Annotated in this window: 52 protein-coding genes (1 of these 52 running past the window's edge); 21 read left to right on the top strand and 31 right to left on the bottom strand. The window is 55.2% G+C overall.

Features of this window, described 5'->3' with window-relative positions; all coding sequences use genetic code 11:
- A protein-coding gene (locus tag MOST_RS05710) for a sigma-54-dependent transcriptional regulator (RefSeq protein WP_054936027.1) crosses the window boundary here: on the bottom strand, positions 1-404 show its beginning. The gene continues 2,332 nt to the left of window position 1, outside the view; only the first 404 of its 2,736 coding nucleotides appear in the window; its start codon is at positions 402-404; the stop codon falls past the left edge of the window.
- Positions 405-636: 232 nt separating this feature from the next.
- On the opposite strand from MOST_RS05710, the gene MOST_RS18475 reads away from it, so the two are divergent.
- Together MOST_RS18475 and MOST_RS05700 are read left to right on the top strand one after the other, a co-directional pair.
- Complete coding sequence (locus MOST_RS18475; RefSeq protein ID WP_407937680.1) at positions 637-936, top strand: DUF6922 domain-containing protein; 300 nt, start codon at positions 637-639, stop codon at positions 934-936.
- Positions 885-1,514 (top strand): nucleotidyl transferase AbiEii/AbiGii toxin family protein, encoded by a 630-nt coding sequence (locus MOST_RS05700; RefSeq protein WP_054936025.1) that lies wholly within the window; start codon positions 885-887, stop codon positions 1,512-1,514. Before MOST_RS18475 ends, MOST_RS05700 begins: the two co-directional genes overlap by 52 nt.
- 234 nt (positions 1,515-1,748) lie before the next feature.
- On the opposite strand, the gene argH is transcribed toward MOST_RS05700, so the two are convergent.
- The 7 genes from argH to argC form a co-directional block, all read right to left on the bottom strand.
- A complete protein-coding gene (gene argH, locus MOST_RS05695) occupies positions 1,749-3,134 on the bottom strand; it encodes an argininosuccinate lyase (protein WP_054936024.1) in 1,386 nt (461 codons plus the stop codon).
- Positions 3,135-3,383: 249 nt separating this feature from the next.
- Positions 3,384-4,658 (bottom strand): argininosuccinate synthase, encoded by a 1,275-nt coding sequence (locus MOST_RS05690; protein ID WP_106007056.1) that lies wholly within the window; start codon positions 4,656-4,658, stop codon positions 3,384-3,386.
- A 36-nt stretch (positions 4,659-4,694) separates the two neighbouring features.
- Positions 4,695-5,639, bottom strand: a complete 945-nt coding sequence (gene argF, locus MOST_RS05685; protein WP_054936022.1) for an ornithine carbamoyltransferase — start codon at positions 5,637-5,639, stop codon at positions 4,695-4,697.
- A 47-nt stretch (positions 5,640-5,686) separates the two neighbouring features.
- Entirely contained in the window at positions 5,687-6,895 is a 1,209-nt protein-coding gene (locus tag MOST_RS05680; protein WP_054936021.1) for an acetylornithine transaminase, read from the bottom strand.
- 30 nt (positions 6,896-6,925) lie between these two features.
- Entirely contained in the window at positions 6,926-7,819 is an 894-nt protein-coding gene (argB, locus tag MOST_RS05675) for an acetylglutamate kinase (RefSeq protein ID WP_054936020.1), read from the bottom strand.
- Positions 7,820-7,838: 19 nt separating this feature from the next.
- Positions 7,839-9,056, bottom strand: a complete 1,218-nt coding sequence (gene argJ, locus MOST_RS05670; protein WP_054936019.1) for a bifunctional glutamate N-acetyltransferase/amino-acid acetyltransferase ArgJ — start codon at positions 9,054-9,056, stop codon at positions 7,839-7,841.
- Between the two features lie 18 nt (positions 9,057-9,074).
- Positions 9,075-10,115 carry an N-acetyl-gamma-glutamyl-phosphate reductase gene (argC, locus tag MOST_RS05665; RefSeq protein ID WP_054936018.1) on the bottom strand — a complete coding sequence of 347 codons (1,041 nt, stop codon included), beginning with the start codon at positions 10,113-10,115 and terminating at the stop codon, positions 9,075-9,077.
- Between the two features lie 213 nt (positions 10,116-10,328).
- Here argC and MOST_RS05660 point away from each other — a divergent pair, with 213 nt between their 5' ends.
- Positions 10,329-11,546: an MFS transporter gene (locus MOST_RS05660; RefSeq protein WP_054936017.1), complete on the top strand. Its 1,218-nt coding sequence runs from the start codon at positions 10,329-10,331 to the stop codon at positions 11,544-11,546.
- Positions 11,547-11,561: 15 nt separating this feature from the next.
- Here MOST_RS05660 and MOST_RS05655 read toward each other — a convergent pair whose 3' ends face one another.
- Positions 11,562-12,521 carry an SH3 domain-containing protein gene (locus MOST_RS05655; RefSeq protein WP_054936016.1) on the bottom strand — a complete coding sequence of 320 codons (960 nt, stop codon included), beginning with the start codon at positions 12,519-12,521 and terminating at the stop codon, positions 11,562-11,564.
- A 26-nt stretch (positions 12,522-12,547) separates the two neighbouring features.
- A complete protein-coding gene (locus MOST_RS05650) occupies positions 12,548-13,735 on the bottom strand; it encodes a M20 family metallopeptidase (protein ID WP_054936015.1) in 1,188 nt (395 codons plus the stop codon).
- Positions 13,736-13,808: 73 nt separating this feature from the next.
- Here MOST_RS05650 and MOST_RS05645 point away from each other — a divergent pair, with 73 nt between their 5' ends.
- Positions 13,809-14,081 (top strand): hypothetical protein, encoded by a 273-nt coding sequence (locus tag MOST_RS05645; RefSeq protein ID WP_054936014.1) that lies wholly within the window; start codon positions 13,809-13,811, stop codon positions 14,079-14,081.
- On the opposite strand, the gene MOST_RS05640 is transcribed toward MOST_RS05645, so the two are convergent.
- From MOST_RS05640 to amrA, 3 genes are all read right to left on the bottom strand, one after another.
- Entirely contained in the window at positions 14,078-15,010 is a 933-nt protein-coding gene (locus tag MOST_RS05640; protein WP_054936013.1) for an aminopeptidase, read from the bottom strand. The genes MOST_RS05645 and MOST_RS05640 overlap by 4 nt on opposite strands.
- A gap of 66 nt (positions 15,011-15,076) precedes the next feature.
- Positions 15,077-16,075 (bottom strand): AmmeMemoRadiSam system radical SAM enzyme, encoded by a 999-nt coding sequence (gene amrS / locus MOST_RS05635; RefSeq protein WP_054936012.1) that lies wholly within the window; start codon positions 16,073-16,075, stop codon positions 15,077-15,079.
- Positions 16,076-16,254: 179 nt separating this feature from the next.
- Positions 16,255-17,631, bottom strand: a complete 1,377-nt coding sequence (amrA, locus tag MOST_RS05630) for an AmmeMemoRadiSam system protein A (RefSeq protein WP_054936011.1) — start codon at positions 17,629-17,631, stop codon at positions 16,255-16,257.
- Positions 17,632-17,891: 260 nt separating this feature from the next.
- Here amrA and MOST_RS05620 point away from each other — a divergent pair, with 260 nt between their 5' ends.
- The 3 genes from MOST_RS05620 (at position 17,892) to MOST_RS05610 (ending at position 21,903) form a co-directional block, all read left to right on the top strand.
- Positions 17,892-19,598 (top strand): sensor histidine kinase, encoded by a 1,707-nt coding sequence (locus MOST_RS05620; protein WP_054936009.1) that lies wholly within the window; start codon positions 17,892-17,894, stop codon positions 19,596-19,598.
- Complete coding sequence (locus MOST_RS05615) at positions 19,595-20,344, top strand: LytR/AlgR family response regulator transcription factor (protein WP_054936008.1); 750 nt, start codon at positions 19,595-19,597, stop codon at positions 20,342-20,344. Before MOST_RS05620 ends, MOST_RS05615 begins: the two co-directional genes overlap by 4 nt.
- A 116-nt stretch (positions 20,345-20,460) precedes the next feature.
- Positions 20,461-21,903 (top strand): carbon starvation CstA family protein, encoded by a 1,443-nt coding sequence (locus tag MOST_RS05610; RefSeq protein WP_054936007.1) that lies wholly within the window; start codon positions 20,461-20,463, stop codon positions 21,901-21,903.
- Positions 21,904-21,985: 82 nt separating this feature from the next.
- Here the strand turns inward: MOST_RS05610 and MOST_RS05605 are convergent, their stop codons facing one another.
- Positions 21,986-22,732, bottom strand: coding sequence for an N-acetylmuramoyl-L-alanine amidase (locus MOST_RS05605; protein WP_054936006.1), 747 nt, complete (start codon positions 22,730-22,732; stop codon positions 21,986-21,988).
- 160 nt (positions 22,733-22,892) lie between these two features.
- On the opposite strand from MOST_RS05605, the gene MOST_RS05600 reads away from it, so the two are divergent.
- The 12 genes from MOST_RS05600 to MOST_RS05545 all read left to right on the top strand — a co-directional run bounded on the left by MOST_RS05600 (position 22,893) and on the right by MOST_RS05545 (position 34,602).
- Positions 22,893-23,555 carry a cobalamin B12-binding domain-containing protein gene (locus MOST_RS05600; protein ID WP_054936005.1) on the top strand — a complete coding sequence of 221 codons (663 nt, stop codon included), beginning with the start codon at positions 22,893-22,895 and terminating at the stop codon, positions 23,553-23,555.
- Complete coding sequence (locus tag MOST_RS05595; RefSeq protein WP_054936004.1) at positions 23,539-24,525, top strand: uroporphyrinogen decarboxylase family protein; 987 nt, start codon at positions 23,539-23,541, stop codon at positions 24,523-24,525. The genes MOST_RS05600 and MOST_RS05595 overlap by 17 nt, the downstream gene beginning before the upstream one ends.
- A gap of 22 nt (positions 24,526-24,547) precedes the next feature.
- On the top strand, positions 24,548-25,891 hold the full coding sequence (locus tag MOST_RS05590; protein ID WP_054936003.1) for a GAF domain-containing sensor histidine kinase: 1,344 nt from the start codon (positions 24,548-24,550) through the stop codon (positions 25,889-25,891).
- A 19-nt stretch (positions 25,892-25,910) separates the two neighbouring features.
- The gene (locus MOST_RS05585) at positions 25,911-27,287 is read left to right on the top strand and encodes a sigma-54-dependent transcriptional regulator (RefSeq protein ID WP_054936002.1); all 1,377 of its coding nucleotides are present in this window, start codon (positions 25,911-25,913) and stop codon (positions 27,285-27,287) included.
- 361 nt (positions 27,288-27,648) lie between these two features.
- Positions 27,649-28,983 (top strand): 4Fe-4S double cluster binding domain-containing protein, encoded by a 1,335-nt coding sequence (locus MOST_RS05580; RefSeq protein WP_054936053.1) that lies wholly within the window; start codon positions 27,649-27,651, stop codon positions 28,981-28,983.
- 12 nt (positions 28,984-28,995) lie between these two features.
- On the top strand, positions 28,996-29,337 hold the full coding sequence (locus MOST_RS05575; RefSeq protein WP_054936001.1) for a VcrB family reductive dehalogenase putative membrane anchor: 342 nt from the start codon (positions 28,996-28,998) through the stop codon (positions 29,335-29,337).
- Positions 29,338-29,412: 75 nt separating this feature from the next.
- Positions 29,413-30,606, top strand: a complete 1,194-nt coding sequence (locus tag MOST_RS05570; RefSeq protein WP_054936000.1) for an FMN-binding protein — start codon at positions 29,413-29,415, stop codon at positions 30,604-30,606.
- 58 nt (positions 30,607-30,664) lie between these two features.
- Positions 30,665-31,708, top strand: a complete 1,044-nt coding sequence (locus tag MOST_RS05565) for an FAD:protein FMN transferase (RefSeq protein ID WP_129588666.1) — start codon at positions 30,665-30,667, stop codon at positions 31,706-31,708.
- The gene (locus MOST_RS05560) at positions 31,695-32,225 is read left to right on the top strand and encodes a Gx transporter family protein (protein WP_054935998.1); all 531 of its coding nucleotides are present in this window, start codon (positions 31,695-31,697) and stop codon (positions 32,223-32,225) included. The genes MOST_RS05565 and MOST_RS05560 overlap by 14 nt, the downstream gene beginning before the upstream one ends.
- Positions 32,215-32,604: a NusG domain II-containing protein gene (locus MOST_RS05555; RefSeq protein ID WP_054935997.1), complete on the top strand. Its 390-nt coding sequence runs from the start codon at positions 32,215-32,217 to the stop codon at positions 32,602-32,604. Before MOST_RS05560 ends, MOST_RS05555 begins: the two co-directional genes overlap by 11 nt.
- Positions 32,605-32,798: 194 nt before the next feature.
- Complete coding sequence (locus tag MOST_RS05550) at positions 32,799-33,794, top strand: ATP-binding cassette domain-containing protein (protein WP_054935996.1); 996 nt, start codon at positions 32,799-32,801, stop codon at positions 33,792-33,794.
- Positions 33,795-33,807: 13 nt separating this feature from the next.
- The gene (locus MOST_RS05545) at positions 33,808-34,602 is read left to right on the top strand and encodes an ABC transporter permease (protein ID WP_054935995.1); all 795 of its coding nucleotides are present in this window, start codon (positions 33,808-33,810) and stop codon (positions 34,600-34,602) included.
- Between the two features lie 68 nt (positions 34,603-34,670).
- On the opposite strand, the gene MOST_RS05540 is transcribed toward MOST_RS05545, so the two are convergent.
- The 14 genes from MOST_RS05540 to MOST_RS18180 all read right to left on the bottom strand — a co-directional run bounded on the left by MOST_RS05540 (position 34,671) and on the right by MOST_RS18180 (position 52,423).
- Complete coding sequence (locus MOST_RS05540; protein WP_054935994.1) at positions 34,671-35,198, bottom strand: 4Fe-4S dicluster domain-containing protein; 528 nt, start codon at positions 35,196-35,198, stop codon at positions 34,671-34,673.
- Entirely contained in the window at positions 35,195-37,306 is a 2,112-nt protein-coding gene (locus tag MOST_RS05535) for a molybdopterin-containing oxidoreductase family protein (protein ID WP_054935993.1), read from the bottom strand. The genes MOST_RS05540 and MOST_RS05535 overlap by 4 nt, the downstream gene beginning before the upstream one ends.
- On the bottom strand, positions 37,296-38,576 hold the full coding sequence (locus MOST_RS05530; RefSeq protein ID WP_054935992.1) for an NAD(P)/FAD-dependent oxidoreductase: 1,281 nt from the start codon (positions 38,574-38,576) through the stop codon (positions 37,296-37,298). The genes MOST_RS05535 and MOST_RS05530 overlap by 11 nt, the downstream gene beginning before the upstream one ends.
- Entirely contained in the window at positions 38,564-39,982 is a 1,419-nt protein-coding gene (locus tag MOST_RS05525) for a hypothetical protein (protein ID WP_054935991.1), read from the bottom strand. Before MOST_RS05525 ends, MOST_RS05530 begins: the two co-directional genes overlap by 13 nt.
- A gap of 12 nt (positions 39,983-39,994) precedes the next feature.
- Positions 39,995-40,420, bottom strand: a complete 426-nt coding sequence (locus MOST_RS05520) for a 4Fe-4S dicluster domain-containing protein (protein ID WP_054935990.1) — start codon at positions 40,418-40,420, stop codon at positions 39,995-39,997.
- Positions 40,421-40,442: 22 nt separating this feature from the next.
- Positions 40,443-41,081, bottom strand: a complete 639-nt coding sequence (locus tag MOST_RS05515; RefSeq protein WP_054935989.1) for a flavodoxin family protein — start codon at positions 41,079-41,081, stop codon at positions 40,443-40,445.
- Positions 41,082-41,123: 42 nt separating this feature from the next.
- Entirely contained in the window at positions 41,124-42,764 is a 1,641-nt protein-coding gene (locus MOST_RS05510; protein ID WP_054935988.1) for a sodium:solute symporter family protein, read from the bottom strand.
- Between the two features lie 77 nt (positions 42,765-42,841).
- Positions 42,842-43,693 (bottom strand): dihydropteroate synthase, encoded by an 852-nt coding sequence (locus MOST_RS05505; protein ID WP_054935987.1) that lies wholly within the window; start codon positions 43,691-43,693, stop codon positions 42,842-42,844.
- Positions 43,694-44,332, bottom strand: a complete 639-nt coding sequence (locus MOST_RS05500; RefSeq protein WP_054935986.1) for a cobalamin B12-binding domain-containing protein — start codon at positions 44,330-44,332, stop codon at positions 43,694-43,696. It lies immediately after the preceding gene.
- Positions 44,329-45,393: a uroporphyrinogen decarboxylase family protein gene (locus MOST_RS05495; RefSeq protein ID WP_054935985.1), complete on the bottom strand. Its 1,065-nt coding sequence runs from the start codon at positions 45,391-45,393 to the stop codon at positions 44,329-44,331. Before MOST_RS05495 ends, MOST_RS05500 begins: the two co-directional genes overlap by 4 nt.
- Positions 45,394-45,591: 198 nt before the next feature.
- Positions 45,592-47,673, bottom strand: coding sequence for a sigma-54-dependent Fis family transcriptional regulator (locus MOST_RS05490; protein WP_054935984.1), 2,082 nt, complete (start codon positions 47,671-47,673; stop codon positions 45,592-45,594).
- A gap of 251 nt (positions 47,674-47,924) precedes the next feature.
- On the bottom strand, positions 47,925-49,571 hold the full coding sequence (locus MOST_RS05485; protein ID WP_054935983.1) for a sodium:solute symporter family protein: 1,647 nt from the start codon (positions 49,569-49,571) through the stop codon (positions 47,925-47,927).
- 70 nt (positions 49,572-49,641) lie between these two features.
- Positions 49,642-50,100: an OsmC family protein gene (locus tag MOST_RS05480; protein WP_054935982.1), complete on the bottom strand. Its 459-nt coding sequence runs from the start codon at positions 50,098-50,100 to the stop codon at positions 49,642-49,644.
- 226 nt (positions 50,101-50,326) lie between these two features.
- Positions 50,327-52,423, bottom strand: coding sequence for a sigma-54-dependent Fis family transcriptional regulator (locus MOST_RS18180; RefSeq protein ID WP_054935981.1), 2,097 nt, complete (start codon positions 52,421-52,423; stop codon positions 50,327-50,329).
- 339 nt (positions 52,424-52,762) lie between these two features.
- Here MOST_RS18180 and MOST_RS05470 point away from each other — a divergent pair, with 339 nt between their 5' ends.
- Positions 52,763-52,972 (top strand): 2-oxoisovalerate dehydrogenase, encoded by a 210-nt coding sequence (locus MOST_RS05470; protein ID WP_054935980.1) that lies wholly within the window; start codon positions 52,763-52,765, stop codon positions 52,970-52,972.
- Complete coding sequence (locus MOST_RS18470; RefSeq protein WP_054935979.1) at positions 52,969-53,214, top strand: type II toxin-antitoxin system HicA family toxin; 246 nt, start codon at positions 52,969-52,971, stop codon at positions 53,212-53,214. The genes MOST_RS05470 and MOST_RS18470 overlap by 4 nt, the downstream gene beginning before the upstream one ends.
- 30 nt (positions 53,215-53,244) lie before the next feature.
- Here MOST_RS18470 and MOST_RS05460 read toward each other — a convergent pair whose 3' ends face one another.
- The 3 genes from MOST_RS05460 to zwf all read right to left on the bottom strand — a co-directional run bounded on the left by MOST_RS05460 (position 53,245) and on the right by zwf (position 57,234).
- The gene (locus MOST_RS05460) at positions 53,245-54,969 is read right to left on the bottom strand and encodes an aldehyde ferredoxin oxidoreductase family protein (protein WP_054935978.1); all 1,725 of its coding nucleotides are present in this window, start codon (positions 54,967-54,969) and stop codon (positions 53,245-53,247) included.
- A gap of 102 nt (positions 54,970-55,071) precedes the next feature.
- Entirely contained in the window at positions 55,072-55,689 is a 618-nt protein-coding gene (locus MOST_RS05455) for a cyclase family protein (RefSeq protein WP_054935977.1), read from the bottom strand.
- 30 nt (positions 55,690-55,719) lie between these two features.
- Entirely contained in the window at positions 55,720-57,234 is a 1,515-nt protein-coding gene (gene zwf / locus MOST_RS05450; protein ID WP_054935976.1) for a glucose-6-phosphate dehydrogenase, read from the bottom strand.
- Between the last annotated feature and the right edge of the window lie 437 nt (positions 57,235-57,671).

The raw sequence follows: 57,671 nt of genomic DNA, 5'->3' as shown, positions 1-57,671 counted from the left end.
CCGGTAGGGCCGATAAGGAGAGTATGCAAGCCGTGAGGCGGGTAAAGGAGGGCGGCCCGGGCCTGCTCCACGGCTACTTTGAGGCTTGAATTCCAGCCCAATAGACTGGCAAACGGATTCATTTCGATTTCCTGGACTGCCATCCTTCCGGTATCTTCCCTGCCATTCCTGGCCTTACTCTCTTCCCAGTATTGCCTGGTGACAAACCTTACCGGCCGGCCGGGAAATTTAACCACCAGCCCTTCCTTGACCAGGTAATTAAGGTCGCCGCTGGCATTGCTGCGGGTTATGCCTGCCTCCTGGGCCACTTCCTGAGCCGTAAAGCCTATTTCCAGTTGACCTGCCGGCGCTTTTTCCTGGCAGAGCCTGGCCAGGGCTAACAATACTTTCTTCTTGCGTTCCATTATCTCCCGCTCCCCGCCCTAAAACACTTTAAAACACTATTATAATGTATTAATGTAGCTTATTTTCAGGCTGAGAGCAAGAACATTTTGAAATAAGCGGGAGAACTCAAGTAAGGAAAAGTCACTGGTAAACTTTCACATCCCCGTAAAAAATGGTATAATTACCATGGTGAAAAGTTGAAAGAGACCTAAAAGATTATCCTCAAGCTGGGGAAAGGGCAGGAGATACCCGTTGAGGTTACCGGCTTTTTTAAAAAAGTATTTTTGGGACGTGTCCTTTGACAGCCTGGATAGTTGGAATGAGTCATATTTTATCCTCGAGCGATTGCTGGAATATGGGGATACTAGAGCCATCCGGTGGGTTATGAGACAGTACAGGGATGAAGAGCTCCTGGAAGTAATCAAGACGAGCCCTAGATTGTCCGCTAAAACCGGTAACTTCTGGCGCTGTTACTACCATTTGCAGGAGGATGACCTCAGGTGTTTACGTCCGCCCTCCCACCGCAGGGACAGGAGGCACTGGAATTATTAAGCTCTACCGGTTTACTGCAAAATTTTTACCTGGCCGGCGGTACGGCCCTGGCCTTACACCTAGGACATCGCCTTTCGGAAGACCTGGATTTCTTTTCGCCATCTCCTGTAGATACTTTAATGCTTAAACAAAGGCTCGATGAGTTGGACGACTTTCAGTTATTGGGGGAAAGGTGGGGCACCTTGCACGGGATTTTCCGGGGAACTAAAGTTAGTTTTCTGTATTACCGGTATCCCCTTCTCTTTCCCATTGCTACGTTCAGGGGTTGCCCGGTGGCATCCCCTGAAGATATTGCCCCTATGAAAATAGAAGCCATCGCCTCGCGGGGCAGCAGAAAGGACTTTTATGACCTGTATTTTATTGCCCGGGAAATTGCCGACCTGCGCCAGTGCTTGGAATTCTACAAGCGCAAGTTTGCAGGGACCAACTTTAACTTGTATCACGTGCTGAAAAGCCTGACCTATTTTGCCGATGCCGAAAGGGAAAAAGAACCGGTACTCCTGCGCCGGGTAAGCTGGAACCAGGTAAAAGAATATTTCGAGGAAGTAGTACCGCCTCTATTGACGGCTATAAACTAAAACCCCTATGTCGCCGTTCAAGCAATCGAAGTCTTCGATACTTGAAGGTGCTGAGGAGGAGGCTCCTGTTTTATATACCCGTACGGGAAAAGCGCCGTTACAACCAAAAGTTTTACCTGGCATAATAATAGAACTGGAGATAATATTTTTGAGGCAGCCGTTCTGTAATAATTTAGAGATTTCCCAGCCAGGATAAGAAAAAAACCCGGACCTGTTATTAAAGTCCGGGCGCTATTATATGCTGTAGATTCCCGCAAGAATCTTCCTGGCCCGCTCCAGGGCCTTAGCTACAGCGGCGGGGGCGGGACCGCCGGGGAGAACGCGGCCCTTCACGCAGGCTTCCACCGTTATGTAGTTAAAGATGTCTTCCGAAAAATAAGGTGAAAAGGACTGCCACTCGGCCAGGGTGAGGTCCTGGAAGGACTTGCCCTGTTCCAGGCAGTGCAGCACCAGAGACCCCACCACGGCGTGGGCCTCGCGGAAGGGTAAACCTTTGCGCACCAGGTATTCGGCCACGTCGGTGGCAGCGGCAAACCCCCGGGCCGCCTCTTCCCGCATCCGCTCAACCCGGAATCTGGCCGTGGCCAGCATGGGGGTGAAGACCATGAGACACCCCTTCACCGTATCCAGGGCGTCAAAGAGGGCTTCTTTATCCTCCTGCAGGTCCTTGTTGTAGGCCAGAGGTAAACCTTTCAGGACCGCTAGCATGCCCATGAGGTGGCCGTACACCCGGCCCGTCTTCCCCCGCACCAGTTCAGCCACGTCAGGGTTTTTCTTCTGGGGCATCATGCTGGAGCCGGTGCTGTAGGCGTCGTCCAGCTCGATAAAGCCGAATTCCTCGCTGGACCAGAGGATTATTTCTTCGGCCAGGCGGCTTAAGTGCATCATGATGAGGGAAGCTGCCGCCAGGAATTCCACCACAAAATCGCGGTCGGCCACAGCATCCAGGGAGTTGACGCTGATCTCTTTAAAGCCCAGTTCCCGGGCCACCATCTCCCGGTCAATGGGGAGGGTTGTCCCTGCCAGGGCGCCGGCGCCCAGGGGCATGACATCTACCCGCGCCAGGCACCCGTCTAAACGCTCCTGGTCGCGGTAGAACATTTCAAAGTAGGCCAGCAGGTGGTGGGCCAGGGTGACGGGCTGGGCCTTCTGCAGGTGGGTATAGCCGGGCATGATGGTGTGCAGGTGCTCAGCCGCCAGGTCCACCAGGACCTTTTGCAGGCCGGCCAGGAGTCTTTTTACTTCTGGAATTTCTTCTTTTAAATACAGGCGCAGGTCCAGGGCCACCTGGTCGTTGCGGCTGCGCGCCGTGTGCAGCTTTTTCCCGGCCTCGCCGATCCGTTCCGTGAGCAGCTTTTCTATGTTCATATGGATGTCTTCAGCGCCCACATCAAAGGTTACCCGCCCGGCCTCTATGTCGGTCCGGATTTCCTCCAGCCCTTTAATAATGGCCTCGCCCTCGGCCGGGGTAATGAGCCCCACCGCTGCCAGCATCCTGGCATGGGCTATGGAGCCGGCTATGTCCTGCCGGTAAAGGCGCTGGTCGAAGCTGATGGAGGAATGGAAGTCCTCCACCAGGCGGTCGGTTGTCCTGGTAAAGCGTCCGCCCCAGAGCTTCATAGTGATACTCCCTTTGTTCATTAATTCAAAGCTGACATTTGTTTTTCGCTCACTCCCTGACCCTTGTGGAGCGGTCTATGGCTCAACCTCCGGCTCGGGCGGGGTTCCCGGCCTATTCGGCGTCCTTGCCTCAAAGGCCGGCCTCGGACCTCCTGTCCTCGGCCCCGCCCTCGCTCTACGGTTTCGCCAAGACCGCTTTACCGCTCGGGCCAAGTCGTTCGCTCCTAACAAATATCAGCCTTCGAAGTACTACCTCAAACCCGCCTTTTTTTCCATCAGCGCCCGGACTTTCAAAGGCAGGCCGAAGAGGTTGATAAAGCCGGCGGCATCCTTGTGGTCGTAATCGCCGCCGGCGCCGAAGGTCACCAGGTCTTCGCTGTAGATAGAGTAGGGTGATTTAACTCCTGCCGGAGTACAGTTACCCTTGTACAGCTTCATGCGCACGGTGCCGGTGACCGTTTCCTGGGTGCTGTCCACAAAGGCGTCCAGGGCCTTTTTCAGGGGCGAGAACCAGTTGCCGTCATAGACCAGCTCTGAGTATTTGGCGGCCACAATTTCCTTGAAGTGCATGGTCATGCGGTCCAGGGTGAGGGCTTCCAGCTCCCGGTGGGCAAGGTAAAGGACGGTACCGCCGGGGGTTTCATAGACGCCCCGGGATTTCATGCCCACCAGGCGGTTTTCCACCATGTCGGCGATGCCGACGCCGTTGGCCGCCGCCAGGTCGTTCAATTTTTCTAGGATGGTCACGGCGTCCAGCCTTTCCCCCTCCACGGCCACCGGGATGCCCTTTTTAAAGTCAATAGTCACATAAGTGGGTTTATCCGGGGCCTGTTCCGGCGGGGTAATGATTAAATAGAGGTCGTCCTGGGGTTCGTTCCAGGGGTTCTCCAGGTCGGCGCCTTCGTGGCTCAAGTGCCAGAGGTTGCGGTCCATGCTGTAGGGCCGGTCTTTGGTGACCGGTACCGGGATGCCCCGGGCGGTGGCATAGTCAATGGCCTCTTCCCGGGAGCGAATGTTCCAGAGGCGCCAGGGGGCAATGACCTTCAAATTGGGGTTTAACGCTTTAACTCCCAGTTCAAAGCGCACCTGGTCATTACCCTTGCCGGTAGCGCCGTGGGCTACGGCGGTGGCGCCTTCCTTTTCCGCCACCTCTACCAGGCATTTGGCAATAAGGGGCCGGGCAAAGGAGGTACCCAGGAGATACTTGCCTTCATAAATGGCCCCGGCCTTTAAAGTTGGCCAGATATAATCTTCAACGAACTCCCGCTTTTTATCGAGGATGTAGATTTTGCTCGCCCCGCTCTTGATGGCCTTTTCCTCCAGGGGCGCCAGTTCCTCGCCCTGGCCAAGATCAACGGCCATGGCAATAACTTCGTAGCCGTAGGTTTCTTTGAGCCAGGGGATAATAATGGAAGTATCCAGCCCGCCGGAATAGGCGAGGACTACCTTTTCCGCCACAGGAAAGACTCCTTTCGCTTTAATTGTAGCGCAACAAAACCAGGCGGGTTGGCCGCCTGCCTGCATTCTGGCCGTCCTTACCCGCTTGGGCCCTTCCCTGCTTCAACCCATCAGGGCTGCCATAATAGCCTTGTGCGCGTGGAGGCGGTTTTCGGCTTCATCAAAGACGGCCGATTGGGGACCGTCGATCACTTCGTCGGTAATCTCTTCGCCCCGGTGGGCCGGCAGGCAGTGCATGACCATGGCGTCAGGTTTGGCCAGTTTTAATAGTTCGCTGTTAAGCTGGTATTTCTGGAAGGCCTGGCGCCGCTTCTCCGCCTCGGCTTCCTGGCCCATGCTAGCCCAGACGTCAGTGTAAAGGATGTCGGCGCCTTCAACTGCTTCCCGGATATTATTGGTGACGGCAATGTGGCTGCCGTTTTCAGCGGCTATACGCCGGGCTTCTTCTACCACCTGAGGCAGGGGTTCATAGCCAGACGGGCAGGCGATGGTCACATTGAGGCCCACTCTGGCGCCGCCGTACATGAGGGAATGGGCGACGTTATTGCCATCGCCGATAAAGGTAAGGTTTAAACCTTTAAGCTTCCCTTTCCACTCGCGGATGGTCATGATGTCCGCCAGGGCCTGGGTGGGGTGCAGCAAATCCGTCAGGCCGTTGATGACGGGGATGGTGGCGTGGGCCGCCAGTTCCTCTACATCCTGGTGGGCAAATGTGCGGATCATTATGCCATCCAGGTAACGAGACAGGACCCGGGCCGTATCGGCAATGGTCTCACCACGGCCCAGCTGGAGGTCGTCTTTGGTCAGGAAAAGGGCATAGCCGCCTAGCTGGTACATGCCTACTTCAAAGGCCACCCGGGTTCGGGTGGAACGCTTGGTAAAGATCATGCCCAGGGTTTTGCCGGCAAGCAGTGGGTGTGGCTCCCCTCTTTTAAGTTTGGCCTTGAGTTCATCGGCCAGGTCCAGGAGGTAAAAGATCTCCTCGCTGGTAAAATCCTTCAGGGAGATGAAGTCACGGCCTTTGAGACCCTTTGCCAGGTCGTTCATTAAAAACCTCTCCTTTCGTTTAATGTTTAATGTTTTGTCCTTGTTGCTTAATGCATCCCTTGCCCCAGAACTTCCTGTAAGGCTTCCTTTAAAATAGCTATGGCCCGGTCGATTTCGTCCTTACTTATAGTCAGGGGGGGCAGGAAACGCAGCACGTGGCCGTGGAGGGAGTTAATGAGCAAACCCCGCTCCTGGCAGGCAGCCACCACGGCATCAGCGGGGCCGTCAATTTCTATTCCCAGCAGGAAGCCGCGGCCCCTTACTTCTGTTAACTGGGGAAATTCCCGGGCCAGCCTCTCCAGCTCCTGGTAGAAATATTCTCCCAGAACCCGGGCATTTTCCACCAGGCCCTCTTCCAGCAGGGCCTTAAAGGCGGCCACCCCGGCGGCCGTAGCCAGGGGATTACCGCCAAAGGTGGAGGCATGGTCCCCGGGGCCAAAGGCAGCGGCTGCTTTTTCTTTGGCCAGCATGGCGCCGATGGGCACCCCGCCGGCCAGGGCCTTGGCCAGGGTCATAATGTCGGGCTCCACCCCATAATACTGGTAGGCGAAGAGATAACCCGTGCGGCCCAGGCCACACTGCACTTCGTCAAAGATAAGTAAAAGTCCTTCATCGTCGCAGAGGGCCCGCACCGCCTGGAGGTAATCTTTATTGGCCGCGTAGACGCCGCCTTCCCCCTGGACCGGTTCCAGCATGACGGCGCAGGTCCGGGGACCTACCGCTGCCCGCAGGCTGGCAAGGTCATTGAAGGGGACGTATTTAAAGCCTGCCGGCAGGGGAGCAAAACCGCGGTGGAATTTCTCCTGGCCGGTAGCCGTCAGGGTAGCCAGGGTACGGCCGTGGAAGGAACGGCGCATGGTAATAATCTCGTAGCTTTCCGGCCCCCGGTGTTCCTTGGCATACTTGCGGGCGAGTTTAATGGCCGCTTCATTGGCCTCCGCGCCGCTGTTGCAGAAAAAGACTTTATCCAGAGCTGAATTTTCCACCAGCAATTGCGCCAGCTCAACCTGGGGCTCAATCCAGTAAAGGTTGGAGCAGTGGATGAGCTTCCCCACCTGCTCCCGGATGGCCGCCACTACCCGGGGGTGGCAGTGCCCCAGGGAGTTAACTGCCAGGCCACCCACAAAGTCCAGGTACTCCCGGCCGTCGGCATCCCAGACCCAGGCTCCCTCACCCCGCACCAGGGCCAGGGGGTAGCGCCCGTAGGTACGCATCACATATTTTTCCCCCAGAGCGATAAGAGCCGCATTATCCATTTCCGGCACCTCCTGCCTCCGACTTTCGTTTTACCCCGGTACTACCATGGTCCCCACGCCGGTATCGGTGAATATCTCCAGCAAAATAGAGTGGGGTATGCGCCCGTCAATAATATGGGTTTTCTTAACGCCGCCCTCCAGGGCGCGGATGCAGCAGTTGACCTTGGGGATCATGCCGCCGGTAATAACGCCCTGCCGGATGAGTTCCGGCACCCGGCCAACCTCCAGGGCGGAAATTAAAGAGCCGGGATTATTGCGATCCGCTAAAATCCCCTCCACATCCGTCAGGAGGACCAGTTTATCGGCCTTCAAAGCCACGGCCAGTTCTCCCGCCACCAGGTCGGCGTTGATATTATAGCTTTCACCCTCCGGGCCCACGCCGATGGGGGCCACCACGGGGATGTAACCTTCGGCGATGACGGTTTCAATAATGCCGGGATTTATTCTTTCCACCCGGCCGACAAAGCCCAGGTCCAGGTCAACCTCCGCCCCATCTTCCTGCTGGATATGGGCCAGCTGCTTCCTGGCTTCAATGAGATTGCCGTCCTTGCCGCAGAGGCCGATGGCCTTGCCGCCGTAACGGTGGATATTGGTGACAATTTCTTTATTAATCTTCCCCACCAGGACCATTTCCACAATCTCCATGGTCTCGGCGTCGGTTACCCGCTGGCCCTGGATAAACTCCGACTGCTTGCCCAGGCGCTTGAGCATCCCGGTAATTTCCGGCCCCCCGCCATGGACAATCACCGGCCGCATGCCCACCAGGTGCATAAGGACGGCGTCCTGCATAACAGCCCTTTTCAGGTCACAGTTGGTCATGGCATGGCCGCCATACTTGATCACTACCGTTTTGCCGTAGAACTGGCGGATATAGGGCAGGGCTTCGATGAGGATGCCCGTCTTTTCCAGGGGCGAAAGGGTCATCTCCCGGTCCCTCCTCTCCTTAAGTCCGGTAGGAAGCATTGATCTTCACATAGTCATAGGTCAGGTCGCAGCCCCAGGCGGTGGCTGTGGCCGTTCCCTGATTTAAATCCAGAGTAATGGTGATTTCCTCTTCCCGTAAGATGGCCGCCGCCTTCTCTTCACTAAAGGGCAGGGGCTCGCCGTCCATGGCCATCTGCTCGCAGCCGGCCCGGCTTTCCAGGTAAATGTCCACTCTCTCCGGGTCGATCTCTGCCCCGGAGTAACCGGCAGCACAGAGAATGCGGCCCCAGTTGGCATCGGCGCCAAAGATGGCGCTCTTCACGAGATTAGAGCCGGCCACGGCCCGGGCAACAATACGGGCTTCAGCCTCGCTGGCCGCCCGCCGCACTTCCACAGTGATGAGTTTGGTCGCTCCCTCACCATCCCGGGCAATCAGGCGGGCCAGGTGACGGCAGACGTACTCCAGGCCGGCGCGGAAGGCGGCGTGATCTTCAATGGTCAAGGGGGCGTTGCCGGCGCAGCCATTGGCCAGGATAACGGCCATATCGTTGGTGCTGGTGTCGCCGTCTACCGTTACCATATTGAAGGTCCGGTCTACCACTGCCCGTAGGGCCTGGTCCAGGTCATGCTGTTCCATGGCAGCATCGGTGGTTAAAAAGCAGAGCATGGTTCCCATGTTGGGGTGGATCATGCCGGAACCTTTGGCTATGCCGGCGATGGTTACCGTCGCCCCGCCGAGGGGCAACTGGACGGCAATTTCCTTCTTCCTGGTGTCGGTAGTCATAATAGCCGCCGCCGCATCGCTGCCGCCATCTACTGCCAGCTTTTCTACCGCTGCCCGGATGCCGGCGCTAATCTTATTCATGGGCAGGGGCACGCCAATCACACCGGTGGAAGCCACCACCACCTGCCAGGGTTCGCAGCCTATGGCTTCAGCCGTAATAGCTGCCATTTCCCGGGCGTCCCGGTAACCTCGCTCCCCAGTGCAGGCGTTGGCATTGCCGCTGTTGCAGACAATGGCCCGGGCTATCCCGGTTTTGAGATGCTCTTTAGTAACTATCAGGGGTGCTGCCTTGACGCGATTCCTGGTATAGACGGCTGCCGCCGCCGCCGGTACTTCGCTGACAATCAGGGCCAGGTCCTTCTTTTCCTTTTTTAAGCCGGCATGGACACCGGCGGCCACAAAACCCTGGGGGGCGGTAATGCCGCCGTCAACCTTCTGGATGTCTCCAGTCATCTCTTCCTTCCTCCGTATTTAAGGACATAGTCCCGGTGCGGCCAGGGCCATGGTTTCCGGGAAACCGCACATGAGGTTGAAGTTTTGCACCGCCTGGCCGGAAGCGCCTTTGGTCAGGTTGTCAATGGCGCTGGCGACCACCACCCGGCCGGTGCGGCCGTCCACCGCCAGGTTGATATGGCAGTTGTTGCTGCCATACACCCAGCGGGTATGGGGCCACCTGCCGGGCGGCAGGAGATAGATAAAGGGTTCCCCGGCGTAAAAATCCTGGTAAACCTGCCGGAGTTCTGCTTCCGTTGCCGGCCGGGCCAGGGTGGCATACATGGTGCTTAAAATCCCCCTGCTGATGGGCAGGAGGTGAGGGGTAAAGGATACCTTAACCTCCATCCCCGCGAGAGCGCTCAGTTCCTGCTCGATCTCTGGGGTGTGGCGGTGACCGGCCACACCGTAGGGGTTAATATTTTCATTGCACTCCACAAACAGGCTGGTAACTTTGGCCTCCCGGCCGGCCCCGGACACGCCTGATTTGGCATCGACAATAATGGTTGCCGGGTCGATATAACCGGCCTTGAGCAGGGGCGCCAGGCCTAGAATGACGCTGGTGGGGTAGCAGCCGGGGTTGGCGACCACCCGGGCCTGCCGGATGGCTTTTCTATGGATTTCGGGCAGGCCGTAAACGGCCCTGGCTGCCAGCTCAGGGTTACCGTGGGGGACTTTATACCATTCTTCGTAAGTTTTGGCCTCCCGGAAGCGCAGGTCGGCTCCCAGGTCGATGACCCTGACGCCTTTCTCCAGGGCCCGGGCGGCCACCGGCACGGCGTGGCCGTGGGGCAGGGCGATGAAGACCACTTCCACCCGTTTCAGGACCTCTTCCGGGGTTAGATCTGCACAGGGAAGGCCGGTATAGCCGGTGAGGGCCGGGTAAACGGCCGCCATATCCTCACCGGCATAACTCCGCGAGGTAAGGGCCACCAGCTCTACTTGCGGGTGCCGGCTTAAGATGCGGACTAATTCGGCTCCGGTATAGCCGGTGGCGCCGATAATGCCTGCTTTGACCAAGGGTGGGAACCTCCTTGAGTGATGTTATAATTATACAATAGAAATGCATATTAATGCAATAGCATGGGTAAAATTTTACTTTATCTTAACATTGCATTGACAAGAGTTGCCAGGAGTCATAAGATAAATGGTGGACTTTATACGCCGATAAATTCTGTCATAGTCATACCGGTGCCTGGTGAAAAGGTGCAACCTGGAGGGGAAAGGAATTTTATGTCTGAATGGCAGCGCAACCTCTATCTCCTGGTCATCATTCAACTGCTGGCGACAAGTACCTTCCAGATTGTCACTCCCTTTTTACCCTTCTTTGTTGCCGAGCTGGGGGTTACCGATCCCCGCTCCCTTAAAGCCTGGTCCGGCATCCTCCTTGGCGTCAACGCCCTTTTTTCCGGCTTGATGTCACCTTTCTGGGGTGCTCTGGCCGACCGTTACGGCCACAAGCCTATGCTGGTCCGTTCGGCAGCCAGCGTTGCCATCTTTACTGTATTACCTGCCTTCGTTACCAGCGCCTATCAACTGTTAATCTGCCGCATCCTGATGGGTGTCTTCAGCGGCTTTTCCTCTGCTGCCCTGACCCTGGCCGCCAGTACCACCCCGGAAAACCGCCTCGGGTTTGCCCTGGGCTGGCTGCAAACCGGGCAGGTCCTAGGCCTGGTACTGGGACCTTTAATTGGCGGCGTCCTGGCTGATATTTTTCCCTTCCGGGTCGTCTTCATGCTGGCCGGGTTGCTGGCCATAACCGGTACCATCCTGGCGGCCACCCTGGTCCATGAAGACTTTCACCCACCTGTGCGGGCAGCAGCCAAAAACACTGAAAAGAGCAGCTTGATCGGGCTGCTCTCCTGGCCGCTAACTATTTATAGCCTGTTTGTCGTTATCTTCCTGTCCCAGTTTGCCACGCGGGGGGTTGAACCCCTGATGCCCCTCTATGTGCGAGAACTGTCTGCCGGGAGCTCCAATTTTAATACCCTGGTAGGCCTGGTGGTGGCGGTGACGGGGCTGGCCCAGGTAATAGCCGTTACCATCCTCGGTCGCCAAGCCCCTTACTGGGGCTACAAACGCTGCCTCCTGGCCTGCCTGGCCGGTTCGGCTTTGTTTTACTTCCCCCAGGCCCTTGTCGGCCAGGTCTTCCCCCTCATCAGCCTGCGTTTCTTCCAGGGCCTTTTCCTGGGGGGCCTGTTGCCCATGGCCAATTCCCTCATCGGCCTGTTTACCCCGCCTGAAAAACGGGGCCGGGTCTATGGCCTTACCCAGAGCGCTTTCTTCCTGGGCAACTTCTCCGGCCCCCTGGCCGGTGGCTTCTGGGCCGCCCTCTTTGGCCTGCGATCGGTTTTTTACGCCGCCAGTATCCTCCTGTTCCTCAATTTCATCTGGGTGTGGCGGGAAGTGCGGGAACCGCAAACAGCCTTAAAAATAAGCAGCGGCAAGTGAAGGATCGGCAACCTTCTAAGCCTTGCCTGCCAACAGGTCCAGGTGACCTTTCAAAACATAACCCACCCGGCCGCTTTTGGTCTTTACCCGCCAGTAAGAAGGTTCCCCCGGTTTTAACCAGGACAGCAGGTCCTCATCCTCCAGGACAGCTACCTCCTCCCCGGCCGCTAGATTAAGCCGGTCAGCATACTTATTCCCCTGGCGCTCTTTAAGGCTGGTAGCTTTATTTACCCTGCCTACGGCCATGACCATGGCCCCCCAGGCCGGTTCCCAACGATAGGTGTGGGTTACCGTCCGGCTCTGGATTTTCGTCCGGGGACCGGTTGCTGTCGGGGCCAACCAGAGGGTCTGGCTGCTAATGGTTTTAATGGCCAGCCGCCCCTCTTCCCGGGTAAAGTCCGTCGTCACCTGTTCGCTGACCCCCTGCCAGCCTTCGCCCTGGTCCAGCCATTTTTTATGCCAGCGTTCTTCATTGCCGGCAACTTTACGCCAGATTTCCTGCAAACCTTCCCCCTGCCAGGTATAAAGGGCATAAAAGCTGCTCAAAAAATAGGCACCGAAGCGCTCGTCCAGGAGTTCCCGGATTAAAATGGCATTGCGTCCGGCCTCCAGCTGGACCACCTTTACTTCCTGCAGCGGCAAGGTATCGATGCAGTCCAGCATTACCGGCTGGCTTCCCGGGGTGCTGAAGATACCCAGCAGGCCCCGGTCTTTGGATAAAGTAACGCCGATAATCTTTTCCGTCCCTGCCGCTGGGGCAATATCCCCTTCAGCCTGCAGGTGATAGACTTCTGGCTTACGGCCTTCGGCCAGTTCCCTTAATATTTCCCTGCCTTCCTTGCTGTTCTGGCCCATAACGGCCAGGGCCCGGGCTTCATAAACATTGACCTGCCCGGTTGCCGTCCGTTGCCAGAAGACAAAGGCTGCCACAGCCAGGATAATTAAGGCCCGCAACCAGCGCCAGCGACTACCCATGTCCCCACCCCCATCCTTTTAAATCTTTATGCACCAGGATGGCGGGTATGAATAGTGCTGGTAAATTCCTCTTTAATTCGCTGCAACAAATCCCTGTCAAGCATGACATCCGCCGCCGTCCAGGCCAGGGCCGTGGCAGCCAGGATGACAACCCGCCGCCCGGCCTCACCCCGGACTGCCTGGGCAAACTGGCGGCTGTGGGGCACCAGTTTGCCGGCATTCAGGGAAAGGTAGGGGTGGATGGCCGGCACCACCTGGCTGACGTTCCCCATGTCCAGGGAACCGCGGCTATTGCTGGGGAAGCCGGAATCGATTACCCCCAGCTCTTTCACGTTGTCTCGCCAGGCTGCGGCCAGGGCGCGATTGGTCAGCATGGGTTCATAGGAAGGTTCGTAGTTGTGGTACCAGTAACGGCTGCCGGTTGCCAGGGCTGCCGCCGTGGCGCAATTTTCCACCCGCTCGATAACCTTATTTAAGGCCCCCCGGGTACGGGCCCGGAGGTAAAAACGGGCCACGGCGCGTTCGGGAATGATGTTGGGCGAAGTCCCCCCCTCGGTAATAATGCCCTGGACGCTGGCGCCGTCTTTAAGGTAGGGGCGCAGGCTATTGATATGATTGAATAACTGGATGACCGCTTCCAGGGCATTAATACCTTCCTCCGGGCTGGAGGCAGCATGGGCCGCCCGGCCCTCAAAAACGAATTCCAGGGCTTCCAGGGCCAGGGAACTTACTTCCACGGTATTGGTATCCCCGGGGTGGAACATCATGGCCGCATCCAGGTCGTCCAGGGCGCCCTGGCGAGCCAGCACCACCTTGGCCCCCCGGGTTTCTTCGGCCGGTGTACCTAAAACGACAATGGTCCCCCGGAGTTCTTTAATTATGGTTGCTAACCCTAAGGCCGCCCCGAGGCTGGCAGCAGCTATCAGGTTGTGGCCACAGGCATGTCCCAGCCCCGGCAGGGCGTCGTATTCGGCCAGTAGGGCCACCCGCGGGCCGGAACGGCCAGCCAGCTCGGCCCTGAAGGCAGTCGGCAGCTGGCATAGGGGCCTGGTAATCTTAAAACCCCGTTCCGCCAGGATGCCTGTCAGTAGCTCTACGGCAAAATACTCCTGGTTGCCCGGTTCCGGGTGATCATAAATAGCTTCGGCTACATTGATAATCTGTTCTTTTAAGGATGCAATGGCCCGGGCAATTCTTTCTTTGACGGCAAGCATATATGGACCCCTTGCAGTAGTAGATTAGATTTACGGCCAGGGGAAATAATACAACCTGAAGGAGGTACTCCATATGACCCTGGCAACCTGCAACCGGCATTGCTCCTATTTAAACCATGGTGCCTGTGAGCTGGCCGGAATCCTGGAACAGGGCCAGCCTTTCCTTTGCCCTTACCGGCACCGGGAAACGGCCGCCCTTACCGGGGAAGTAAGCTTTCCGCCGGCCGGACTGCCTCGCAGCTTCGCCACTCCCCCTCATTACCGCTATCCCGGAACTAATCCAGTACGTAGCGGCAGCCGCTCTTCCCAGGGGATCAGCGCCCCGCTGGAACTGGGTGTGAGCTAAAGGACCTGCTGCCCGTCAACCCTGAGCCGGGGCTGCAGGAGAATACCGTCCAGGTGGCTGGGAGCTTCTACCTGGCCGCCAAAGGTACTGTTATCGCCCAGGGCAATATGTACGGTACCCCGGACCTTCTCATCTTCCAGGACGTTGCCTGTCAGCCTGGCCAGGGGATTTAGCCCTATGCCCAGCTCGGCGATGTTGCGGCTGGCCGGGCCATAGCGGGTGAAAATATCTTCTAGCAGGCGGGCTTCCCGGCCGCCGCCGACCGCAACGGCCTGCCCTGCTTCAACTTTAATCCGCAGGGGCTTCTCTAAAACGCCGATCCCGGCCAGGGCCCCGTCAATAACCAGGAGCCCCGCCGCCGTACCTTCCACCGGGGCAATATAAGCCTCCCCCGCCGGCAGGTTACCAAAGCTGCCCGGCCGGCGGTAGAGGCCGGTATCGGGGTGACCCTGGCGGCCGGCAATACTAAAGGTAAGATCCGTCCCTGCCGGCGTCGTCAGGTGGACCTCCCGGCCGCGGGTCAGAATGGCCGCATAATGCTCACAGTCTGCGGCCAGGGCCGTATAATCGACGGCCAGGGTACGTTCCAGCATATCAGCTGTAGCGCCGGGCAAGGAGGCTATGCGGGCGCCGGCTGCGTTAGCCTCCCGGCGGGCGCGGGTATGGGACAGGGATCTGGAGGTAGCCAGGACGGCGACCTGGCTTTGCCGCATGGCCGCCGCTACCATGGCCGGCGGTTCCTGGCCGTGGTTATCCCGCGGCAGCATGGTGATGATGGCCGCTTCGGCTTTTAACTCCCGGGCGGCCTGGAAGAAGGCCTCACCAATGGTCTGAAGAACAGTATCGGTAACAACGAGGACTGTATCTCCGGCCCTGACCGCCAGGCACTCCGCAAGGGCCAGGCGGCAGGCTGAAGCTAGATCAGGCATGTTAACAACTCCTTCATAAATGGCTCTTTCGCAGGCTGGCTTTGTTTTCGCCGCGCTCCCTGGTCGTCAATCCCTTACAATGGCCAGCTCATTTCCGCAGGCGCGGCAGGCGCGCCCTGCCAGGCCCGGCAGGGAAACATGATAGCCCGTGCGGCGGATGACCAGCTCGCCACAGGCCGGGCAATAGGTGTTGCTGGCCTCCGGGTCGGCCACATTGCCCAGGTAAACATAATGCAAGTGCTGCCGGGCCATTTCCCAGGTGCGGCGCATGGTCGCCAGGGGCGTCGGCGGCGCCTGCAGGCGGTACTGGGGAAAGTAGCGAGAAAAGTGCAGGGGCGTATCTACTCCTAACTTATCCGACACCCATTTTACCAGCTCAGCCAGCTCCTCCGGGTCGTCGTTTAAGCCGGTCACCAGCAACGTCGTTATCTCTACGTGGCTACCGGCCGCAACTATCGCCGCCGCCGTCTCGAGGACAGGCCGGTAGTCGCCATGGACGACTTTACGGTAAAATTCCAGGCTGAAACCCTTGACATCAATATTCCAGGCATCAATCCAGGGCAGGAGGTCGGCCAGGGGTTCCGCCCGGATAAAGCCGTTGGTTACCATGACATTCTTCAGCCCCGCTTCCCTGGCCAGCCGGGCTGTATCCAGGACAAACTCAAACCACACCAGGGGTTCGGAATAGGTATAGGCTATCCCCAGGCTGTCTACTTCCCGGGCCTTCCGGACCAGGTCCTCCGGGGTAATAGCTACCGTCTCCGGCTCTTCCTGGGCTATCTCCCAGTTCTGGCAGAACTCGCAGCGAAAATTGCAACCCACCGTCCCGGCCGAGAGAATCAGGCTGCCGGGATAAAAATGATAGAGGGGCTTTTTTTCAATGGGATCCAGGGCCAGGGAGGAACAGCGGCCGTAGTTGCGGGTATAAAGGCGCCCCTCCCGGTTTTCCCGCACCCGGCAAATGCCCCGGCCGCCGGGGGCGATGACGCAGGTATGGGGGCAGAGGCGGCATTCCACCTTCTCCCCGGGTAACTTTACATAATACATAGCTTCAGTTCTGGCCATTGGACAACCCTCCGTCATTTTCCTGGCTCGCCGGGTTTTGTTCCACAGCATTGGTATTAATTGACCTCTACTGGCCGGGAGACAATATGCAGGGCTGGAAATAGGAACTTCCCCTTGCTCCGTATGGGGCAGAGAGCAAGGGGGAATATAAGCCAGGGGCCAGCAAAATAACAATCTAACTAATGGTAGCGTGTAACCTTAAACCTTTCCAGCTGGTAGGGTTCATCAGGACCGATGCCGCCCTTCTGGCGGGCAATGGCCACCTGCTCTTCGACGGTATCAATACCCTCCAGGTCGGGGAGGAGCAGTCCCCGCCGCCGACCGCGGCTGACGATGACGCCGTAAACTTTGGGGTCCAGGTCCGCCAGGGTGGCCGGTTCGGGTTCGCTCAAGACATCTACCGAATACTGGAGTTCCGGCAGTTCTTCTACTGTGACCGGGGGAAAACGGGGGTCTTCCAGGCCGGCTGCCAGGGCGTTGTAAATAATCTCCTCGGCCAGGTTGGTCCTGGTAGGGCCGATGGTACCGATACATCCCCTTAAGCTGCCGTGCTTCTTGATAGACACAAAGGCACCGGCCCGGCCGGCCAGTTCCGGGGGCAGAGGTTCGGGAACGGGCAGTACCTTGCCAGTCCGCAGGTAATACTCCAGGCTCTGGCGGGCCAGGCGCACCGGCAGCGACTCCGCTACCGGTTTCTTATCTTTAGCCAGCAGGCTCCGTTCTGGAGCTTCCCCTACAGGCTCCAGGTGGGCCACCAGGTAACCGACGCCGAAGGGGCCTTCATAGGACAAAACTTCTCCCCGTACTTCATAGCCGTCCAGGGCACCCAGGCCCATGATAAAGGAACGCAGGCCGCACTCGCCGGCTTTTTCCGCCAGTTCTTCCGGTATGGCCAGGATGCCCTCCACGTCCACGGCCGCAAGGAGCTCCTTCACCCTTGCATCAAAATCTTTTCCCCGGGGATCATACCCTGCCGGCGCTCCGGGCAACAGCCGGTGGGATAGATCGCCGCTGGCCACCAGCAGGACCCGGTGCGGGCTGGCCGCAACGGCCCGGGCCAGGGCGGCACCAAAGGCATAGAGCTGCTGCCGCTGCAGGAAGGCCATGCCCATGGCAACCAGGGGGGTATCGATGCCTGCCTGGCGCAAAAAATAGAGGGGCACCATCATGCCGTGGTCCAGTTCCGGAGTTAAACCGTAACGCCGGCAGGCGGCAGCGTCGAGCCAGGCCACCGGCAACCCGGCTTCCCGGGCTGCATCAGCTATGGCCCGGCTGAGCTCCAGATCCAGGCGATAAGTAAACTTGACTTCCCCGGCTCTAAAGGCCGCCAGATCACCCTTTAGCTGCCCAGTGGCCCAGAGTCCTACAGCGTCGCGGAAAACCGGCCCGTGAGGGGAAATAATGACTACCACCTCCGGGCGGCGGGCGGCAAGTTTTGCTGACAGTTCTTTAACCGCCGTAACTGTGGCAGTAATTCTGGCCACCTCGCCGCGCCCAACCTCCGGGACCATAACAGGTGGGTGGGGCATAAAGGCCACATCCAGTAACCGTCCCATACAATCACCCCTTTTTTAATATAGCCCGGCGCCCATCCTTTCATGTAACTGCTTCCAGCCCGGGTCTTCCCTTCAAAATTAACTTTACCACACCCACCAGCATTTTGACAGGGGGTGAAGGCCTGGCGCCATTTGCTATTGTGCCGGTGGCGGTAATTACGTTACAATAAAAGGGAATAAGCTGGCTAAGCGCACGCTGCTGTTTCCGGCAACCCGGTGGCAGGTTTAATGTCAATCTACCTTCCCGGAGGTGACAGGAAATGCCTCTTTTCATATCCCTGGTTGAACGGATGAGTGTAGTTATAACCCTGGCCTTTATCCTGAGCCGTTCCCGGACATTCCGGAAACTGCTCCAGGAGCAGGCCAGTTCTCACCAAAAATTACTTTTAATTCTGGTCTTTGGCCTGCTGGGGATCTTCGGCAGCTATGCCGGCATCCCCATCCAGGATGCCTTGGCCAACTCCCGGGTCATTGCCCCCATGGTCGGCGGGCTGTTTGGTGGTCCCCTGGTTGGTTTCCTCGCCGGGCTTATTGCCGGCGGCCACCGGTTTTTTATGGGGGGCTTTACGGCCCTGGCCTGCGGCGTTTCCACCACTGTCGAAGGCCTGCTGGGGGGCCTGGTGGCCCGGGCCTACCGCCAGCGCCCTTTGCCCTGGCCGGTGGCCTTTGCTGCCGGTTTTGTTGCTGAAGCCCTGCAGATGCTGATTATCTTAGCCCTGGCGCGGCCTTTTACCGCCGCCTGGAGCCTGGTCAAGGTCATCGCCTGGCCCATGATGCTGGTTAATGCCAGCGGTATTGCCCTGGCGGTAATCATTATCCAGAGTGTACTCCGGGAGCAGGAGCTGGCCGGCGCCGTCCAGGCCCAGAAGGCCTTAAAGATTGCCAACAAGACCCTGCCGTACTTACGCCAGGGTCTAAATGCGGATTCCGCCCGCCAGGCAGCCGCTATTATTATGGAAATTACCGGCCTGGAGGCTGTAGCCATTACCAGCGGCGATGAGATCCTGGCCCACGTCGGTGCCGGGAGCGATCACCACCGCCAGGGCCAGAAGGTCCTGACAAACGCCACCCGCCAGGCCCTGGACACCGGCAAAATCCAGGTGGCCCAGACGGGAGCAGAAATCGGCTGCCACCACCAGGATTGCCCCTTAAGGGCAGCCGTAATTGTCCCCCTGGAGTCGCGGGGCAAGGTAATCGGCACCTTAAAGCTCTATCATACCCGGGCCAATGCCGTTGGCCCCCTGGACCTGGAGCTGGCCGCCGGCCTGGGCCACCTCTTCTCCACCCAGCTGGAACTGGCGGAAATTGACCGGCAGGAACAACTGGTTGCCAAAGCCGAAATCCGGGCCCTGCAGTCCCAGATCAACCCCCACTTTTTGTTTAATGCCCTGAACACCATCATGTCCATCTGCCGCCTGGACCCGGAAAAGGCGCGGCAGCTCCTGGGCTACCTGGGGGACTTTTTCCGCCGCAACCTGCAGCACCCGGAGCGGCCGGTCACCCTGGCTACGGAAATTGAGCATGTACGTTCTTACCTGGCTATTGAGAAGGCCCGCTTCGGCTCCCGCCTGGAGGTAACCATTGATGTCGAGCCCGGAGTGGCCCATTACCTGTTACCGGCCCTGACCCTCCAGCCCCTGGTGGAAAACGCCGTCAAGCACGGCCTTTTACCCCGCCGGGAAGGAGGACAGGTAACCATCACCGCCCGGGAGGTAAACGGCGAGGCCCGGATAACAGTTAGTGACAATGGTGTGGGTATAGATTTAAACAAGGTAACCGGTTTATTAGCGGGCAACCAGGCCAATAGTAATAATGTCGGCCTGTTTAACGTCCACGAGCGCCTGCGCCTGCTCTACGGCCCGGAATATGGCCTCCGCTTTAGCCTGAATCCGGGAGGCGGTACGCGAGTGGAATTCTCCCTGCCCCGGCAGAGCCAGGCAGCTTTCAAGGAAGGGGTTGCCAGTTGATCAAGGCCCTCATCGTCGACGACGAAGAACCGGCCCGCCAGGAACTACGTTATTATATTGAACGGGATGCCAACTTTACGGTCTGCGGGGAGGCTGCCGGGGGCAGCGAGGCCCTGGAACTAGCCTCTTGCCTGCAGCCGGACGTTGTTTTCCTGGATATCGAACTCTGGGACCTGGACGGGGTAGAGGTGGCGCGGCTGCTTTTAAAGCAGCCCCGTCCCCCCTTAATCATCTTTGCCACTGCCTATGACGCCTACGCCATCGAGGCCTTTGAACTCAATGCTGTCGATTACCTGTTAAAGCCCTTCACGGCCGAAAGGGTGGCCACCACCCTGGCCCGGGTGCGCCAGTTGCTCCAGCAACATGAAACCCCACCCCTGGCCAGCCTCCTGCGCCACCTGGCGACCACCCGCAAGACTACCAAGGTGGCTGCCTGGAAAGAAGACCGCCTGCTGGTTATCGACCCGGGGGAAATTATCTATGCCGAAGCCCGGGGCCACCAGGTGCTCCTGAAAACTAACCAGGGCGCTTTGCGATTTCCCGGTACCCTGCAGGAACTGGAAGACAAGCTGGACAGGGGTTTCTTAAGGGTCCACCGCAGCTTTATTGTCAACCTTGACCTGGTGCGGGAAGTAGTCCCCTATTTCCACGGCACCTACCACCTGCTGCTCAAGGACCAGGAAAAGACCGAAATACCCGTCGGCCGCACCTATCTCAAGGACGTGCGGGCTATCCTCGGCTTTTAAGTTCTCCCGGCGCCGTTCAGGCATCAATAGCGTCGTTGGGGCAATATTAATGGTTGCTTCCTCCCTCTGGCCTTAAAATTTTAAATAGATAATCAGGCAGAGGAGGTACAGCAATCATGATAACTTTCTGGGTATCCATCGTCATCCTGCTGGTAGGCTACTTCCTTTACGGCACTTTTGTCGAGAGGGTCTTTGCCCCCCAGGAACAGCGCCCCACCCCGGCAGTAAGGCTCAACGACGGCGTTGACTATGTACCCATGGACTGGAAACGGGATTTCCTGATCCAGCTCTTAAACATTGCCGGCCTGGGACCAATTTTCGGCGCCATCCAGGGAGCCCTGTGGGGACCGGTGGCCTTTATCTGGATCGTCCTGGGCGGTATCTTTGCCGGCGCCGTCCATGATTACCTCGTCGGCATGCTCTCCGTGCGCCACGACGGCGCCAACCTGCCGGCCATTGTCGGCAATTACCTTGGCGCCAAGATGAAACAGTTCGTTAATATTTTTACCGTCATCGTCCTGATCCTGGTAGGGACCGTCTTTATGACCGGCCCGGCCCAGCTCCTGGCCAGGCTTACCCCTGAAAGTTTAAATTATTCCTTCTGGCTAGGCGTTATTTTAGTCTATTACTTGCTGGCGACAATTTTGCCCATTGATAAAATTATTGGCAGGATTTATCCTCTCTTTGGGGCCGTCCTGATTATCATGGCCGTAGGGATTGTCGGCGGGATTATGGTTAAGGGGTATCATATTCCTGAGTTAACCCTGGCCAACCTGCATCCCCAGGGAGCGCCCCTGTGGCCCCTGCTCTTTATCACCATCGCCTGCGGCGCCATCAGTGGCTTCCACGCCACCCAGTCGCCTATAATCGCCCGCTGCCTGGAAAATGAGCGTTATGGCCGCCGGGTCTTTTACGGGGCCATGATTGTTGAGTCGATTATCGCCCTTATCTGGGCCGCTGCTGCCATGACTTTCTTTGGCGGCACCAACGGCCTGGCTAACGGTTTGAAGAGCCTGGGCGGTCCGGCCGGTGTCGTCAACCAGGCCTCCTTTACCCTCCTGGGTACCATTGGCGGCGTCCTGGCCGTCCTGGGGGTTATCGTCCTGCCCGTCACCTCCGGTGATACCGCCTTCCGGGCAGCAAGGCTCACCATTGCCGAATTCCTGGGGTTAAAGCAGGGGCCCATAATTAACCGCTATAAAATCGCCATTCCCATCTTTACCATCGGTTTTATTTTGAGCCAGATTGACTTCACCATCGTGTGGCGTTACTTCGCCTGGTCCAACCAGACCCTGGCCATGATTGCCCTCTGGGCCGCCGCCGTCTACCTGGCCCGGCAGCGCAGCTTCCACTGGGTAGCCACCCTTCCGGCTACCTTCATGACAGCCGTCAGCATCACCTATATCTTCCAGGCGCCGGAAGGCCTGCACCTGGCTACCAGCATTTCCTACCCGGTAGGTATAGCCGCAGCCGCCCTAGCCCTGCTGGCCTTCCTGTGGCAGGTTTACAGCCGGGAAGCTGTCTTAAGCGGCGCCAAACCCAAACCGGAGACCAGGTAAAGAAATTAATCCCCGGGTTAAGCCCCTAACCCGGGGATTTTTATATCTCCCGACCATCCTGGTCGCCCGTACCCCTCTGGCATCAGGGGGCTTCCCTTTTTGCCTGGCCGTACTCCCCAGCCCCGGGGCCTTTTCCCGCCAGGTAATTAACAACACCGGCATAGATGGCAAAGGCCATCTGGCGCTGGTAATGGGGATCGGCCAGGAGCTTTTCTTCCCGGGGGTTGGAAATAAAGCCAACTTCCACAATGACTGCCGGGATCTTCTGGGTACGCAGGACAAAGGCATCAATACTTAAAGGCACCCGGTCGGTATTGGCCAGACGGCGCCGGATTTCCGCCTGGATGGCCTCAGCCAGTTTTTTCCCCTCCGGCGATTTGGGATCATAAAAGAGCTGGGCGCCTCTTTCCCGGCCGTCAAAGGCGTTGCAGTGAACGGAGATAAAGAGGTCAGCCTTGACCTTCTGGGCGAGCTTAACCCGTTCCACCAGGTCATCGCCGGATTCTCCTTCCTGGACGTTTTCATCCTGGCGGGTGAGGAAAACCCTGGCCCCGCCCTGGCACAAAAATTCTGCCAGGCGCTGGCTGATAGCTAGGTTGACCCGGTCTTCCGGGGTTCCAGCCGGGCCCGTGGCTCCGGAATCAATCCCGCCGTGGCCGGGATCGACCACCACCACCTGGTTGGCCACAGCCCAGGAAAGGGCCTGGATGGCCTGCTCCTCTTTCAGGCCCTGGTAGCGACTCCAGGCCAAAAATACAGCCATAACTACCAGTACGGCTGCCATAAACTTAAGGCTGCGCCGCCGGGGAACAAATACCACCCGCGCCATGAACCCCGCCTCCCGTAATAGATATGCCTGCAATCTATTCGCTAAACCTGGGAAGTATTTCCTGCATATTTTAAAAAAGGATTTGCCAAGCCAGTCACGAAATAATAAAACATAATTTGGGCTTGACATAGTGCGGATTAGTTAGAGGGGCAGGTGAGCGGTGATAAACCATCTACAGGATCTAGCGCAGGCCGTTAAGGATGGGGACAATAAGAAGGCCAGGTCCCTGACCCGGCAGCTTCTGGCTGAAGGGATCCCGATCGATTTGTTAGTAGAAAAAGGCCTGACAGAGCCTCTTAATTCCTTAAATTCTAAATGTACCATTGATGACTTTAGCTTACTCGAGATCTTCTTAGCCGGCCGGGCGATGATGGATGTTTTGGAGGTAATCTCCAATAGCGGGCAAAAGGTGGTCAGACCCTTACCGGAGATGACAGTGATTCTGGGCACTATTAAGGATGACCTCCACGACCTGGGCAAGCATATCGTCAGTATATTTTTTTCCCTTGCCGGATTAAAGGTAATCGACCTGGGTAAAGATGTTGAACCACAAAAATTCGTGCAGGCCGCTATAGAGTACAAGGCTGATTGTATCGCCGTATCCAGCTTATTAACCATTACCGCTCAATATGCAAAAGAAATCCGCCGGCTTGCCACCCACTGCGGCCTTAACGATATAACCATAATTGCCGGGGGAGCGGGATTTCGGCTGGCCAGCAGGAAATATCTCGGTGTGGATTTCGTGGCCAGGGATGTATTTGCGGGGTTGGATTATCTTTTATCCCTTGGCAGGAGGAAGAAGAACTATGATCAAACAAGTTAACAATGTGCCGGTAATGCCCCAGATTATGGGCCATGCGGCCTTACTGGCTGGAGAGCCGGTCCAGCGTTATGCCACTGATGCTCTTACCATGTACCGCTGTCAGCTAGCGGCCTGGGAGTTTTACGGCTATGATGCTGTTTTCCCGGCTGCAGACCATTCCATAGAGGCCGAAGCCCTGGGTTCGATTTTACATTATTATCAGGATAATTACCCTGCTCTGGAGCGGCCGGCCCTGGCGGAGATAACTCGCTGGGAAAAGCTGTCGCTACCCGACCCCCACCGGCATGGCAGGATGCCCGTCACCGTTGAGGCCTGCCGGATGCTGCGCCGCAGCCTGGGCGAGCAGGTACTGGTAATCCCCAAAATCATGGGGCCGATGTCAATTGCCGGGCAGGTATTGGGACTGGAAAAACTGCTTACCAGCATAGTTGAACGTCCCGAGGCTGTCAAGGAATTGCTCCGGTTTACTACAGAAGTGGCTATGGTCTACGGAAAAGCGTTGTTGCAGGCTGGGGCCCATTCAGTTCTAATATATGACCCCATAGCCAGCCAGCAAATAATGCCTATTAACATCTTTCGGCAAATGGAATTGCCTAACCTCAAAAGTCTATTTGCTGGCTTAAAAGAAGCAGGCAGTCAAATGGTCTGGTTTCAAATATGGTCAACCTCCAGATTTTATCCCATCTTTCGGGAACTGGGCTGCGACATGGTAACTATTGACAGCCACCTGGACCTGGCGGAAGCCATGGCCAGTTTACCTGGTTTGCTGATCACCGGCAATATTGCCTCCTTTGCTTTTGTGGAAGAAAATACCTCCGAAATTGAACGGTTAGCTAAAAATTGTTTAGCCAGCGTTGAAGGAGAAAAACGTTATATCCTCGGAGCCGGGTGCGAAATTCCCCTGGAAGCCCGCGCGGAAAATATCCTGGCTCTGGTGAAAACGGTAAGAAAAACGGGCCCGCTGAAATAATTTAACGCCGAGGTAACCTGTGATGGTAGGCAATGATATCCAAATGCAGCGGCTTCTAGAGAAAAAGATCCAGCAGCTCAGTTTCCTGGTAAAGCTCAATAACCTTGTGGGTTACTTGCCCCTGGAATTGGACACTATCTTAAAAACGGCGACGAGGGAAATTGACAAACTTTTACCCCGTTGTAAATCCTTCCTTTTTCTGTTTGATCAAGGTTGTACGCGGATGCAGATCCAGGCAGGGAGACGCCGGGCTTCCTCTTCAGGTTGCCACCGGGTAGATGATGTCTCCCATTGCCGTATAGCCTCCGAGGGATTTCCGTTAATAGTCCAGGATGTAAATCTCAGCCCGGGGTGCCCCAATAGATTGCTGGCCAGGAATACCAGGGCCTATGTGTGTATCCCCATTATGTTTGGTAAAGAGTTTCTGGGCAGCCTGACCGTCGAAAGTCCCAAGATTAACAGCTTCTCTCGTGATAACCTGGAACTCCTGGTGGCGGTTGCCAGCCAGTTGTCTATAGCCATTTACCGGGCCCGCCTTTATCAACAATTAAACAAAGAGAAAGAGGAACTGGCCCGCGCCAACAGGGAGATCAAGAGGCTCAATATCCACTTGCAAAAAAAGTTGAAGGAACTGAAGGAAGCAGAAGCTCGTTTAATTCAATCCGAAAAGTTGGCAGCCACGGGGCGCATGGCTGCCAACCTGGCCCATGAGATTAATAATCCCATCAGTATAATCCTTTCCTCCCTGGATTACCTGTTGATGGACCCTGCGGAAAACAACCTCTCAGCAGAACTGGTAGCAGAGCTGGAAGCGATAGCCAAACATGCCCGCCGTATTGCCGGCCTGGTCAGGGACTTGCTGATATTCGCTCGGGAACCCGTCCAGGAACTGGCGCCCCTGGATCTAAATGAGGTCATCAATAAAACACTTGTCTTGCCGGGTTCCCGCCCGGTCAAAGACGGTATCAGCCTGTGCCCTCAGCTGGCGGAGACACAGGTGGTTATTAACGGCAACCAGATGAAATTGCAGCAACTGCTACTTAATCTTATAGATAACGCCGCGGACGCCATGCCCGCGGGAGGACAGATTACAATCAAAACGGCTGTTGATGTAAATAACGGAATGGCTATTTTAGCTGTAAAGGATGAAGGAATAGGCATTAAACCCGAAGATCTGGGAAAGATATTTGACCCGTTTTTCACTACCAAGGAACCCGGCAAAGGTACAGGCCTGGGGTTATCTATCGTCTACAACATAGTGAAGGAGCACGGCGGAATGGTGGAAGTGGAAAGTAAACCGGGCACCGGCACCACCTTTACCCTCAAATTCCCTTTGTGCCAGGCCATGAGCAAAGATGAATTTTGAATTGGGGCGATAAACAAAGATGGAAGTTAAAGTTATGGTCATTGACGATGAACCGGACTTCCTCAGAAATATCTGCCGCATTTTAAAACGCTGGCATTATGAATGTATCCCGGTTGCCGACAGTTTACGCGTTGGTGAGTACATCCGGGCGGAGCAGCCCGATATAGTGATTACGGACCTGAAAATGCCGCAGCAAGACGGTTTCCAGGTGCTGCAAACGGTGCAGGCCTGGAATAAAGAAACGCCGGTAATTGTCTTAACCGCTTACGGCAGTATTTCCTCCGCCGTCAAGGCCATGAAAGCAGGCGCTTACGACTACTTGACCAAACCCTTTAATCTGGATGAGCTGCGACTTGTTTTAGAAAGGGCTGCCGAACAAAGGAGACTAAAGCAGGAAAATCAGAATTTACATTTACAGCTCATGGAAGTGTATGGTGAAAAGAATATCATCGCCGTCAGCGAAAATATGCTGGCCGCCATCGGGTTGGCCAAAAAAGTGGCCTGTACCGAAACTACGGTATTAATCACGGGGGAGAGCGGGACGGGGAAAGAATTGCTGGCCCGCTTCATCCATACCCATAGTTTGCGGTCGAAGAAACCTTTTATTCCTTTTGATTGCACTACCCTGCCGGAAAACCTGATGGAAACTGAGCTTTTCGGTTACCAGAAAGGGGCCTTCACCGGGGCGGTGGCCAATAAGCCGGGGATCATTGAAATAGCCAGAGGCGGCACCCTTTTTTTGGACGAGATAGGCGAGTTGCCCCTGAATCTCCAGGCCAAATTGCTGCGGGTATTGCAGGAGCACCAGTACCGGCGGGTAGGCGGCAATGAGTTCCTCCCGGCTGACGTTCGCTTCATTGCCGCTACCAATCGCAACCTGGAGCAAATGGTAGCGGCGGGTCAGTTTCGCGCCGACCTGTTTTACCGGTTGCATGTTTTTCCCATCAAAATCCCCCCTTTACGGGAAAGGCCGGAGGATATTCCCGTCCTCGCCACCCGTTTTTTGCAGCAATTTGCCAGGCAATACGAGAAAACAGCCAGGACCCTTTCCCCGCCAGCGCAACGGCTGCTGGAGGCTTACCCGTGGCCCGGTAATGTCCGGGAACTGCAGAACGTAATCGAGAGGGCCGTCCTCCTGGCGGAGGGCGAAATAATCTACCCCGCCCATCTGCCGTCCACACTTACGAGGAACGATAGCCCGGTTAATATAGAGCTTGCAGGCGAGAGTTTCAAAGAAGTGAAAAGAAAACACCTGGAAATCCTGGAACAGGAATACTTCACGCGGTTATTAAAAAAACACAGGGGCAATATTACCCGGGCGGCCGTGGAGGCCGGAGTCAATAGGCGGACCATCCACCGTTTAATTAAAAAATATAACCTCAAGTTGGACACATGATCCAGGAGTATTTTCTTGCCCCTTTTTTACTGCGCAGGATATGTCCCGCATATGGGACAAAAAGATCACACAGTTACAGTCCTTATAAGAGCGAAATCTCCGCGTAAGGCATAACTACGTGTGACACATTTGTCGCATATATGGGGATAACAAATCTCTTTAGCCCTTATTTTGAGGGCTATTTTTTATTTATCACCGCTGGCACGTATCTTGCAAAAAAATGACTTGCAAGTTATAGTCCATTTTATCACATGAATTGCAAATATCCTGGTCCCTCGCCGGGAGAACGGAGGTGAAGACTATACTTCCGGCGAGGCAAGAAAAAGGAAGAGGGAGGAAGCATAGCTTGGAGAGGGCTAAAATGGACCGCAGGACGTTTTTAAAAGCCATGGGCCTGGCAGGGATAGTGGCATCCGTACCCGAAGTCGCCCTTGCTGCCGGGGCCGCCAACATCGACCCCCCTTACCGGACACGGGCCAGCCACGGCGACGAATACCGTAAGGTATTACCCAAAGCTTTTTACAGAACCATTGAAAACCGGCCCGGGTATATAGGGACTACTAAAATAGTAGGCGAGATTAAACCATTTGAAGACGCACGGGAACACGGTTTTGCCCAGCTGGTGCGCCGTGTAGCCCAAAAAGACTGGTCCGGAGATTGGGGCGCGGTAATCAAAGAAGTTGTTGAGGAAAAAGCTAAATTAATGGCTAAATTCACCCCGCAACAACGGGAAGATTTTCTCTGGTCAAACGCCATCACTATGGCCTCTGATCAATGGCACGTCAACCTGGGACCCGGCCGCTGGGAATCAATCCCCATCTCTAAGGAAAAGTTGGAACTCCCGCCCGAAATAATGACCGCTAAGCTGAAAAAAGTAGCCAAGTGGTATGGCATTGAACAGATCGGTGTTTGTGAAATAGACGAGAGCATGAGACCATTTTTCTACAAGATCGGTCGAACCCAGGGTACCCTCAGGGGTGGCGCTCCAGGTTTCAAAGACGAAGGCCGGCCCATTCCCTGGCCCTACCCCCACAAATACTGCATAGTTATCGGTAATTTCGAAGACCTGCAGGGAACGAAAGCCAATACGGGTGGGCTAAACAATATCAGCGTGGCTACCGAGTGCAGTGACGACGATATATATCCCCTTTATTTGGAAAGCATTATCCGGGGGCTGGGGTATGACGCCCGGGCCCAGTATATAGCTGGCACCGAAGACTTTTTACAGACACCGTTCGCCGTAAAAGCCGGGCTGGGGGAACTGGGCCGGAATGGCCAGCTTGTCTCTCCCTGGGGTGCTCACATCCGTCTCGCTGCAGTTACCACCAACATGCCGCTGGTACCTGACCGCCCCATCGATTTTGGTCTGCAGGAATTCTGCAAGACATGTAAAAAGTGCGCGGAAAACTGCCCTGCGGGGGCAATTTCTGATGCTAACGAGCCAACTAACGTTAATGGTACGCTGCGCTATGAATTTGATGCCAAAAAATGTGCTAAGTACCGTTTTGTGTATGGTTGTGCCACCTGTGCGGCAGTTTGCCCCTATTCCAAACCGGACAACCTGGTCCACAGCGCCGGCCGGGTCATCGGCCGCAACCCCGCAGGTGCCCGGCTGCTTAAAACCCTGGACGACTTTTTCTACGGTAGAAATCCGAAACCTCGGGATCTGGAAAGATTTGCTCCCTGGAGACTTTAAGGAGGCGGTGCCATGTCCTGGCTATTATTTATTGGCGGTGTTATAGTCGGTTTTCTTGTCCGGTACCTGTGGGAAATCAAGACCGAAAGAAACCTGCAGTTTAACTGGTTGCAATACCTGCTGATGGCTGTGTGGGTAGTGTGGGTTGGTTTCGGCATTATCTTTGTAGGGCTGAGCATCGGCGAGTATGAAATCAGGGCCGCTAGTCTCGGCGGAATGATTTTCGGCGTCGTGGCCGTCCTGGGACTGATTGGCTTACGCATCCTTTACCTGCGCCAGAATGAAGTCCCCGCTCCAGCCAGTAAAGCAATGGGACAAAGTAAGGATACAAGGTTAAACCAGGCAGGCCAATAATTATGGCCGAGGCCGGAATCCCTGGACTCCGGCCTTTAAAATTTTATATCGATGTTGGGAAAAGAGGACGCCCCCATGAAAAGGTATTTGGCCGTGTTTTTATTATTGCTTTTACTGACCAGCATCTTTTACTTTAAGATAGTTACCGAGAGCAATTATGAACAACTGATGCAGGAACTGGCGCCGGAGGCCGCCGGTTTCGAGCACCTTACGGGTACTGTTTACCGAGCCTTCAAGATTAATGACCAGGGCCAGAAGCAGGTTCTGGGCTTCATCAGCAGCGCCAGGGCAACCGGGTACGCCGGCCCTATCGAAGTTTTGACCTTCATTGACACCACGGGTAGGGTTAAAAATCTTATGGTTACCAGCAATGTGGAAACCCCATCCTTCTTTGCCAGGGTAATGTCAGCCGACTACCTGGAAAAATTTAAAAACAAAATGGCCAACGACTTCTTTGAAGTTGGCCAAGATATCGACGGGGTTTCCCGGGCGACCTATACTTCCCGCGGCATTGCCGCAGCCGTCCAAAAAAGTGCCCACTATATCGCTGCCAGCCAATTAGCCCTGCATGTTCCCCCGAATAAGAAAGCTATCCTATCGCTGGAGGACTACTCTCTGCTGGCACTCCTGCTGATGGCGATCATTCTGCATAAATTTAAGATGGTCAAGCTAAGGTATGTCACTTTACTGGGCGGCCTGATTTTAATAGGACTATGGCAAAAATCACCCGTTTCTCTGGGAAATATAGCCACTTTACTGGCGGGCAACATCCCGTCGCTGGAAAAAATACCCTTCTGGTTTTTGCTCGTCGTGGGAATCATCGTCATCATCCTTGCTACCGGCCGCAATCTCTACTGCTACTGGTTGTGCCCGTGCGGCGCCCTGATGGAAATTGCAGGTCAGCTGGGAAAAGCTGGCCGGTTGACCCATAAACCTTGTCCCCGGCGGGTGCAACAATTGAAAAACCTGCGTCTTATGCTGGCCTGGGGGGCGCTGGTAATGGCTTTCTGGCTGGCCAATCCCAGTATCAGCAGTTATGAAATCTTTGCGCCCCTCTTTGCCCAGGAGGGCAATGCGGCCCAGTGGCTGCTTTTACCTTTCATGCTCTTTGTCGGTATTATTATTTACCGTTTCTGGTGCCGCTTCTTCTGTCCAGTGGGGGCTATTTTAGATTATCTGGTGCAATTAAGAAGGAGATGGGTGAATTGGCTGCCAAAGCGCCTGACCAGGGTGGAGGCAAAGACCCCCTTTTCGACACCCTCATCATAGCCGGAATGCTTACTATAATAGCAGTTTTGCTTCAGAACGCCGGGGTGCTATAGTGGTGATGGTTAAACAAAAGCGACAAGCCAGGGTCTGGCTAACAGTCTTGATGATTTCTCTCTCGCTAACGGGTTGCAACGTAGCAAGACAGCCCTATCCTTACCAGGTTACGGACCTTTTAATGGATACCGTAGTTAGCATCAAAGCTTATGGTGAAAATTCACCCCATGCCCTGGAACAGGCCCTGGCGTTCATCAAAAAGGTTGATGCCCTGGTAAGCCGCTATGAGCCCGGTAGCGACATTTACCGGATCAACACCATGGCGGGAAAAAAGCCGGTCCCGGTAGATAAACTGACCTTCAATCTCATTAAAGAGGCCGTTGCCTATGGAGATATAACCGGAGGAGCGCTGGATGTTACTATTGGTCCCCTGGTAGATCTCTGGCGCATCCCGGATGCCGCTGACAGGCACCTCCCTTCCCGGGGAGAAATCGAGTCCAGATTACAGCTGGTGGACTACCGGCAGGTTATCCTGGATAGCAATAAGACGACAGTCTTTCTCCCCCGGGAAGGAGCCAGCCTGGACCTGGGATCGGTGGCCAAGGGGTTTGCCGCCCGGGGCGCCGTCACCATTCTACGCAGAGAGGGGGTCCAATCCGCCCTGGTTACCCTGGGCGGCCATGTCTACGCCTTGGGGAACAAACCCGGAAGAAAAACCTGGCAGGTGGGTATCCAGGACCCCTTTAAGCAAGACCATATCATGGCTACTTTAAATGTTACCGACCTCGCCATAGACACGGCCGGCGGCTACTACCGCTATAAAGAGATTAACGGGGAAAAGCTGGTCCACATTATTGACCCGGCCACCGGCATGCCTGCGGGAGCTCTTGCCAGCGTTACCGTAATAACTGGTGACTCCTTCAAAGCCGACGCCCTGGCCACCGCCGTCTACGTTCTGGGGGAGGAAAAAGGTTTGGCCCTGCTACAAAAGGAAAGAGCAGCAGGAATTATAGTTACCCGGGACGGCCGGATACTTACCACCTCTAATTTAAAAGAGAAAGTACCGGATTTTAAGTTAATTGGAGTTGAAACCGGTGGTCAGAAATGACACGCAAAATATGGTCCTGATTGGGGTCTTTACGGCGCTGGCCCTAGCTCTACACCTGGTGGAAAACCTATTCCTGGTGGGATGGGGACCCCCGGGAGCAAAATTGGGATTGGCCAATGTGGTAGCGTTGCTGCTCCTGCTAACGGAAGGGTGGCGCCCGGCCCTGGTGGTGACCCTTCTTCGCATCCTGCTGGCCTCCTTTTTCGGCGGCAACTTTCTGGCTATGGCTTTCTGGATGAGTCTGGCCGGCGGCACGGGCAGCACCATCCTTATGGCTCTTTTACTACAGGTAAATCGAGAAATAGACCCGCGGCTGCTCGGGGTTGCCGGGGCTATCACCCACAACCTCTGCCAGCTGGCGATAGCTTATATCTTTATTGGCAGGGGCATCCTCTACTACCTGCCGATACTGATCTTATTTGCCGTCCCGGCTGGTGCTTTAACCGGAACAATAGCCCACAAATTGCAGGCCTCCCTGGGTTACCTGATTAACCGGGGTGAAGCACATGACCACTAAAAGAATTAATACCCTGCTGACGTTAGCGCTTTTAGTCCTCGTCCTGGGGTCTACTGCATGGATAGTACGGGCTAATGCTCGACCAGAACCTGAAGGCGAACTCTATTGGGAAATAACCCTGGCAGGCCAACGATATGCTACAGGGAGGCTTTTAGCCACAGACGATAGCCGGGAGATAGCGGTCCCACTAAAGCGAGGGGGTATAGCCCGGGTTGTTTTTAACCGTGGTACTATCAGTATCCTCCCCATGCCCGCGGAACTTTGCCCCCTGGGCATCTGCAGTAAAATGGGCCCCATATCCCGGCCGGGAGAAGCCATCATCTGCATGCCGAACAAAATGGTGATTCGCATATTTAAGGGCGATATAACTCGTCCTTAAAAACGCTGCGGCATGTGTATAGCCAGTGGCCCGCTGAGTACGGGCGATAAATGAGGTGCAAAGTTATTTTATATTTTACGTCTCAGTTGAGGGGCTTTATGTTAATTCTGGCCCCTTTTTCTTTCGAGAACTCAAAAGGAAACTTGATTCTTGATTCTGCCTGGATACATTGATAAAATTAGTTTTCAAGTAGAATGAAGGGAAGAAATCCCGTGCCCATAATCCTTGTCCAGGACCTGGTCAAGCGCTTTAACGGCCTGGAAGCCGTCGCCGGGGTGACCTTTAACGTCGAAGAGGGGGAGATCTTCGGCTTCCTGGGGCCAAATGGAGCCGGTAAATCGACCACCATCAAAATGCTCTGTACCCTGCTCAAGCCCACCAGCGGCCGGGTCACCCTGGCCGGCTTTGATGTTGCCCGCCAGCCGGATGCCGTGCGCCGCGCCATCGGCCTGGTCTTCCAGGACAACTCCCTGGACGACCGCCTGACGGCCGAAGAAAACTTGCGTTTCCACGGCCTCCTCTACGGCCTCTCCCGGTCGACCATCAAAGAGCGCATGGACGAAGTACTGGCCATGGTGGATCTGGCCGGGCGCCGCCGGGATATCGTCCGCACCTTTTCCGGCGGCATGCGGCGGCGGCTGGAAATCGCCCGCGGCTTCCTGCACCACCCCAAAGTTCTTTTCCTGGATGAACCGACGGTCGGCCTGGACCCCCAGACCCGCAGCGCCATCTGGCAGCACATCCACCGCCTGCGCCGGGAGAAAAACATCACCATCTTTATGACCACCCACTACATGGACGAAGCGGAAAACTGTGACCGCATCGCCATCATTGACCATGGCCGCATCCAGGCCCTGGATACGCCGGATAACCTGAAACGCCAGCTGGGAGGCGATGTGATCACCATGATGACTGTTGATGACTGCCGCCTGCAGCAGGAGATTGCCGCCCGCTACGGCATCAAAGTCATTAAAGACGAAGAAGGCCTGCGCCTGCAGGTTGATGACGGTGCTACCTTTATCCCCCGGGTGGCTGCCGATTTCCGGGGGCAGATTAACAGCATATCCTTGCGGCGCCCCACCCTGGATGACGTTTTCTTAAACCTCACCGGCCGGGCCATACGGGAAGATAAAATCTCCTCCGCCGAGCTCATGCGCCTGAACCGCCGCCACGGCCGCCGGCGGCACTAAGGAGGAACATCCCATGCAACCTGCCCTGCGGGCTATCTACACCATCTGGTACCGGGAATTTATCCGCTTCATCCGGGAACGCAGCCGCATCATCGGTATGATCGGCCAGCCACTCCTTTACCTGCTCATTGTCGGCCAGGGGATCTCGGCGGCTATGGGCTTCCGGGGCGTGCCGGCCGGCGTCCCCGTTAACTACGTCCAGTTCATTTATCCCGGCATCCTGGGGATGTCCGTCCTCTTTACCTCCATTTTCTCCGGCGTTTCCATCATCTGGGACCGGGAGTTCGGCTTTTTGAAAGAGGTCCTGGTGGCGCCGGTACCCCGCTGGGCCACCGCCCTGGGTAAAGCCCTGGGAGGCAGCACCGTGGCCCTCATCCAGGCCGCCATCATGCTCCTCCTGGCACCCTTAATCAAGATATCCCTGACTCCCCTCCTAATCCTCCAGCTCCTGGGCATCCTGTTCCTCATTTCCCTGGGCCTGACCTTCCTGGGCATCGCCATTGCCAGCCGCATGACAACCATGGAAGGCTTCCAGATGTTTATGAACTTCCTGGTCATGCCCCTCTTTTTCCTGAGCGGTGCCATGTTCCCCATGACCAACCTGCCCGGCTGGATGAATTTCCTGATGCAAATCGACCCCCTGACCTACGGTGTTGATGCTTTAAGGCACCTGATATATACCGGTACCGACCCCCGGGTGCTGCAATTCCTGGTCCATTACAGCCTCGGCTTTGACCTGGCCGTAGTCACCGGCCTGGCCCTCCTCCTGGGCATCCTGGGCTCCTGGTCCTTCAGCCGGCAGGAGTAAAATAAAAGCGGCTGGTGATAAGCCGCTGCTTTAGAGGATAGATTCTTCACTGTAAGGTAAGCCAATATTTATCCTAAAGCTTTCAAGAATAACACTTTATCGTCCTGTCCATCCCCCAGCCCCTCTACAACCGCTTTGATCCCCCGGGAGGCTAATTCTTTTTGCCGGTTACTGAAATGAGCCAGTATATCTTCTTTTTTACCAAAGCGGCGCGCTCCTGTAGTACAGGCAGCGCTGCAAGCCGGTTCCTCTCCTCTTTGCAGCCGTTCCCAGCAAAAAGTGCATTTCACAGGCTCATTATAAAGGGAATTGTAGTTAATGGCCTCGTGCGGGCAAGCAGCTACACATAATTTGCATCCCAGGCAATTATCCCGCTCCCATAAAACGATCCCCTCTTTATTTTTAATGAGGGCACCGCCGGAACAAACCGCGCAGCAAGCCGGCTGCTCACAGTGGTGGCAGGAATAATGGCGACTCCCATCCACCTTCAAGCGGGGTAAGGAGTAATTGGTGCTGCCAGCTTGCCGGCAGGCTATAGTGCAGGCCTGGCAGTTAATACATAAAGCACTATCAACCAGCAGTATATAATCCATCATTTCCCTTCCCTCCCCGGCAGGGCCCTTGATATACGGCACTGGAGATTTTTATGCATAAAACCGCCCCCGACGGGATCGGTAAGAGCCGGGAAGAGGGAATTGGCCGGCTCCCGGCTAAAGACTGCCTGGCCGTAATAGGGCTGGGTAAAGACACAATTAGGTGGTAATCCCGGTACCGGGCGGGCAGGTAAAGTAATGGCTCCATAGGCCGTCTCGACAATAAGTTCTTCGCCCGGGCGAATACCCAGGGCCGCTGCCAGGTCAGCATTAATCTCCAGGCAGGGTTCTTGCAAATCCCGCGCCCAGCTACTGTACTGGCACTGGGTATGGTAGTGATAAGCCACCTTGGCGGTACTTAGCAGGAAGGGGTAATCGGTAACCTTTTCCAGGCTGTTCCCGGGAGCTTGCAAGATATCTTGAAAATAAGGATAACGAGCTCCCAAAATTTTAGCATCAATTTGTTCCAGCTCTACCTTACCAGAAGGAGTTGGGAAGCTCTTGTCTTCATATAGGCGCCGGTGGGGCTCCTGACCAGCAGGAAAAGGATAGCTTATCCCGCCGGCAGCAGAACGCAAGGCCGCGATAGTAATGCCCTTGATAGACGGTGTAAACTCGCGCTCCAATTCCCAGCTTGAGGCCGGGTCGGGTGGGAAATATTCGGCCGGTAAATGCAAGCGTCCTGCCAGGAGGCGGAAAAATTGAGCTGCCGATTTGGCTTCTCCTGGCGGTTCCAGGACAGCTTCCCGCCACTGAAGGACACGATTAACACTGGCCTGGGCTGAAGCTTCCTCGAGCCAGTGGGTGGCCGGGAGGACAATATCAGCGCAGGTTGCTGTATCGTCCATTAAAAGGGTATGGCTGATTACCAGGTCAACTTTCTCCAGGGCCGCCCGCATCTGCCGGGAAGCCGGCCAGGTAACGGCCGGATTACCGGCTACGTAGAGGACTTTAATCTCTCCCCTTAACATGGCCTCATAAAATTCTTGCGCATTCCGTTTTTTTTCTGGCTTAGATATAAGATCTGGGGGAATTAGACCTTGGACTTTACCATAATCGACGATGTGGGAAATAATCCCGCCCCCGGGTTTCCCGATATTACCTAGAATGGCCATCAAGGCCTCAAAGGCCAGCAGGGCACCCGTCCCATTGCTGACCGTTGCCAAGCCCCGGCCGGGGTAAAAAAGACCCGGTTTGAGGTTAGCCAGGTCCCTGGCCAGTTGCTCGATGGCCGCGGCTGGAATTCCGGTAATTGCCTCTGCCCACTCTGGTGTATATTCCCGGACGGCTGCAGCCAAGCCGGCAAAACCCCGGGTAAAGCCAGCCACAAACTCCCGGTCATATAGTTCGCGGGTAATGATAATGTATAGCAGGGCCAGCCCCAGGGCAGCGTCAGTACCTGGCCGGATTGGGAGGAACTGGTCCGCCTGCCTGGCCGTATCGGTCTGGCGGACATCGATAACGATAACTTTGGTTCCCCGGCGCCTGGCCTCCTGCACCCAGTGAAACTGGCCGGCCTTGGTCTGGGCCAGGTTATTGCCAGCTAAAAGCAAGAGCCTGGCCTCCATTACATCCGCCAGGGGATTAGGAGTTGCAGCTGAGCCAAAAAGGGAAATCCGGGCCCGCCGCTCTGATTCATAGCATATAGGGGACGTGCCATAGGAGCTCAGTCCCGTGAGTTCAGCAAAAATACCATGAATAAACTTGCTATGGGACCCCCCGATTTTAGAAATAATAGCAGCCACCGCAGCATTGCCGTAATTTTTCCTGGCTTGCCCCCAGCGGTCGGCAATCAGGTCCACGGCCTCTTCCCAGCTCAGGCGACGGAAATGGCCCCGCTCCTTTTTTAAGGGATAAAGGACCCGTGCCGGGCTGTTTAAAATCTGGGCGGTTTCCATGGGTTTGGGGCAAATGTGCCCTTTATTCCAGGGATTATCCGGGTCACCATAAATACCCGCCAGCCTCCCCCGGGCATCCAGGGCAACTAACAGGCCACAGCCGCCGTTGCAAAGGCCACAAACACTGCGCACAAATCTTTTGGTTTCACTGCTCCCGCTAACTTCCTGCCGCCGGGCCGGCCGGATATAGCGTGGTAATAGATTAGTATACATTGGCCACTACCCTCCCCCACCTTTGCCGTGAAGGGTTACGGAATTGTTGCCACAGCCTGGCTACCCCGAAATTACCTTGAATAAATTCTTTTTCGTGATCCTCTATTACTGCCCCCCTGGCTATAAGCCCGGTTATAACTCCAGCTTCCCGGAGATCACCAATTAAAGTCATCCCCGCCAGGCGACCCTTCCTGGTAACAATTTTGCGGTAAGTCATTGTTGTTGAGTCTAAAGTAAAGTACTCGCGATCATCAACACCTGTAGCTGCCGGCAGGCCGGCACTGGCCAGGGGTAAACCACATATTTCCGTGGCGTTGACAGCCAAAGATCCCCTGTGCTCCCGTGGCAAACCCGCCATATTATATCCAGCCACCCTGCCCTGGGCGGCAGCACTCGGCCAAACGGCCACTATACCCCTTTCGCCACGGTCCAGGTCGAAATGCTCGGCCACATCACCGGCAGCATAAATATCTGGCAAACTGGTAGCCATATGATCATCAACTATAATCCCGGCATTAATGTCCGCACCGGCATCCGCCAGCAATTCATAGTTAGTTTTAACTCCCACTCCTACTACTACCAGTTCGCAGGGGATAACCCGGCCGTCATCCAGGCTGACGCCGGTAACCTTATCTCCACCCAGGATGGCTGTAACCTGCCGGCCTAATGCTAAATCGATACCCTTGGCCCGTAAAGCTGCAGCTACCAGGCCGGCGCCCCGCTCGTCTAAAGCCTGGGGCAGTAGATAGGGTAAAAACTCAACAATAGTTACTGCCAGCCCTAAGCTCCGCAGGGCGGCAGCAGCTTCCACCCCTACCAGGCCGCCGCCGATAACGACGGTTTGCCGGCACTTAATGGCAAAGGACTTTAACTGGCGGGCATCTTCCAGGTTACGGAAGGTAAAAACGCCACGGGCTTCCCGGCCGGGAATGGGCGGTATCCTGGCCGCCGCCCCGGTAGCAATGAGCAAACGGTCATAAGGAACTTCTTCGCCGCCGGCCAGGACTACCACCCCGGAGGCCGGCCGCACTTTAACAGCCCGCTGGCCCAGGCAGGTCCTGATTCCCAGGGCCTCATAGAAAGAAGGAGGCCGGATCCACAGCCCTTCCTCCTGGATTTGCCCTTCAAGATAATAAGGCAGCAGGCAGCGCGAGTATGGTGGCCCTGTTTCCGCGGAGATTAACGTAATCTTACCCCCTGGATCCTCGCAGCGGATGGCCTCCAGGGCAAAAACAGCGGCGGCACTGTTCCCAACTATTACGTAGTCCATCCTGCTGCCACCTCCTCCGCCGTAGAACCAGGATGGCAAATGGCGCCAAAAAGCCGGGCCGTGCCCGGACTGATAAAATCAGCCATCTGTCTGGCTAAGAAAACTTCAGCCCCATGGGCGATGACCGTGGCTATTCCCGGATAAGCCCGGCTACAGCCAATAACCGGCCAATAAACTTTTAGCGGCAGTTTCCCTTCAACAGCCGCCGCCACTGCCAGTCCCCTGACCAGGCCCCGGCAACCGCCTAAATGTAAAACCTGCCCCATATAGCCGGCAGCAATCAATTCGTCAAGGCCACAACCACCAGCCAGGACAAGGAAGCCTTCCTCCAGGAGCTGGCGAGCCAGGTCAACCGCTCGGGTACCTTCACAAAGGAAAAGTAAAGCTATCCCCCGCATCTTTTTGGCCAGGGCTTCTGCTGCCACCATTTCCACCCGGTCTTGCGACCAGCCTGTCAAGAGGAGGTGGGGCTTGAGCGCTAAATTACTGGAGATTACCTGGCCTTCCTGATGGGCTGCCAGGGCTTGACGAATTAACTCCCGGGCCAGGCCTTCCCAATTGGAACCATCAGGTTTAATTTCATTAAGATTTACGCCTTTTATCCTGCTGCCGGTCAATTGAAAGGGGAGTAAGATACCACTGGTGTCTGCTATAGCTACCAGGTCCACCAGACCTGCCGCCATAGTTTCCCGCAGGACTGCTTCATTGCCCAGGTAAGGCAGCCCCAGCCGCCAGGCTAAATAATCCCCCTCGCGGCCAGCTGCTATAAGCTGGATGCCCCTGGCACCATAGTTGTCTATTGGAGTAGCCATGGCCGCAATTTGCTTTTTTATTGCTGCCGCCAGGTGGGGACGGCTACCGTCAATAACGATCGATACTACTTCCGGACTTAACAGACCAGGCCCGGCAGGAACAGTAGTCAATGAAGTTAAACCGAAGCTTTCATTGTACAGCCTCTCCTGTTGATCAAGGCCAGCATAAAAGGCCGCCAGGGCTACGCGGATGGCCTTGAGTTCCAATTCTTCCCGCCTGCTGCTGCCGGGACGAGCAACCCGGGCTAAAGCTGAAACCATCTCGGCCCCTGCTGGTCCAGGCCATACACCCCTATCTTTCCACAGGCTTAATTTCCCGGCAGGAATAGTAGCTGTCACAGCAGTCTCCAGCTGCCAGCTTTCTTCCAAATAAAGGGCACTACCGGCCAGGACCTTTTCTAAAGTAGACCGTCCCGCCAGATTATCAGCCCCGGCGCCGCAGGCACCCAGGCTGGCGCCATAACCAAAAGGATCAATGCGGCAAGGTCCCTGGGGACAGCGAGTACAACACAGGCCCAACTTCGCAAAACCGCACCTGAGCCCTTCAGGCTGGCGCCGGGGTGTTTCCGCCAGGATATTTTTGGAGTTGAACATGCTAACCCTCCTTCACACTGCAAACGGCCCTTCAGCGTAGATTAAAGCCCCGGTAGGACAGGCATGGGCACAGGCCGGCTCCCCGCGACCGCTACATAAATCACATTTCCAGGCCTTCCTCTTGCCGGGAAAAGGAAACACCGCCCCTAACGGGCAGACGGTAACGCACATCCAGCAGCCGACACATTGCTCCCAGTCGCTGGCAACTCCCCCTTCCGGGGTAAAATGCATGGCCCCACTGGTACAGGCTTTGAGGCAAGGCGGGTCCTGGCAATGGCCACAAACCGCAGGCCAGGCGCCTTCCCCGGCTGGCTGGACCTGGAGGCGGGGCCTGTTGCTAGAACCTGGAGCATTAGTACGGGTCTGGGCTTCAGAACAGGCCAGTTCACAGGCCAGGCAGGCCAGACAACGCTCAGGGCGGACAAATAACTGTTTCATCGCTTTTACTCCTGTTCCCCTTCTACGACTCACCGGTGCTTTCTCCTATCCGTCGTCCCAATTCTCTTCCCAACTCCCTTGCCCGGGCCACCAGTCTTTCGTTATCACCGGCCCGGCAAAACATTTCTGGCTTTATTTCGTGGCTCCCATAATACAAGGGGACATTGCTATAAGCACATTCTTCACCATACCCGCAAGAAAGACAGGGAGCATTGCCGGGAACCTGGATACTACCTACCAGGTTCATGCGATACCAATTAAAAAAGTATCTCAGGTATTCTTCCACCCTGGTGGCATCGCGAAATCCTCCGGCTACCGCTATGCCAAACTTACCCTGGGTTAACATCACACGATGCTTCAGGGGATAAAGCCTCTCTAAAAAAGTTTTTGTTAAGGCGTTTAATGAAAAAAAGGTGGGGAAGCCCCCGATGACAATCCCCCGGGCAGCTTCCACCTTGGCCAGGATTTCATTCATCCCATCCTGCTGGACACACCTGTTGGTAGCAGCGCATTTTAAACACGCCAGGCAAGGACGCAGGTGGTAACGGGATAGCTTGATAAACTCTGTTTCCAGGCCGGTAGCGACAAGGATTTCCTGGATAACAAAATCCAGATTACTATTAACTATTGGACTGCCGCTAAAGCCGACTACTAAAGCCATTTCTTTTGCCTCCACCGAAAACTACTTACATTACCCCTGCAATTATACACCCGCCGGTCTTTCCTGAGGTATGCTCCCACAATCTTCCTCCAACTCCCGCGGCCCCACCAGGGAGAGGACCAGGCAGAAGCAGCCCACTACTACCAGGAAGGCCACCAGGCCAAAAAGCCCCATCTTATATAACCACCCGAAACGGGTAACAAGGAGCAGTACCATGGCTGCCGTCAGTATCCCGGCGCCCATAGCTAAGTTCTTCTTCCCAGCTGTAAGCTCGCCGCCTACTTGCCACTGGCCGGCCTTTTCTACCAGCGTTACCATTATCAGGGCCAGAATGTTCATGGACATACCAAAGAATACCGGGTGGATGTTGAGGTAAAATTTGGCAGGGTCCCAGTGACCGAGAGCATACCAAGTGAGACCGCTGATAAAGCCTGCCGCCAGGGCGGCTACCGCTGCTCGCTTCGTGGCCAGGGGCCAGAAAAGGGCGGCTACTACCGGCGCAAAGGTCGCCCCGTTGCGGAGTGTCCAGGCAAATACATTCCACCAGGCAGCCTGCTCGCTACGGAGAATGCCAAAAATAATCATCATTACCGTCAAAACTACCAGGGAAACCTTGGTGTAGTAAACCTTCTGGGCATCGGTTATCTTTGGGTTAATGGCGGCCATGGTGTCCCGTCCCAGACTGGTGGCCCCGGAAAACTGGCAGGGGGCACCCCACCCCAGGGCACAGGCCCAGACACCAAGGAAAAAGAGGCCTACCAGGGGAGCCGGTAAAACCTGCGCCAGGTACAGGGGCACCTGTACCATGCCCCGGGTACCACCAGGGGCTACTACCGCCGCCGCCAGGCCGAAGAGCACGCCGAAGAAGATAAAGATAATGTTGGCGGCAAAGGCCATGAGCAAACCTTTACGCCCTTCCTCCACCGTCCGGCAGGAGAGGGCCATCTGGAAGGCTGCCTGAGCCAAAAGTACGTTAATTAAAAAGGTGGCAAACCAGGCGATGATTAACTGCAAACCCACCCCGTCCAGGCTGAACATGGCCGGCTTGCTAGCCGCCAGCTGGGCCAGGCCGCTGAAGCCGGGTTTGATAAAGAAGGCTATGCCCCCTATAATAAACATAATGGCAAACATGATGTTATTGGCCGTCTGGGTGACCACTACCGACCACATCCCGCCGGACTGGAGATAAATTAGCAATAACAATGCCGTAATAACTACCGCCATGGTAATAGGTATATGGGTAAAGGCAGAAACAGCCGAGGCAAAGGCCAAGGTTGTAGCCACCGACCACATGGGGAAGGTAAAGGCGGTAATGGCGCCCGCCACACCCAGGGCCACGCGACCAAAATGGTCGCCAATCAACCCTGATATGGTCACCATCATCCGTTTCCGGAAATTACCGATGAGAAGCAAGGCAATAATCAGGACATGGACCATTTCGGCCACACCGTACCACCCGGCCGAAATGCCTTTTACATAGGAAAGTTCCATAATGGCAATAAATGAGGAGCCGGAGAATAATCCCGTGATACAGACAAAGACCATCCACGGCCGGAAAGAACGGCCACCGACAAAGTAGCCTTCGCTGCTCTGGGCTCTACGGCGTACCACGTTGCCCAGAAAAATCAAGACGGCCGTATAAACTATGGCTAACCCAATGACCCAACTACCAGCAGCATTCATTACCATACCTCCCTTTCCCTCAGACCTAGGGCCTCTAGCTCGTAGCGTAATACCTCGCAGGCTAGAATAAAAACCATCTATGCCTCCTGGTAATGGCGATAATCCTCAAGATAACGCATGGCCCACTCATCCCGGCCAGCAAGCAAGTCGGCAGCCCTGATACTCCGGCGGATCCCCCTTGCGATAGGATCAACAATCAAGGCCGTCGCCCCGGCAGCTATGGCCTGGGCAAAAAAGGCCTTATTGATAGCCTGGCGATCGGGTAACCCGTGGGAAACATTGCTGGCCCCTAAAATCAGGTTTAAACCTAATTCCTGGGCCACCAGGCGCATGGCTTCCAGGGTAATGACGGCTGCCTTTTGATCTGCTCCTACCGTCATGGCCAGGCAGTCAATAATAATGTCTTCCGGCCTGAGGCCAAAGGCGATAGCCCGTTCCAGGATATGCCGGGCTATGGCCAACCGCTCTCGCGGCTCCTGGGGGATGCCTTTTTCATTCATGCAGAGGCCAACGACTGCTGCCCCGTACTCTTTAACTACTGGTAAAATACGCTGTAAAGATGCTTCCTCGCCCGTTACTGAATTTACCAGGGCCCGGCCGTGGTAAGCCTTAAGGGCTGCCTGTAGGGCTTCGGGCTTGCTGGAATCAAGACATAAGGGTACATCGACAACATCCATTACCGCTCTAACCGCTTCCGGTAAAAGGGCAACTTCATCAACGCCGGCAGCCCCGACATTAACATCCAGCATATCGGCCCCGTTTTTTACCTGGGCTACGGCCTCTTCCTGGATTAAAGATAAATTACCTTCCTGGAGGGCCATGGCCATCCTTTTCCTGCCCGTAGGGTTAATCCGCTCGCCGATGATTACCGTGGGTAGGCCCGGACCAATTTCTACCTGTTTATCTTTGCGTGAAAGTATTGTCTTCATTTAACTCACCTTCAGTAATTCATTGGCCACATCTACAGCTGCAGCCGCATCTTTACCATAACCATCGCAGCCAGCTTTCCTGGCAAACTCTTCCGTGATGGCAGCCCCACCAGCTATGATTTTTACCTTATCCCGCAGGCCGGCATCTTCAAAGGCTTTAACTGTCGCCGGCACATAGTTCAAAGTAGAAGTGATCAGGCAAGACATGGCAATAATATCTGCCTTATAATCCCGGGCCGCCTGGACAAATTTTTCCGGGGCAATATCAATCCCCAAATTAATTACTTGAAAACCGGCACCCTCGAGCATCATGGCTACCAAATTTTTGCCGATATCATGGAGATCTTCTTTTACAGTGCCAATAACTATTACTCCCCGCGAGTTTGTTTCTGAAGCTGAAAGTAAAGGTTTCAGTATATCCAGGCCCGCGTGGGTAGCCTTGGCGGCAATCAACACTTCCGGGACATAAACCTCGTTGCGTTTAAATTTTTCCCCGACAACATTCATGCCGGCAATGATACCTTCATTCAGGATTTGTTGCGGGTCAAAGCCCTCCTCCAGGGCCCGGGTACAGCATTCTTTAACTACATTTGGCTTATAGGTGATGATGGCATTTTTAATTTCCTCCAGGATGCTCACGCTATCTCCTCCTTTTGCTGGGCGGCAATTTTGGCAGCCGAATATTCCCTCGCTGTTTTTAACATTGCCCTGACATTTGCATCGGGAGTGCCATAATCACACCCGACGGCATCAATGGAAAGCTTGTCATAAGGAGCGCCAATATCAATGATCCGTTTTACATCTCCGGCAATTTCTTCCGGCGAACAATTTAACATGCGGACAGGGTCGATGCGGGCATTGACAAAAACGTCTGGCATGAGTTCCCGCAAACGTTTTAAATCCGTCATGGGACCTACTTCCAGGAAGGAGAGATTGTTAACCTTGGCATAACCCTCCAGCATATGATCGGCCTTGCCACAATGATGGATGCCGAAGGGCTGTAAGGTTGCTGAAAGCCTGTTTTCGTAAGGGAGGACAAATTCTTCAAAGGCCTGGCGCGAGATCTGGACTACCGTACAATCAGGCAAAACATACATTTCTGGCGGTGCCATGGGCGTAACTGACGAAGCCAGGGTGCCCGTCCGGCTTTTGACATAACGGGCCAGCTGGATAATGGTTTCCGTACAGATATTAAATAGATGATGCACCAGGTCGGGATTTTCAAAGAAATCGATATAGAGCTGGTCTCCCCGGATCTTTAAACCCAGGTTTAAAACCCCGGTGGTATTAATGTTACCGGTGACCCGGCCATATTTTTGTTCCAGGTAATCCATTTGTTTGATAATTTCCGTCATGGGGTAAGCCTGGGTAATATCGGGTACTTTTAACTGGAAGATCTCTTCTTCTGATAAATTAGCCGGTACCGCCCAGGGAATGGCGTCATCAAAGAATTTAACTTCGCACCCAAAGACCTCCGGCAAAAGAACCATACCGTAATCAATAAAAGGTTCGGGTTCGGGATCGGGTTTCCCCATACCTACATCGCCAAAACGTTCATACAGGATACGCTGCTGTTTTTGAAAGGCATCTACCCGGTAGTCGGGATCATAATAGTACTGGCGGTTATAAGAAATACCGTAATTCTTATACCACCAGCTGGGATAAAAGCCCACTTTAGCGTTAATATATTTGGTGGCCATTTGGCAAACACCCCCTTCAGTTATCTGGTAATTAAATTTTTGCAAGAATCATGCCAGGGATGAAAAATAAAAAAATACCTGACTTTCTTAGTCAGGCATAATTTTATTTTCAGTATTTTTGACTTAATTGGTGCCCCGCTGTACCACTTTTAATATTAAAAACCTAAAAGCACTTTAATTTCGCACTGGTACGCTGGGCTACCAAGTGGTGCTCTGCTGTACCAGTCCATATTCGCGGGCCTTACGTAAAAGGGTGGAATGGGCTATCCCCAAACTTTCTCCCGCCCGCCTCAAGCTATGGTGCTCCTGCAGGGCCCGGGAGATAAGCTTTTTTTCTAATATCCGGGTGGCCTCATTAAGGGGAATTAAATCATCTACGTAAATTGTTACTCCTCCCTGGCCTCGATCCTTACAGATATAGGCCGGCAGGGATTTACAGGTAATTACCTTTTCTTCCGTAGTTACCACCAGGCGTTCGACCAGGTTCTCCAGCTCCCGGACATTTCCCGGCCAGGTATAGCTTATAAAAGCAGCAAAAACATCTTCCCCTAACTGCTTGTTTAAGCCGTAACGCTGGTTATACTTTTGTAAAAAGGCCCGGGCCAGGGGTAAAATATCCTCCTTGCGTTCACGCAAGGGTGGAATTTCAATGGGCACTACGTTAAGGCGGTAGTAAAGGTCCTGGCGAAATCTCTTTTCCGCCACCAGCTGGCGTAAATCCTGGTTGGTAGCAGCAATGATCCTTATATTGAGGGCAATCGGCTTACGCCCTCCCACGCGAAAAAGCTGCTGGTCCTGAAGTATCCGGAGCAATTTAACCTGTAAATTTAAAGGCATTTCCCCAATCTCATCCAGGAGAACTGTGCCCCCGTTGGCACATTCTAATAAACCTATCTTGCCCCCGCGTGTGGCGCCGGTAAAAGCCCCTTCTTCATAGCCAAATAGTTCGGATTCCAACAGATTTTCCGGGATGGCACCGCAATTAACCTGCACAAAAGGCCCGTTATGCCGGGGACTGGTACGGTGAATTATTTTGGCAATTACCTCTTTCCCTACACCTGATTCTCCTGTTAACAGGACGGTGGAATCAACATGAGCCACCCTGATAGCCTGTTCTACAATCCGTTCCATCTGTTTGCTCTTAAATATAATTTTTTCTGTTTCTAATAAACGCGCCCGCAGTTCATTTAATTCTGTGGTGAGCCGGGCGGTCGCATCACGATTTTGCTCCAGTTCTGCCTGCAGGCGATTGAGCTCGGTCATATCGCGAATGTTGACCACAACCCTGGCAATTGTTCCTTCTTCCGTAAATACCGGGTTACCGGTAATCAAAACGTCCCGCCCTGCGGCTGTAATTACTTTGACAGTGGCTGGTTTTTTATGATGGGTTACCTGTTGAAAAATATCGTCAAGATATTTATTTTCCTGAAAGTTACTTCCCGCCTCACCCAGGATACGCTCATAACTGGAATTAAAGCGTAAAACATGTTTATCCCGGCCCAAAACAACAATACCGTCATAAGAAGAGGCAATGATGCTTTCCAGTTCATTATTCAAGGCTTTAACGGCACTTAATTCATTATAAGCATTTTCCAGGGCGGAAATATCCTGCAGTACAGCAACTGCTCCGGCCACTTTATTATTAAAATATAAAGGATTTTCGCTTAAAATAATAACATTATCATTTAATATTACCCGTCGTCCATTTATCACCTGGTTGGCCTTAATATCTGTAAGCAAATCACCTTCAGGGAAGACATCTTTTATTTTTCGCCCTAAAATAGCTTTTGCCGGCATGCCGAGTATTTTTTCAGCCGCAGCGTTAAAGTGGATAATCTCTCCTTCTTCATTAACAGCTATAATACCATTCGGTACAGCTTGCAGGATAACTTCTAACTGATTTTCTGTTTCCTGGAGAGCCTCGTATACCTGGTTAATAAGACTAAGGCGAGTTAAAATTCCTTTCAGCTTCTGGTCATTATCTACCACCAGGAGGCGTTCCAGGGGTAAATGAGCAACATCATGAAAGGGTGTATCTTCATGGATACTTACCAGATTACGATCCATTACTTCGACCACAGGCGTATCAAAGCTTTTTCCTGCTCGCAAAGCCTTAATCAATTCCCGGATGGTAATTATCCCTACTATTTTGTCGTGTTCGCTTATTATAGGCGCACAGGTAAAGGGGCCACAGAGATAGATATCGGCTGCCTCGCTCAAGGTGGCATTGGCAGCTAAAGTTTGGGGTGTATGATACATAACTTGTTTAACGCGAAGCATCCCCTATCCCCCCTTATATTTCGATATAATTTATTATACATTCCCTATATATAAAATTCAATTGAGCTGTATTCCTGCTTTCACTGTTCTGGACCTCTCCCCAGACAATAACTACACCTGGCCCCCCAGTAAAAAGCGGCTCCTGGCAGTCGCTTTTGCGATTTCCTAAAAGTTTGGGGAAGATCGGCGAGCCCTTGAAAAACCTGACCGGGCAACCAATCTTCCCCTTTTTACTACTACCTTGCCGGATGCTATTTGCCCGCCGGGCCTGCCTGGGGCCTGGCCTCCGCTACAGTTAAACTTTCTGCCCTTTCTTCTCCGGTAAAGGCAATTACCATGCAGAAGGCAGCAATAAAGATCAGAAAAAGGACCATGCCAAAAACGCCTTTAGCATAAAGCCAGGTAAACTGGTTAACAGCCAGGATGATTAATGCCAGGCCGGCAACCATGGCCCCGAAACCAACACTCCTGGCTGCTCCTTTCCCGGGTATCGCCCAGCGATAGCTGCCAGTCCTTTCAATCAAGGTAACCAGGGTTAAAGCCGAGACGTTAAAGATCATACCAATCCACACCGGGTGGATGTTCAGGTAAAACTTCGCCGGGTGCCAGCCGCCCAGGTGATACCAGGTTATACCAGAAACAAACCCGGCGACCAGGGCGCTTACAGCTGCCTTTCTGGTAGCCAGCGGCCAGAAGAGCACCCCGATGACGGGAGCAAAAGTGGCCCCATTGCGGGCCGTCCAGGCCAGGACATTCCACCAGGCGGCCTGTTCCGTGCGCAGGAAGCCAAAGATAATCATTAAGCCGGTTAAAATTACCAGGGACCATTTGGTGTAGGCAACCATCTGCTTATCGGTAACTTCAGGATTCAGGGACGAAACTACGTCCCGTCCCAGGCTGGTGGCCCCGGAGAACTGGCAGGGAGCCCCCCACCCCAGAGCGCAGGCCCAGATACCCATGAAGAAGATGCCCACCAGGGGTGCCGGTAAAACCTGGGCCAGGTATCTGGGTACGGCTACCAGGCCACGGCCGACGCCGGGGGCTACCACCGCCGCTGCCATGCCAAAAAGAACGCCTAGGACGATAAAAACAATGTTAAATCCTGCTGCCCAGAGGAGACCCTTTTGTCCTTCTTCCGGCGTGCGGCAGGAGAGGGCCATCTGGAAGGCCGCCTGGGCCAGAAAGACGTTGACCAGGAAGGTGCCGAACCAGGCGAGGATTGTCTGCAGGCCAACGGTAGTCAGGCCGTACATGGCCGGTTTGGTCACCGCCAGCTGGGCCAGGCCGGCGAAGCCGGGTTTAAGGAAAAAGGCTACCAGACCGATTATAAACATCAAGGTAAAGGCCACGGTATTGGCCGTCTGGGTAAAGACCACCGACCACATGCCGCCAGCCTGCAGGTAAATTAGCAGGAGCAGGGCGCTGAAGATTACCCAGGTAGATAACGACATCCCTGTAAAGGCGCTCATGGCAGCGGCAAAGGCCAGGGCATTGGCGGTAGCGTACATGGGAAAGGTAAAGGCCGTGACAGCGCCGGCGATGGCCTTGGCCGTGCGCCCGTAGCGTTCACCGATCAACCCGGATACGGTCACTACCAGGCGTTTGCGGAAGGGTATAACAAAAAATAAGGCAATAATTATCACATGGATTAATTCCGCCACGCCATACCAGCCGGCAGAGATGCCCGTGGTATAGGCCAGTTCCAGGATGGCGATATACGAGGAACCGGAAAAAAGCCCGGTTATACAAACAGCCACCATCCAGGGCTTGAACTTACGGCCGCCCACCCAGAAGTCCTCACCGCGGGCGGCCCGGCTTCTGGCTACGTTGCCGGCAACAATCAGAGCGACTGTGTAAATGACAGCCATAAATAAGATCCAAAAAGCGTAGGTATTCACTCACAGTTCCCCCCTGTAGCCTTGTTAAGATTTAATTCTCTCTAGTGAATGCCTTCCCCGATATCCACTTTTAACTACCGCTGGCTTCTTTTAAGAAGGGGTAAGGATACTCCTGGCCGTTAATTTTAAAAGCATACTCGATGGAACCGGCTGTCTTCATCATATTGGCTGCCGAACAGTACACCTCGTCAGCCAGCTTGATGGCGTGGGCCACCTTGTCCGGCGGGATATTGGCCCCCTGGAAATGATAAACTACCCGCATATGGGTAAAAATTTTGGGATGGTCGGCAGCCCTTTCGCCTTCAACCGTAATGGTCAGGTCATCATAACTGACCCGCATTTTTTGCAGGATGTGGGTAACTTCGATACCGGTACAACCGCCCAGGGCCATAAGCATCAGTTCCATGGGCCGGGCACCCTGGTTCTCGCCACCATAGATGGGGCTGGCGTCCATGGCCACCCGGTGGCCGGCACCGTCATCCCCCACAAACTGCATCTTACCTGCCCAGTTGACTGTGACTTTTGCCATCGAAATCATCCTCCTCTGGGTTATTCTTGTTACCGCTATCACTTATTTTGTAGGTTGCAAAAATCATGCCAGGGTATATAAATCCCCTTGCACCATCTCCGGCTACAAGGGGATGGGATAAAAAAAGAACCTTTTCTGGTCTGTTTGTGCACCAGTAATCTCGGTTATTTACTTTGTTCATGTGGTCACATTATAATTTAACCCCGTAAATTAATCCGGTGCAGTTTCAGACCGCTTCGGTGCAATTTTGCACCACAAGCTCGTAGGACTGGGCCTTGCGCAATAAAGTTGAATGGGATACCCCCAGGGCCCGGGCGGCCTGGCGCAGGCTGCCATACTGTCCCAGGGCCATGGTAATTAATTGCCGTTCCACCTGTTCCCTGGCCTCCCGGAGGGGTAAAAGCTCCCTGAGGACCAGGGTTTTACCGGCCTCTTGTCGTTCCCCTTGGAATTCAAGGGGCAGGTGTTCCGGCTGGATTAAGTCTCCTTCGCCCATAATGACAACGCGTTCCATGGCATTCTGGAGTTCCCGGACATTCCCAGGCCAGGAATAAGCCTCCAACACCTTGCAGGCAGCGAAGGACAGGCGTTTAGCCGTACCGTATTTATTATTAAACCCTTCCAGGAAGTGCCTGGCCAGGGGCAGGATATCTTCCCGCCGCTCCCGCAAAGGCGGAATCCTTATAGGCACTACATTTAAACGGTAATAGAGGTCTTCGCGAAAAGTCTTTTCCCGGACCATCCGGGCCAGGTCCTTGTTGGTCGCAGCCAGGACGCGGACATTGAGCTTAATGGCATGGCGACCGCCAAGGCGATAAATCTCCTGCTCCTGGAGAAAACGCAACAACTTGACCTGCAATCCAAGGGGCAGGTCGCCTATTTCATCCAGGAAGAGGGTGCCGTTATCGGCCACCTCCAGGAGACCAATTTTTCCTTCTTTACTGGCCCCGGTAAAGGCCCCCTTCTCATAACCGAAGAGTTCTGATTCGAGCAGGTTTTCCGGGATGGCACCGCAATTAATTTCCATAAAGGGACCGTTACAGCGCCTGCTGTGCCGGTGAATCAGCCTGGCGATTACTTCCTTACCGACACCAGATTCCCCGGTAATCAGGACGGTAGAATCGACGGCCGCCACCCTTAAGGCCTGGTCCACCACCCGTTGCATGGCCGGGCTCTGGCGGATCACCTCGGGAGCCGCCAGGTGCCGGGCTCGCAGGGCCTGGATTTCAGCTGCCGCTCGCTGGGCCTCTTCTTTGAGATGGCGCAGTTCCGTCATATCGCGGATGCTGATGACCACCTGGGAAACGGTCCCCTCTTCGTTGAGGATGGGACTACCAGTTAGTATGGCTTCCCGGCCCGCCGGCGTTTGGTACATGACGGTCACCGCCTTGCGGCTGTCCCGGACCAGGCAGCAAAGCTGGTGGAGTTGACCTTCTGCCAGGGTGGCATCCGGCTGTAGCTTGTGGCCCACTAGGAGCGGCTTAGCGCCCGGCGCCATAATGCGGCCGTAGGCTTCGTTCACCCCCAGGACAACGCCCTGGCTGTCAATAACCACCATGCCGTCGTAGCATGCCTCAATAACGCTCTTGAGCTGCCGGTTTAAAGACTTAACCACCTGCAGCTCGCTGGAGATGGCCTCCAGTTCGGAAATATCCTGCAGGACCAGGACAACTCCCTGCTCATGGCCCTCCCTGGTAATGGAACTGCGCCGGATGGCCAGGGTTCTATCTCCTGCACGCGCCTTATGAAACTGGTCACCGGCTGCTTTGGTAAGAAATTGGCTTAAACCAGACGCCGCCAGGACGGTGGCCGCCGGCTGCTCCAGGGCTGCTGCCACCGGCAGGTCGAGGAGCCGGGCAGCCGCCGGGTTGATGTGGCATATTTTCCCTTCCCGGTCGACGGCAATGATACCGTTTGGTACCGCCTCCAGTACTGCCGCTAGCTCGCGTTCCGCCTTTTCAAGGGCCCCGTGCACCTTATTGATCAGGCCAATCCTGGTCAGGACGCCGCTCAAGCGCCGCTCTTTGTTTAAAACAATGAGGCGATCAATGGGTAAATTGGCCACCTGCTCAAAACCTGTATCCTCATCGATGCAGACCAGTTTCCTATCCATGACCTCTTCAATAGGCGTAGCCATGGTAGCCCCCTGCTGCAGGGCTTCCAGGAGGCGAAAGACGGTAATAATGCCCACCACTTCGCCGTCGGCGTCCAGGACCGGAGCGCAGTTGACCTGCTGCCGCTGGTAGACGGCCACGGCATCGGCCAGGGTCTGCCAGTAGTATAACGTCTCCGGGTTGTTGAGCATGACCTGCTTGACCTGCATGAGATACACCAGCCCTTAAAAATTTAGGGATAGGCCCCGTACTACTTTCTACGTCAAGAGACCAATCCCTATTATAACAGGTGGTGCGCTTTTGCACCAGATACAAAAACAGCCGGCCTGGTATTGAGCTGGGGCCGGCTATCTGTTGGGCCAACTTTATAAGCAACCCGCCTTGCGAAAGGTGGGAAGGAAAAGTAGATAATTTTTACCTAGATGGTTACCATGGAATGAGATACTGCTTTTGCTAAAAGCTCGAGAGTGATAAAATATTAAGTAGAAAGTTGTTTTTCGACCCGGAGCTGATTTAAATTTTGCTTAAATGGGGAGGTATGCATCAACTTGGATCAAGAAATTCTCTTCCTTGTCGAAGAGTCTCCTGAAGGCGGTTACGAAGCTCGTGCTCTCGGTTATTCCATTTTTACAGAGGGTAAATCAGTGGAAGAACTTAAGGATTCTGTTCGCGATGCAGTTCGCTGCCATTTTGAAGAAAAGGATTTACCGCGGGTGATTCGCCTCCATTTTGTAAAGGATGAAGTAATCGCCGTATGAAAATCCCGAGGGACATAAGCGGGGAAGAACTGGCCAGGTTACTCGCCAAGTTCGGTTATCAGATAACGCGGCAGACTGGTAGCCATCTACGTCTCACCACTATGTTTAACGGTGAACATCATATCACCATTCCCCGCCATAATCCATTAAGAGTAGGTACTCTTAATGGCATACTAATTGATGTTGCAAAACATCTAAAGATCAGCAAGGAAGTGTTGGTAAAAGACCTTTTTAATAACTAAGGGGGCACGTGGTTGCCCCCTTAGTTGTTTTTAAATCAACTCCCGGCTGAAGGCGACCTTGAAGTCCCGGGGCTGATCCAGGCGCACCAGTTCCAGGCCCAGGCGGTCCAGGGTGGCCGGTGTGGGCCGGCCCTCCTCGTCCCAACCGCGGCGGTGGTAATAGGCCTGCACCAGCTCCGGTAACCTCGTAAAGGGCCCGGCTTTAATACCCCCGTCTGCAATCCCTTCTCGCAGGAAACGCTCCGGCAGGGTGTCGGCTTCCCGGCCCAGGCCCTCCCGCAGGTTGAAGGCCCGCTCCAGGGCCAGGCTGCGCTCGGCGGCCATGTGGAGGTCCTCCAGGGCCAGTTCCGTACCGGTAAAGGCCGTCAACATTTCAGTCATCAGTTCCAGGGGCAGCCAGCCGCCCAGGTAGGCAAAGAGACAGCCGATACCTGTTTCCAGGGCTACTATCGTCTCCTGGATGCGGCTGACCTGGTCCGCCAGGTCCTCCCCCTGTCGGTCTGCAGCAAAAAGCCCGGCATGCAGGGCCTTGCCGTAGCAGTAGCTGCCCCCCAGGGCCGAAACGACCATCCCCAGGCCATGAAGGGGGCGCACTCGCGGGTCATAACCCGGCATCTCAATCCCTTTAATGGTCATGGCGTATTCAGCCGTGCCGGAATCGATATACTCTGCCACTCGGCGTACTCCTTCAGCCAGGAGCTCACCGAGCCCCATCCGGTAGGCGATCATGCGGATTAATTCCAGGGTGGTTTCCGGCCGTTCCCAGCCCAGGTCAAGACCCTCAGCTTTAAGTAAACCCCGCTGCTGCAATTCATAGGCAAAGGCAATACTGCCCCCGGTGGAAACCGTGTCCAGGCCCAGGTCGTTGCAGCGTTCGTTGGCTGCCGCCACCAAGTCCGGTTCGAAATGACCCGGGTTGGCTCCCAGGGCCCAGCAGGTCTGGAACTCCGGTCCTCCTCGCTCCAGAAGGTGAGGCTGGTGAACCGTATCAACGTCCGCCTGCCAGGCGCCCTGGAAATTGCGGGTAGGTAAAATGGCGCCCTTTATAGCCCCCGGCAAAGGTGCCCGGTGATCCCGGCGGTCAATCAATTCCCGCTGTCGCTCCAGCAGCCGGGACCAGAGCTCTCTATTAGCTGCAGGTATATCCGTTTCGGTGTCTACGACAATGGCTTTAAGTTTTTTTGCTCCCATGACGGTACCCACCCCGCCGCGAGCGGCCGTACTGTGGTTGCTCACTATGCTGGCATAGCGCACCAGGTTTTCCCCCGCCGGGCCGATGCAGGCCACCCGCGCCTCCCGGCCATGGCGCCGGCGCAGTTCGGCCTGGGTAGCCTGCGTCCCCTGGCCCCAGAGGTCATTTGCCGGCCGCAGTTCTACCCGGCCCCGGGGCCCCAGGTAGAGGTAAACTGGCTCGGCGGCCTGGCCGGTTAAAAAGAGTATTTCGTACCCGGCGCCGTGGAGCCAGGCACCGAAGTCGCTGCCGCCAACGGAACGGATAAAGCCCCCGCTTAAAGGGCTTTTGGTCACCGCCAGCCAGCGGTTAACCCCCCTGGCCCCGCTGCCGGCCAGGGGACCGGCGCTAAAGATTAAAATATTCTCCGGGCTTAAGGGTTCTACTCCCGCGGCCAATTCGCCATAAAGATATCTGGCCGCCAGGGGCCGGCCGCCGATAAAGTCACGGCATACCTTTGCCGGTATATCCTCCTGGCGGATGCTGCCGTCGCTTAGATTCACCCGTAAAATTTGCCGCTCCATAAAAACACCCCGCCTTTACTTTTCCTTTTAGTATCGGCAGGGTGCTGCCAAGCTATTCCGGGATATATACGTCATAATTGGGGCAGGGATCAAAGTGCTTTTCTACCTTTCCAGCAGTACTACCCGGGCCGGTGCCGCTTCAGCCCCCAGGATGGGGAGGGGAAGGGCCAGTATGTGGTAAACCCCCGGGGGAACCCCCTTTAACCGCAAGCCTTCAATGATAACAATCCCATTTTCTAGCAAGGTCCGATGGGTCGGGTAACCGGGCTGGTCCCGCTCCACCCCCAGGGCATCCAGGCCGACGCCACGGACCCCTTTTTGAACCAGATAGGAGGCGGCCCCGGCTTCCAGGTAGATAAAGCCGGCTTCATTTCCGGCAGCCCAGGAGTTTTTAGTTTTCAGGAGAATAAAGTCGCCGGACCAGACGGGCTGGCCCTCCAGGTCCCTGGCTGTAATGCGGTCGTTGACTGTCGTCAGGTCCAGCACCCGGCAGGATCCGATTAAAAGCGACAGGTCGAGGTCGGCGGTGGTGGCCCCCCCAGGGATCACATGGGCGGGGGCATCGATATGGGTCCCGGTGTGGGTATCCAGGAGCCAGCGCGTTTCCCGCACGCCGTTTTCATAGTCGCGGGTGATTTCCGTTTGCGGCTGCTTCTCCGCCCTGTTTTTGTAGACCGGCATGCCGTGGTATATGGGCATGGATATGTCGTAGATACGCAAGCTTTCACCAGTCCATTCATTTATTTCTAGCTACCCACGTTCCGGCAGCAATTTATCTTCCTGCCACCAGTGGCGGCCGTCCCGGATTAAGAGTTCCCTCGCCGCCGGTGGTCCCCACTGGCCGGCAGCGTAATTGGGAAAAAGGGGTGGCCTCGCCGTCCAGGCAGCGGCAATGGGGTCCACGAACTGCCAGGCCGCCTCCACCTCATCCCAGCGGGTGAAAAGGGTGGGGTCCCCCCGCATTACATCATAAAGCAGGCGCTCGTAGGCCTCGGGGGAGTTGACGCCCACCTCGCAGTTCTGGCAAAAGTCCAGGCGGATGGGTACGATGTAATTATTATTCCCCGGCCGCTTGGCATTGAGCTGGACGTAGACACCCTCCAGGGGCTGGACGCGGATGACCAGGAGATTGGGGCGTAATTCGCCGTATTCCTTGAAATACAGGATATCCGGCAGGGATTTAAACTGGAGGATAATTTCCGTCACTTTCACCGGCAGGCGCTTGCCCGTACGCAGGTAAAAGGGCACGCCGGCCCAGCGGAAATTTTCGATGAAAAGCTTTAAAGCGATAAATGTTTCCGTCGTGGAATCAGGAGCCACTTCCTTTTCCCGGCGGTACGGCGGTACCGTTTGCCCATCTATCTCCCCGGCACCGTACTGGCCGCGGATGACGTTCCTGCTGACTGCCGCCGCGTCCAGTGGTCGTAATGAGCGCAGCACCTTTACCTTTTCGTCGCGGACAGCTTCAGTGGCCAGGCTGGCCGGCGGTTCCATGGCCACCAGGGTCACCAGCTGCAGGAGGTGGTTCTGGACCATGTCCCGCAGGGCCCCTGCCCTGTCGTAATAGCCGCCCCGGTTCTCTACGCCCACCGTTTCCGCCGAAGTAATCTGGACGTGGTCAATATATTTATTATTCCAGACCGGTTCAAAAAAGGTATTGGCAAAGCGGATGACCATGATGTTCTGGATCATTTCTTTGCCCAGGTAATGGTCGATGCGGTAAATCTCTTCCTCGCTGAAAGCCGCCCGGAGCTGGCGGTTTAATTCTGCCGCCGAAGGCAGGTCATGGCCGAAGGGTTTCTCAATAACAACCCGCTGCCAGCCCCGCGCCGGTACCAGGCCTGCTTCCTTTAGGCTCCGGACCACGGGGCCAAAGTGTTCCGGGGCCACGGCCAGGTAAAAAATGCGGTTGCCCTGGCAGTCAGCTGCCTCCTCCTGTTCCGCCAGGAACTGTCCCAGGCGGGTATACCCCCCCGGGTCATAAATGTCGGTCCGGAAATAGTGCAAGCAGGTGGCAAAGGGCTCAAAATAGGCGTCCAGGTCAGAGGCGCGGCGGGAAAAGGTCTGCAGGGACGGCAGAAGTATCTCCTGGTGAAAACTGTCCAGCGTAAAATCGCGCCGGCCCACAGCTATTACCCGCAGAGCAGGCGGCAGGAAACTATCGACAAAAAGGTTGAATAAAGCCGGGTAAAGCTTGCGCCGGGCGAGATCTCCCGTGCCGCCAAAGATCACCAGCAAGCAGTTGTCCGGCCTTTCCAGGCCCATATCCTACCCGCCTTTCTACCCATCTTCCCTCCTGATATGGAAGGGCCTTGTCAAGCCCCTCCGAAACTTTTTTGCGAAACCTGTTTTAGGGACAGAAATATCCACCCACTGCTTAAGGCAGCAATCAAAGTTGGACGTCTAAGGATTTTAACCCTTTCCGCCCGGCTCTGGCAGCCCAATCCTGGGCGGGGAGCAAGCCTGTCAAGGGCCGCGTAGCGGGCCGCAGGCTTTACCCTTGACTGGCGCAGCGACCCGCCCTATAATGCAAAAGCTGCCGGGCGGATTGCGCTTTATTTTTCTTGTTTTGTTCTCCCACCCCTCATCCAGGGTGCAGGGGGCAATAGGTGGGTTGGGCTTAATCGACGGTTGCTCAACCTGATATGCGTGGATTGGCTACCACAAGACGTTTATGCGTCGGGAGCTGCCCCGGTCTATAA

This window comes from Neomoorella stamsii, assembly GCF_002995805.1.
Lineage (GTDB): Bacteria > Bacillota > DSM-521 > Neomoorellales > Neomoorellaceae > Neomoorella > Neomoorella stamsii.
The sequence above is the reverse complement of the archived record's forward strand: the minus strand, read 5'-3'. Positions and strand labels throughout refer to the sequence as shown.

What these genes read in the sequence shown, in the direction of transcription:
- argH (WP_054936024.1), bottom strand. Translation starts at nt 3,134, where the DNA reads ATGAAGCTCTGGGGCGGACGCTTTACCAGGACAACCGACCGCCTGGTG.
- MOST_RS05690 (WP_106007056.1), bottom strand. Translation starts at nt 4,658, where the DNA reads ATGCAGGCAGGCGGCCAACCCGCCTGGTTTTGTTGCGCTACAATTAAA.
- argF (WP_054936022.1), bottom strand. Translation starts at nt 5,639, where the DNA reads ATGAACGACCTGGCAAAGGGTCTCAAAGGCCGTGACTTCATCTCCCTG.
- MOST_RS05680 (WP_054936021.1), bottom strand. Translation starts at nt 6,895, where the DNA reads ATGGATAATGCGGCTCTTATCGCTCTGGGGGAAAAATATGTGATGCGT.
- argB (WP_054936020.1), bottom strand. Translation starts at nt 7,819, where the DNA reads ATGACCCTTTCGCCCCTGGAAAAGACGGGCATCCTCATCGAAGCCCTG.
- argJ (WP_054936019.1), bottom strand. Translation starts at nt 9,056, where the DNA reads ATGACTGGAGACATCCAGAAGGTTGACGGCGGCATTACCGCCCCCCAG.
- MOST_RS05660 (WP_054936017.1), top strand. Translation starts at nt 10,329, where the DNA reads ATGTCTGAATGGCAGCGCAACCTCTATCTCCTGGTCATCATTCAACTG.
- MOST_RS05655 (WP_054936016.1), bottom strand. Translation starts at nt 12,521, where the DNA reads ATGGGTAGTCGCTGGCGCTGGTTGCGGGCCTTAATTATCCTGGCTGTG.
- MOST_RS05650 (WP_054936015.1), bottom strand. Translation starts at nt 13,735, where the DNA reads ATGCTTGCCGTCAAAGAAAGAATTGCCCGGGCCATTGCATCCTTAAAA.
- MOST_RS05645 (WP_054936014.1), top strand. Translation starts at nt 13,809, where the DNA reads ATGACCCTGGCAACCTGCAACCGGCATTGCTCCTATTTAAACCATGGT.
- MOST_RS05640 (WP_054936013.1), bottom strand. Translation starts at nt 15,010, where the DNA reads ATGCCTGATCTAGCTTCAGCCTGCCGCCTGGCCCTTGCGGAGTGCCTG.
- amrS (WP_054936012.1), bottom strand. Translation starts at nt 16,075, where the DNA reads ATGGCCAGAACTGAAGCTATGTATTATGTAAAGTTACCCGGGGAGAAG.
- amrA (WP_054936011.1), bottom strand. Translation starts at nt 17,631, where the DNA reads ATGGGACGGTTACTGGATGTGGCCTTTATGCCCCACCCACCTGTTATG.
- MOST_RS05620 (WP_054936009.1), top strand. Translation starts at nt 17,892, where the DNA reads ATGCCTCTTTTCATATCCCTGGTTGAACGGATGAGTGTAGTTATAACC.
- MOST_RS05610 (WP_054936007.1), top strand. Translation starts at nt 20,461, where the DNA reads ATGATAACTTTCTGGGTATCCATCGTCATCCTGCTGGTAGGCTACTTC.
- MOST_RS05605 (WP_054936006.1), bottom strand. Translation starts at nt 22,732, where the DNA reads ATGGCGCGGGTGGTATTTGTTCCCCGGCGGCGCAGCCTTAAGTTTATG.
- MOST_RS05595 (WP_054936004.1), top strand. Translation starts at nt 23,539, where the DNA reads ATGATCAAACAAGTTAACAATGTGCCGGTAATGCCCCAGATTATGGGC.
- MOST_RS05590 (WP_054936003.1), top strand. Translation starts at nt 24,548, where the DNA reads ATGGTAGGCAATGATATCCAAATGCAGCGGCTTCTAGAGAAAAAGATC.
- MOST_RS05585 (WP_054936002.1), top strand. Translation starts at nt 25,911, where the DNA reads ATGGAAGTTAAAGTTATGGTCATTGACGATGAACCGGACTTCCTCAGA.
- MOST_RS05580 (WP_054936053.1), top strand. Translation starts at nt 27,649, where the DNA reads ATGGACCGCAGGACGTTTTTAAAAGCCATGGGCCTGGCAGGGATAGTG.
- MOST_RS05575 (WP_054936001.1), top strand. Translation starts at nt 28,996, where the DNA reads ATGTCCTGGCTATTATTTATTGGCGGTGTTATAGTCGGTTTTCTTGTC.
- MOST_RS05570 (WP_054936000.1), top strand. Translation starts at nt 29,413, where the DNA reads ATGAAAAGGTATTTGGCCGTGTTTTTATTATTGCTTTTACTGACCAGC.
- MOST_RS05565 (WP_129588666.1), top strand. Translation starts at nt 30,665, where the DNA reads ATGGTTAAACAAAAGCGACAAGCCAGGGTCTGGCTAACAGTCTTGATG.
- MOST_RS05555 (WP_054935997.1), top strand. Translation starts at nt 32,215, where the DNA reads ATGACCACTAAAAGAATTAATACCCTGCTGACGTTAGCGCTTTTAGTC.
- MOST_RS05550 (WP_054935996.1), top strand. Translation starts at nt 32,799, where the DNA reads ATGAAGGGAAGAAATCCCGTGCCCATAATCCTTGTCCAGGACCTGGTC.
- MOST_RS05545 (WP_054935995.1), top strand. Translation starts at nt 33,808, where the DNA reads ATGCAACCTGCCCTGCGGGCTATCTACACCATCTGGTACCGGGAATTT.
- MOST_RS05540 (WP_054935994.1), bottom strand. Translation starts at nt 35,198, where the DNA reads ATGATGGATTATATACTGCTGGTTGATAGTGCTTTATGTATTAACTGC.
- MOST_RS05535 (WP_054935993.1), bottom strand. Translation starts at nt 37,306, where the DNA reads ATGTATACTAATCTATTACCACGCTATATCCGGCCGGCCCGGCGGCAG.
- MOST_RS05530 (WP_054935992.1), bottom strand. Translation starts at nt 38,576, where the DNA reads ATGGACTACGTAATAGTTGGGAACAGTGCCGCCGCTGTTTTTGCCCTG.
- MOST_RS05525 (WP_054935991.1), bottom strand. Translation starts at nt 39,982, where the DNA reads ATGTTCAACTCCAAAAATATCCTGGCGGAAACACCCCGGCGCCAGCCT.
- MOST_RS05520 (WP_054935990.1), bottom strand. Translation starts at nt 40,420, where the DNA reads ATGAAACAGTTATTTGTCCGCCCTGAGCGTTGTCTGGCCTGCCTGGCC.
- MOST_RS05515 (WP_054935989.1), bottom strand. Translation starts at nt 41,081, where the DNA reads ATGGCTTTAGTAGTCGGCTTTAGCGGCAGTCCAATAGTTAATAGTAAT.
- MOST_RS05510 (WP_054935988.1), bottom strand. Translation starts at nt 42,764, where the DNA reads ATGAATGCTGCTGGTAGTTGGGTCATTGGGTTAGCCATAGTTTATACG.
- MOST_RS05505 (WP_054935987.1), bottom strand. Translation starts at nt 43,693, where the DNA reads ATGAAGACAATACTTTCACGCAAAGATAAACAGGTAGAAATTGGTCCG.
- MOST_RS05495 (WP_054935985.1), bottom strand. Translation starts at nt 45,393, where the DNA reads ATGGCCACCAAATATATTAACGCTAAAGTGGGCTTTTATCCCAGCTGG.
- MOST_RS05490 (WP_054935984.1), bottom strand. Translation starts at nt 47,673, where the DNA reads ATGCTTCGCGTTAAACAAGTTATGTATCATACACCCCAAACTTTAGCT.
- MOST_RS05480 (WP_054935982.1), bottom strand. Translation starts at nt 50,100, where the DNA reads ATGGCAAAAGTCACAGTCAACTGGGCAGGTAAGATGCAGTTTGTGGGG.
- MOST_RS18180 (WP_054935981.1), bottom strand. Translation starts at nt 52,423, where the DNA reads ATGCAGGTCAAGCAGGTCATGCTCAACAACCCGGAGACGTTATACTAC.
- MOST_RS18470 (WP_054935979.1), top strand. Translation starts at nt 52,969, where the DNA reads ATGAAAATCCCGAGGGACATAAGCGGGGAAGAACTGGCCAGGTTACTC.
- MOST_RS05460 (WP_054935978.1), bottom strand. Translation starts at nt 54,969, where the DNA reads ATGGAGCGGCAAATTTTACGGGTGAATCTAAGCGACGGCAGCATCCGC.
- zwf (WP_054935976.1), bottom strand. Translation starts at nt 57,234, where the DNA reads ATGGGCCTGGAAAGGCCGGACAACTGCTTGCTGGTGATCTTTGGCGGC.